The following is a 56118-nucleotide window of genomic DNA, read 5'->3' on the forward strand; positions in this document are numbered from 1 at the left end:
TTAGGAATGGGGATTGTGCTTAGGCGCAGTCCCTATTTGTTAGTGGACTAGTTGCGCCTTGACGCAGGCGCGTAAAATCGGTAATCTTAACTAGTAAGTCGTGGCAGAATTGATGGAGGACAGCCGGTTGGAAATTGAAAAGAATTATCGAATCAACTCGTTATTCGAGTTTTATGAACCATTACTAACAAATAAGCAAAAAGAATATATCCAGCTGTACTATGCGGATGACTATTCACTGGGTGAAATTGCGGCTGAATTCTCCGTTTCACGGCAGGCAGTCTACGATAACATTAAACGGACTGAAAAAATTTTAGAGGGTTACGAAACGAAGCTCCACTTATATGAAGATTTCGTGGAGCGTAATCGCGAAGTCGATGCGATTTCGGCTTACGTGACGACCCACTACCATGGTGATACGCAGTTAATGAAAATGATTCAACAACTGGTCAGTCTTGAGGCTGACTCGGAATAAAAATAAAGGTTAGGTGACACAGATGGCATTTGAAGGCCTAACGGAACGGCTTCAAAAAGCAATGACGAATTTGCGCCGGAAGGGGAAGGTTTCTGAAAGTGATCTTCGCCAAACGATGCGCGAAATTCGGTTGGCATTATTGGAAGCCGACGTTAACTTTACGGTCGTTAAGGACTTTGTTAAAACGGTCCGGGAACGGGCGCTGGGTGCGAAGGTTCTGGAAGGATTAAATCCCGCGCAACAAATCGTTAAAATCGTTAATGAAGAATTAACGAAGACGATGGGGGAAACGGCGGTCCCATTAAATAAATCGCCCAAAATTCCAACGGTCATCATGATGGCCGGGCTCCAAGGGGCCGGGAAAACGACAACGGTTGGGAAACTGGCCCTTAAGTTAAAAAATGAGCAGAAGGCGCGCCCGTTAATGATTGCGGCCGACGTTTATCGGCCAGCGGCGATTGAACAATTGCAACAGGTTGGTCAGCAAATTGACGTCCCAGTTTTTGAACTGGGGACTGATGTTGATCCGGTTGAAATTGTGCGTCAAGGGATGCAACAAGCGCAGGAAAACCATAACGACTACGTCTTTATTGATACGGCCGGGCGCTTACAAATTGACGAACAGTTAATGAACGAATTGGCGAACATCAAGGATGTTGCCCATCCGGACGAAATTCTGTTAGTCATTGATGCGATGACCGGGCAAAACGCGGTTAATACGGCGGAAGGCTTTGACACGAAGCTGGACGTTACCGGGGTTATCTTAACGAAGTTAGATGGGGATACCCGTGGTGGGGCCGCCTTGTCAATTCGGGCAGTGACCGGAAAACCAATTAAGTTCATTGGTCAAGGTGAAAAGATGACTGACCTGGACGTTTTCCATCCAGATCGAATGGCGGACCGAATTCTTGGGATGGGTGACATGATGACCCTAATCGAGAAGGCCCAAAAGCAGTTCGATGAAAAACAAGCCGAAGAAATGAACCTGAAAATTCAGGAAAACACCTTTGACTTTAATGATTTTATTGACCAACTGGACCAAGTCGATAAGATGGGGAACATGGAAGATATCATGAAGATGATTCCGGGGGTCGCCAATAATCCCGCGATGAAGAACTTCACTATGGATCCGAAAGACATTGCCCACGTGCGGGCCATTGTTTACTCAATGACTAAGCAAGAAAAGGCTGATCCGGATATTTTGAACCCGTCACGGCGACGGCGGATTGCGGCTGGTTCCGGCCGGCCAATCCACGAAGTAAACCGGATGATTAAACAGTTCAATCAGACTAAAAAAATGATGAACCAGATGTCTAAAGGTAACTTTGCCGGAATGGAAGGTCTGATGGGCGGTAATGGCGGCGGTTTTGGCGGTAAAATGCAACAAATGGCCATGAAGCGAATGGTTCGCCAGACGAAGAAGAAGAAAAAGAAGAAGTTAGCGAAGGCGCTCCGTCGGCGAAAGCGTTAATTAAAAGAATTTTAGCCTGTCAAGAAAAAGTCCTTTACAAGCAATCAAATTACTGGTATATTATTACCTGTTAAAGAATTCGGGAGGTGTTTAAATGTCAGTCAAGATTCGTCTAAAGCGGATGGGTTCAAAGAAAAATCCATTTTACCGGATTGTCGTCGCAGACTCACGTTCACCACGTGATGGTCGTTTTATCGCCCAAGTCGGCACATACAACCCACTTACCCAACCAGAACAAGTTAAACTTGAAGAGGAAGATATCCTCGGTTGGTTGAACAATGGTGCCCAACCTTCAGATACGGTTAAGAATATCTTATCCAAAGCTGGGATCATGAAGAAGTACCACGAAGCTAAGTTCACTAAATAATAAAGCGGTAATAGATCATGGCAGATATTAAAGCTTTAATCACCACGATCGTCACCCCCTTAGTCCAACACCCAACTGATATTGCGGTTGATTTTAAGGAAACCAATCGGTACTTAGAATATCACTTAACGGTGAACCCCGATGATATCGGGCGGGTCATTGGTCGCCAGGGACGAGTCGCTACGGCGATTCGGACGGTTGTGTATAGTGTCCGGGTTTCAGGACCTAAACGTGTGCGTCTTACGATCGAAGACGGACAGCAAAAAAACTCTTGAGCGAAGCAGGAATGTTTTGTTTAAGAGCTTTTTTATTAGAATCAAGTGTTAGCATTATTTTTACAGGAGGGCAAGCAATGGAATATTACCGGATTGGCACGCTCGTTAACACGCATGGTATCCGTGGTGAAGTTAAGGTCGTTGTCATCACTGATTTTCCGGAACAGCGGTTTAAGGTTGGTCAATCGGTGACCCTGTTTAAGGACCCGATGACGAATACGAACGGCGTTCCGCTCGTTATCAGTAAAGCGCGTCAACAAAAGGGGCTCTTTTTCCTGACATTTAAAGGGATCGATAACATCAATGACGTGGAGCAGTACAAAGGGTGGACGATTAAAATCGCCGCGGATGCGCTCCACGCTTTACCAGCGGGCGAATATTACTACCACCAAATCATCGGTTTAAAGGTCGTAACGGTGGATGGTGAGGAACTAGGGACCATTAAAGAAATTATGGCACCGGGCGCTAACGACGTTTGGGTGGTTCAACGTGGGCGCGGTCAAAGCGACGTCTTACTGCCTAAGATTCCCCAAGTGATTAAAAAGGTCGACTTAGACGCGGGCGTCGTGACGGTCGAATTGATGGAAGGGTTGATCGACTAATGCAAATCGATATTCTAAGCCTCTTTCCAGAGATGTTTGCCGGGCCGTTACACACTTCGATGATCGGTAATGCCGTTGAGAATGGCAAAATTAACGTGGATGTGACTAATTTCCGGGACTTCACAACGGATAAGCATAATCACGTTGACGATTACCCGTACGGTGGTGGAGCGGGGATGCTCTTGCAACCCCAGCCGATTTTTGACGCCTTAGCGGCCGTTCAGGCCAAGCACCCCCAACCGGGCCGCGTCATTCTGTTAGATCCAGCGGGCGTGCAGTTTGACCAGCACGTGGCCGAGGACTTTGCTAAGGAAGACCACCTGACCTTTATTTGCGGACATTACGAAGGCTATGATGAGCGAATTCGGTCACTCGTTACCGACGAAGTCTCGCTGGGTGACTACGTGTTAACCGGTGGCGAACTCGGTGCGATGGTGATGATCGATGCGACTGTCCGGTTAATTCCGGGGGTCCTCGGAAACGCCGAGTCCGCTCCCGGTGATTCATTTTCGAGTGGCTTATTGGAATACCCGCAATATACTCGTCCAGCCGATTTTCGCGGAATGAAGGTGCCGGACGTGTTACTTAGTGGGGACCACGGGAAGGTCGATGACTGGCGGTTAGAACAGGCGTTAAAGCGTACTTACGAGCGCCGTCCCGATCTGTTAAAGGAACTGGCACTTTCAGGTAAGGCCCGCCAAATGTTGGCGGACATTAAGGCTGACCAGCAGGGTTATCCAGAATAATCCGTTTAAGCTCAAAAAAACTTGCATCCGTTGTAAATGATATGTTATTCTATTTATTGGCTATTATGCCCATTAACGATGTTCCGCTGGCCAGGGTGTCATGAATGTCGGCGAAAGGAAGAAACAAATTATGCGTCAAAACAAATTGATCGAAAAGATCACCAACGAACAACTCCGTACGGACATCCCTGATTTCCGTGCCGGTGATACTGTTCGGGTTCACGCCCGCGTTGTCGAAGGGACTCGCGAACGGATCCAATTATTCGAAGGTGTCGTTATCAAGCGTCACGGTTCAGGTATCAGCGAAACTTATACTGTTCGTAAGATCAGTAACGGTGTCGGTGTTGAACGGACTTTCCCATTACACACACCACGGGTTGCTGCCATTGACGTTGTTCGTCAAGGTCGCGTTCGTCGTGCTAAGTTATACTACTTGCGTAACTTACATGGGAAGGCTGCTCGGATCCCAGAACGTCGGCGTGGCTAAATCACAACGACAATTGCTTAGGCTTTCGGCCTAGGCGCAAAACGGTCAACCAATTCTGGTTGGCCGCTTTTTTGCGTTGAGTGGAAACCGTTAAAATTGCTTATTTTCAGGTTTTGTATTACTATGTAGTACAAAACCATGGGGGTGATTTGATGGCAATGATTACAATTCGGGTATCCGATGCTGAAAAAGACTGGCTACAGTATATGGCTGATTTTCACGGCTTAACGTTATCCGATTTAGTTAAGAAGTATTCGATGGCGCAACTAGAGGACGAGTACGACTTGCAAACGGCTGAAATTGCGCATAAGCGTTTCGTCGAGAGTGGTGAACAAACAGTTTCGATGCGGGAAATTATGAAAGAGTTTGGTGGATTGGATTGAGTTATCGGCTGGAATTCACTAAAGAAGTTCAACGAGCTTTACGTAAAATGGACCGCCACCAAGCGACGCTAATTGTTCGTTGGTTGTACTTGCACGTTGACGGAATAGAAGATCCACGTTCTATGGGTAAAGGGTTAACGGCCAATCGTTCTGGTCAATGGCGTTATCGAATCGGTAATTATCGTGTTATTTGTGAGATTCTGGATAAGCAATTGATTGTAGAAGCAATTAATATTGGTCATCGGCGTAACGTGTATGATCGTTAGCTGTGCCACTATTGGGCAATTCTCGAAGTGTACTAAAAGCAAACTAGAAAATTTAAAGCGACCACCGTTTAGTCTTCAGGTAAATGGTGGTCGCTTGACTTGTTTTAGCAGGCTTTTATGGGGCGCGTTGGATGTTACGAATCTGGTCCAGACTAACGAAGGTTGTGCCGTTAAGCACGATATCGGTTGCGTTGTAACCACTGACCGTGCCGATTAGGTCGGGATAGAAGTGGCCGTTGTGGTCCAGTTCGGCTAGTTGAATTTTAACGCGGTAACCCTGCGCAAAGGCGTCGGCTAAAATAACGGTCCGATCACTTAACGACTGAATAGGGCGGGCCTGAACAACGGTCCGCTCACGGGTACGAGCCTTATTGAGGGCGCTGGTGTGGTCACTAAGAAAGAATCCCTGCCACTTAACGATACCGCGGTCATGGTAATCGTGTTCAAAGAATCGGTTAACGGCGGCCATGTCGAACTCGTCCTTATTCATAATGGTTCTTAACCTTTTCAATTAATCGTTGTGAGCCGGGCCATAGCTGGCCACTAAAACCTTCGAACTCAATAGTGAGCTGGGTATGGGTCCGTAGTTCGTCCAGTACTTTTTCTAAGTAACTTAAATCGTAAGTTGCGATGGTGTGCAGCGGAATTGATTTTAGGCGCTCGTATTTGCGTTGGCTATTGAAGAAGACGTTGTAGCTGTGATCGTAATGGTCGTTGACCACTTGAAGCCAGTACTTGGTTCGCGCAAGTCGTTTGAATAGTAAGTCCATCCGCTGACAAATTAATTTGGTATCGTTAGTCATAGGCGTTACCCCCGTTGTGGCCACCAACTAAATTTGCTCGTTGAACCGCTGTCCCGCCCTTCAACAAACTACTACCATAAATTAATTTTGTGAAGCCAAACCGTTGCCGAACATGATCGACGACGGTGTTGATCTGAGCGTTCTTTAGTTGCCGGGTGGGTTGCTGAAATAAATTGAGTTGTAAACCACTATCAGCGGCCAGCTTTGAGGTATAAAGGGCCACGTTGCGAACCGCTTGTCCCGCCCATAGTTGTTCGAACAGGTAAACGGCTTGGCGGGCTAGCTCCTGATTATCGTTAGTGGGTGGGATGGTCAGTGACTTATGAAAGCCACCGCGACCATCTTGTTCAGCGGCGGCGTAACTGAACCCAATGCTAAGGGCTAGGCAGCCGGCCTGTTTATGATGATGGCGCAATCGACTAGCCACTTGTTCGGCAATTTCACGGATGACCAACGTAATTTCTTGGCGACTCCGGTAATCACGCGGTAGGACCTGCGAATTCCCAATGCTAGCTTCCTTGGGCTTAAACTGCGTGTGTAGGTCACTACGGTCGACTCCCCAGGCGATGGCGTATAGTTGTAGGCCCATCACGCCAAATTCCCTTTTAATTTGGTAGGGATTAGCGTGCGCTAACTCGTACATGTTATGAATGCCAATCCGAGCAAGCCGCTTCGCCGTCCGCTTGCCAATGCTCCAGACGTCGGTAATATTGGGGATGGTCCAAATCATTTCGGGTACTGTTTCGTAGTGCATCTCCGCAATGAAGTCGGTGTTGTGCTTTGCGTAAAGGTCGAGTGCAATTTTAGCTTGCACGGGGGTGTCGCCGATGCCAACGGTGGTGTAGAGCCCTAGTTCAGCGCGCACCGTTTCTTGAATGCGGCGGGCCACGGCCTTGGGACTATCACCAAATAAGTGCCAGGAGTGGGTCAGGTCAAGAATTGATTCATCAATGCTATAGGGGAGCAGGTCCTCTTCCGCAACGAAACGGGTAAAAATCTGGTTGATTTGTAAATTCCGTTTGATGTAAAGGTTCATCCGTGGTGGGACGACGACTAGCCGCGGGTCTTGCGGTAAATCCCGCTGACGGGATACGTTCGCCTTTAAGTGAAACAAGCGTTTGGCCTCGGGCGAAGTGGCTAAGATCAAGCCGCCGTTGGTGTTTTCCTGTTCGCTAAGAACGACCAACGGTACTTTGAGCGGGTTAAGGCCACGCATCGTGCATTCAACACTACTGTAAAATGATTTGTTATCGATTAAAAAGTAAACACCATGTGGTTCGTGGTCAATAAAAGACATGGCGTACACCTCCGTTATTCATAGATTTCCTGAATGGCTTTAGTTTACCACAAAAATACGAACATGTGTTCTTTTTGGGCAAAACTATTTTTGTTAAGTGGTTAAGCACACGTTGTGTTTGCGTAGATTATCCACAATCATTGCAAACAATACATATTAAATGATTGACAGGTAGTTTTACTTTTTTTATGCGAATGGACGTATTTTTCATCCAGGGGAGTGTTTAAAACGACAATTAAATTTGAGCCCACAGTCCTCCAGAATTTGATATTCCAAGGAAGACTTTTTGTTTAGGCTAATTAATTTAAGGTAGTAAGTAATAAATTACGTGACAGAATTGCGTACCTGTCCATAAACCTCCGGACTGTAACAAAGTGTGCTTTAATTGAAAATTTAATCGTACTAAAATTCAAAACATTAAGACGACACGTTGTACATTAAAAAGTTATTGAAGAGGAGATTATTATGGATCAAAAAATAGCACAATTAGTCCAACAGGTTAGAGCAGCCGATGCAATTCTTATTGGTGGTGGGAGTGGGATGTCAAACGCTGCCGGGATGAATTTTTGGTACGAAGCAAGTCCGTTGTTTTTAAAATATATGCGTTATTTTTATGATAAATATCATTTTGAAGGTATCTTTAATGGTTATTACAGTCATTTTGACTCACCGGAAGAACGGTGGGCATTTAATATTATGGCTTGGGATATGATTTTTAATATTCCGCCGCAAAAACCAACGTATGAGTATTTAAAGACGGTCATTGGCAATAAGCCGATTCACGTCGTTACCACTAACCAAGACGGGCTGTTTAAAAAGTTTTTTTCGGAAGAGCAGGTCAGTGAAATTCAAGGGTCCGATTATTTCTTGCAAAGTAAGAATCCGGTAACCGATAAAAATTTGTATGACGCCCAAAAGATCGTCAAGGACCTATTACCGAAAATAAAAAATAATCGGTTACCTAGAGAGTATTTCCCTAAGAGTAAAGTCGATGGTTCGCCGTTAATCGTATGGGCACGGGGGCCTGAGTTTCTTGAAGATGAACGTTATCACGATGAGTATCAAAAAATTAACAAGTTTCTTGGTCAGCACAAAGATGAAAACATTCTGTTTTTAGAGATGGGGGTCGGCCGGATGACACCAATGTTTATCCAGGAGCCATTTTGGGAGATGACGCATTATATGACTAATTCACATTACGTTAACATCAATCCCAAAGATGCCATTACGAACCCAGAAATTCAGGATCGTTCGCTTTTGATTAGTGAGGATATCAACGAAGTATTAAAAGAAGCAGCTGCAGTAATTAATGGAGGTCAAAATGCATAAATCAATTCAAATCGCACAACAATGGATAAAAGATAGTGATGCAGTTTTAGTCACCGCAAGCAATGGTTTTTCGATTACCGAGGGCTTAAATCTCTTCGCAACGGACGATAAGTTACATGAAGTCTTAGGTGGGCTGGAACAAACGTACCATCTTCAAAACTTATTAGCAGCAATCAGCTACGACTATCCGAATGAATTAGACAAGTGGCGGGTGTACGCACGGATTACCGAATATTACGCTGGTCACTATCAACCTGGAGAAGTCATGGACGCCCTTAAAGCCATCATTGGAGATAAGCCGTACTTTATTTGGACTTCAAATATCGATCATCATTTTGCTTTAGCCGGGCTTGATAATTTATTAGAACTGGAAGGTAACTGGCTGGAGGGAATTTGTAGCAGTCATCCTAAAGAACATGGTACCTACAATTTAAAAGAACAATTACATCAGATTTATCTTAAAGACCAACAAGGAACCTTACAAAAAAACGATATTCCTAAGTGTGATCAATGCGGAGCTCCGTTGACCTTTAACATGGCTGGTAAAGATTTTCAAATGAATCAGAATCAGGTCGCCGCCTTTGGTAACTTTGTACAGCGTTATCAGGATAAACGTTTATTAGTTCTCGAACTGGGAATTGGTCCTCAGAACCAGATGATTAAAGCCCCAAGTATGCAATTAGTAGCGGGCACTGAAAATAGTCGCTACATCACCATCAATAAGGGTCAGCTCAACATCCCGACCGTTATTGCCGACCGTTCAATTGGCTTTTCTTCCAGTATCTTAGATGCTTTTGAAGAATTAAGAACTGGTAAGGATTTAGGAATCAAAATTGAGGGTCCGGCAAAGGCGCAACCCAAGCTGACGCCTGAACAGAAAAAGGCTCAAAATGAAACCATAAAATTGTTTTTCCCCTCATACATGGTTATGCACGGTATTCGACCTGGTGAATTGACGATGTATTTAACAACCGATTCGCAGCATCAATCCCATTTCCACTTGGTTGAACAGGATCAAACCTGGATGTATTCGTTAGGTGACGCCACGGTTGCCCATTGCTTTACGCGAGATGGCAAGTATTATCGCGTGCACCTCGGACTAGATAAGTCTAAAAAGCAGGTCCATGGATTCTATATTGAAGCGGGAACCGTAGTTGCGTTTGAAAGTTTAGAAGATAGCGGTGCTGGTTTTGCTCAGATTAGTGGAAGCTTCCCGGAAAATGCTAGTAATGAAATCTTGATTCCTAAGAAGGAAAATTTAAAAAAGGGCTTTCCACAATATCAAGAAATGATCGAGCGCCTTGCAGTAGGTGATTAAAATGAGTCGGCATAAAAAAATGGACCGTCGAACCAGATACACCATCGAAATGATCAAAGAAGCTTTTTTAACACTGGTTAATCAAGAACCCTTCGTTAAAATTACGATTAGTGAAATTTGTCGAACCGCGGACATTACCCGGTCAACTTTTTACCTTCACTTTAGTTCCATAACCGATTTACTTAATGAAGTCATTGACGACGCACTACATTTATCTTGCAGTTCTAAGGTGATCGAACGGGAATACCTCAAAGAAAATGAATCACTGTTACCGGTTTGTCAGCGCGTCGGTGACTCGCCTAAGTACCGGCACCTATTAATGGATCCTGACTTAAGTGAATATATTGTTGGTCGAATTAAAGCGCATGAACATCAATACGTTGTTCCGGAAATTATCAGGAAAACCAATCTACCAAAAGACGTTGCCGAATCTTTGTTTACCTACATGATTTACGGATCATTTGCGGTAAATCGGCTACACCATTTTTCAAAGGATGCCAACTGGCAGCGAGATATGGAGATATTAAATCATTTTACCGACGCTGGGTATAACAGCTTTGGTATTGGTAATGGTGGGGGCGCATCAAATTGACTAAAAAATCGATTGGACTATTAGCAATTGCGCTAGTCACCTTAATCACCTCGCTGGACGCGTCCATTGTTAATGTTGCGGCGCCTATAATGGCTAAGGACTTAGCGGTTTCAACCAGTATGATCGAATGGGTTATCTCAATCTATTTAATGATCATTGCTGCTTTAATCATGTTTTTTGGTCATTTAGGAGATGTCATTGGTAAGGTTAAAGTTTTTCAACTAGGGACCATCATTTTTACAATTGGATCGTTGTTTGCAGGAATTAGAATAGGATTCGGGGTACTTTTGATTAGTCGGGGTATTCAAGCTATCGGTGCCGCAATGACAATGTCAAATAATTTTGGGATTACAACCGAAATCTTTTCCAAGAAGAATCGGGGACTTGCGCTCTCAATCTTGACAACTTTTTTTGCGCTTGGTTCAATCATCGGGCCGTCACTAGGTGGTCTTATCCTGAGTGTCGGGAGTTGGTCCTACTTATTCTGGATCAACGTGCCAATTGGCGGCTTCGCGCTATTGCTTGGGGTTATTACCTTACCACACCGTACTCCGAGACAATCCAAAGAAAAACTGGATATTATCGGTGCTATCATCTTTACTTTGCTGATATGTTTATTTTTCTACACCTTAATGCGCATCCAAACGCAGGGGATTTGGACGCGCCGCTTTGCCTTGTCCCTATTAATTATCTTGGTGCTTGCCACTGCATTCATTCAGCGGGAAAAATCGGTAGTAGCACCGCTCCTTAATTTGGATATTTTTAAAAATGCTGATTTTTCAATGGGAGTAGTTGCCGCAATGCTTTCATTCGTTGTTGGTTTTACGTGTAGCGTGATGATGCCTTACTACTTGATAAATGCTCGGCATTTAAGTACTAGCTTCGCAGGGCTTTTATTAATCATTATTCCAGTTACTTTGGCTGTAGTTGGCCCGGTTGGTGGACTATTAGCCGATAAGTATGGTGGCGAAAGAATCTCAATGATTGGGTTGCTTTTCTTGATTACTGCGCAAATCATGATTGTTTCCTTTAAGTTAACGACCCCGTTCTGGTTCTTCGTTGTGATGTCGCTACTTTATGGGATTGGCATGGGGCTGTTTCAAGCGCCTAATAATACTGTCATCATGACCGCGGTTGAAAAAAAAGTTTTTAGGAGTTGCTGGCAGTGTGAACTCGTTTGCCCGGAATTTAGGGATGGAATTAGGCGCTAGCTTAGCTACCGTCACGCTTTATGGTGTGATGAGTTGGCAAGCTGGTCAAAGGATTGGTGATTATCCAGTCAATGATGATCACTTATTTATGATTGGTTTCAAAGCAGCGTTTATGCTCGCACTAGTTGCTGCGACTATCGCTGAAATCATCACAGTTACGAGGTATATGAAACATCATTTAAAAAATAATAAGAAATGGATTGATTAGAATTAAATCGTTAAATTATCGCGTACAGGCCACCATTTTAGTTTTTGTTACTTTTATGCTGGGCTGTAATGAATTCATGGTCGTTGGAATACTTTCGGATATTTCAAACGGTCTTAATGTTGCTCAATCGCTGGTTGGATTTTTGGTCACAGCATTTGCTGTTGTTTATGCCTTAAGTACGCCAGTAATTAATTTATTGACCAGTAAGTTTAACCATTATTCAACCTTGTTACTCTTAATGGTTGTCTTCTTTGTTGGAAATACCTTGAGTGCAATGTCGTTTAATTACGCTTTCATGTTTGTTTCAAGAATTTTAACGGCTAGTGTCTCGGGGGTAATTGCTTCGCTGATGATGACATTTGCTAACGAAATTGCACCACTTGAAAAAAGAGCTGGATTGGTATCAGCCGTATTTGCCGGATCGAGTATTGCTTCGGTCATTGGCGTACCAATCGGTACAATTATTAGCTCGCACTATGGCTGGCGAATGACTTTCATCGTTATATCAGTGATCACGATCTTCTTATTTGTTCTTCAAGCTTTATTTTTACCCAAGCGTTCTGAACAAGTGAGCGGAACGATTAGTGACCAATTAACGATATTAAAAGAGCCCCAAATTATTTGGGGGATTTTATTGGTCGTCTTCTCAGCAGCCATCATGTATTCTTACTACACCTATATTCAACCGATTTTAACGACACTTTTAGGGTTTAGTAGCAATAATATTGATTGGCTTTTAGGATTAATTGGTCTAATGATGGTCATTAGTAACATTCTTGCTGGCGTCTTAGCCAATCACGGTGGTCTAAAGCGGTTACCGATTTTCTATATTCTTGATGCGATAATTTTAGCGGTATTTCCGTTGTTCGTATCGTCGAAAATAGTTGATTATTTCCTATTACTGGCAATCAGTCTGATTGTGACTCTGCTTAATGCGCCAATTCAACTACACTTTTTAAACGTTGCGGAACAGAAGTATCCCCAATCAATTGTTTTTGCTTCCTCATTTCCGATGATCTTTTTTCAAGTCGGTATTTCGCTTGGCTCTGCCGCAGCTTCACTGTTTATGTCGCCATTAGGCTTAGAAAAAATCAGTATCGTTGGTGTAATCTTTTCATTAATCGCACTTGTTGTTTTAATTCTGCTTAATCGTGCGATCGGTCGAAGTCAAAATTATATTCATGCAGATGAAAGTCGGAACCAATAATTAATGGTAGGTTGCTCTTTATGAACAATGATTAATTGGTAACTTCCACAGAGTATTTAGTGATAAATAATTGCTAGTTTGAACAACTGATTAGGAGGTAATCGAGGCGTGGAAACAAGGCGTAACTTAACATTGCATACCGATTTATATGAAATTAACATGATTGAAACGTACTGGCGTCAGCACGTTGCCACCCGCAAGGCCGTCTTTGAACTTTACTTTAGAAAGCTACCGTTTAAAAACGGTTATGCGATTTTTGCGGGGTTGGCGCGCATCATTGAATATTTAGAACAACTGAAATTCACTAATGATGATTTAGACTATCTAAAGAAAATTGGCTATCAGGCCGATTTCTTAAATTATTTAGCTCAATATCATTTTTCGGCAACGGTACGGTCGGTTCCGGAGGGGGCGGTCGTTTTTGCGAATGAGCCGTTAATCCAGGTCGAAGGCAACATTGTTGATGCGCAGTTAGTCGAAACGGCGTTCCTAAACTTTGTTAATTATCAGACCTTGATTGCAACGAAGGCGGCCAGAATTAAGAACGTTGCGGGTGATGATTTGCTATTGGAATTTGGGTCCCGGAGAGCCCAAGAAACCGACGCGGCTTTTTGGGGCGCACGAGCGGCGTACATCAGTGGTTTTGATGCCACTAGTAACGTTAAGGCCGGAGAAAAATTTGGTATTCCCGTCAGCGGAACGCACGCGCACTCCCTAGTTCAGGCCTTTGGCAGTGATTATGCGGCTTTTAAAGCGTACGCGTTAACACACCGGGACAGTGTCTTCCTCGTTGATACGTTTGATACGTTGCAAAGTGGTGTACCGGCAGCCATCAAGGTTGCCAAAGAGTTTAAAAATCAAACTAATTTCTTAGGTGTCCGGATCGATTCGGGTGACATGGCAGCCTTATCGAAGCAGGTTCGTTACCAATTAGATCAAGCGGGTTTTGAGGATGCTAAGATCTATGCTTCTAATGACTTAGATGAACGCACCATTCTGAATTTAAAGATGCAGGATGCTAAAATTGATGTTTGGGGAGTCGGCACTAAGTTAATTACGGGCTTTGATCAGCCCGCATTGGGTGGTGTATATAAGCTAGTTGCCATGGAAGACGCGCATGGTCATATGCGGGGGACGCTTAAACTTTCAAATAATGTCGCTAAAATATCGACACCGGGGAAGAAGCAAATTTGGCGGATTACGCGTAAAGATGATACTAAGTTTAAGGGTGATTACATTGCGACTGCTGAGGAAAATCTCCGAACGGCGGGACAGATTGAGCTGTTTGATCCGGAACATCCTTACATGAATCAAACCATCCGTGATTTTAAAGCAAAGCCACTATTACAGGAAATTTTTAAGCATGGTAAGCTAATTTATTCACAGCCAAAAATAGCGGAGATTAGGCGCTACACCGCAACAGCGCTTGAGCGGTTATGGCCCGAATATAAGCGGCAGCTCAATCCACAGGAATATCCCGTGCACTTATCACGAAAGCTGTATCAACAAAAGATTGCGCTTATTCAGCAGATTCATCAAACGTTGTGAGTAGTTTGACGCTTTAAAAGTAACGATTTAGCTGGTCCTTTAAAACGCAATGCTCAATTGCTCCCTTGCGCTGCAACTAACCTCACCGGGCTACCGCAAGAATACGAGTAACTAGTTGGTTTGAATTCTGCATTCGTGATTGGATTTAGCTAGTTACCGCAGTTTGATTAATTTTAGGAGACAATTAGCCATCAGAACGGTGTTAAATGCCATTAGAAATAAACTGCTTTAGTCAAAATAGCTGGATGTAGTACATTATAAACTTTATAGTAAATTTAACGATTCTCATCAGTTTATGATGGTGATTTGTTAACTAACTCGGTCGCAATTTTTTAAAATTGCGGCTTTTTTTAGTTGGTTCAACGGCACGCTTTACAATGCTTTGAGCATTTTAGGACTTAAACTGACCATTTCAGTTTTAGAAGTTCTGATTGACAACTTTTTGGTCAACGGATAACTTAATGCCATTCCCAAACGCCACGAAAGGAGCGCTAAGCAATGAGTGTTTTAGAAGCAAGTGAAATTATGCAATTAATACCAAACCGTTACCCGATTTTATTTATGGATCGGGTCGACGAACTAACGCCGGGAGAAGCCATCGTGGTTACTAAGAACGTCACGATCAACGAGTCTTTTTTTCAGGGGCATTTCCCGGGGAACCCGGTAATGCCGGGCGTTTTAATTATTGAGGCGCTCGCACAAGCCGCATCAATTTTAATTTTAAAATCGGCGCAATTTAAAGGGCAGACGGCCTACTTGGGTGCGATTAAGCGGGCCAAGTTTCGTCAAATCGTGCGGCCCGGCGACGTTTTAAAACTGCACGTTCAATTTGAAAAGCAGCGAGCCAACATGGGCATCGTCAGTTGTCAAGCGTTGGTTGGCGATAAAGTAGCCTGCGAAACTGAGCTGACGTTTATTGTCAATCCCAAGGCAACAACTGATTAGAAAGGTGGTGCACGCAGCGGGGGCGCGTTTGGGCGAATTTTTCCCCGTTGCTTAAAGCATGACAGCAACATTTACAATTACGGCCAGTGCGGCCGCAGTTCCCGCAAAAGTATTGCCTAACGTGCAGTTGACTAACTGGCTTGAAACGTCCGACGAGTGGATCACGCAACGGACGGGGATTCAGCAGCGACACGTTGCGACTACTGAAACGACGACCAGTTTGGCCGTTGCGGTGGGCCGTCAGCTGCTAGCTAATGCACGGCTGGCAGCGCGGGACGTGGATCTAATCGTGGTGGCAACCATGTCACCGGATCAACTAACCCCCGCAACCGCGACCCAGGTGCAAGCCGCACTAGGCGCGGAGAACGCAGTGGCTTTTGACATTAACGCCGCGTGCGCCGGGTTCGTATACGGCTTGCAGGTCGTCCACCAGATGTTAGGAGTTGGCCAGACTGCGTTACTCATTGGAAGTGAAACGTTGAGTCGCCTAGTAGATTGGCACGACCGCCGAACCGCCGTGTTATTTGGCGATGGTGCGGGGGGCGTGGTCGTCCACCGGTCTAAAGCTGGTCCGGGGCATTGGCTAGGTGACCACTTTGCTACGGAAGGACGCCTAGGTCATTACTTACAGGCCGGCCAGTTTCCGCAGGTGAATCCCTGGCAAACGGCTTCAGCTGAATTAAAGTGGGCGTTTCAAATGGACGGGCGCCGGGTTTATGACTTTGCGACTAAGCGCGTGCCTGATTCAATTCAACGGGCGTTAATGGCCGCTGGCGTTGCCCCGGAACAGGTTCAGCAGTACGTCCTGCATCAGGCAAATGCCAGAATCATTAAGAGTGTGGCGCGAAAATTAGACTTAGCAGCTAGCCAATGCCCAATCAATATTGCGCAATATGGCAATACGGCGGCAGCGAGTGAGCCCATCTTATTTGCGGAATTGATGGCCCAGGGTGCAATCAAGCGCGGTGACAAAGTCGTTTTTAGCGGCTTTGGTGGCGGTCTATCAGTTGGTAGTGTCGTCATTGAGTTTTAAGTTTAGAAAAAATAATTTTAGCAATTTATTGGAGGAATTAACCATGACAACTGAACAAATTTTTAACGACGTTAAAGCACTAATGAGTGATCAATTGGACGTTGCAACGGAAAAAATCACGATGAATACTAATTTTACTGAGGATTTAGACTTAGACAGTTTGGACGTGTTTGAAGTCATTGATCAGCTTGAAGATCAATTTGACATTGAGATTGAAACTGATGACAAGCTGGCTACGGTTGGTGATTTAGTTCAATACGTGGCAACCCACTTACCGGATCGCGAGGCGAAATAATGACAACCGCAATCATTTTTAGTGGCCAGGGTCAAGCGACTGCTGGGATGGGGGCGCAGTTGTACGCACACGAACCGGTGTACCGAGCGGTCATCGATCGAATTGACACTCAGCTGAAATGGTCTTTACAAGTTGATGACGAGTGGGTAGCCGATGCCACTAGGGTACCGGTAGCGATTACCGCGATGAACTTGGCATTATTTAAATTAGTCACAATGAAGGGAGGCACCCCCCAAGTGATGAGTGGACTCAGTTTAGGGGCTTATAGTGCACTAATGGCGGCGGGGGCCATCAGTTTGACGGATGGTATCAAAATCGTTGCGGAGCGTGCGCGGTATATGCAACGGGCAGGTTTACAACGTCCCGGTTCAATGGCCGCCGTCTTGGGGGCCACGCCCGAACTTATTCAACAAGCTTGTCAGGCTGCTAGTTCACGTGGCACCGTCTGTCCCGCTAATTATAATTCGCCGACGGAAACGGTGATTGGTGGTGACGCCGCGGCCGTTGAGGCGGCTAGTACGTTTTTAAAGGCGCAGGGGGTTAAACACGTGGTACCGCTAACGCTGACGGTTGCTTCCCATACGCCGCTCATGCAACCAGCGGCGGAGGCCCTCGCCAAACGTTTGAACTTTTTGAACGTTCGCGAACCGCAAATCCCGGTAATTAGTGATACGACGGTGCAACCGTTTGATGCGCAGAGCCTTAAGGCCACGTTAGTTGAGCAACTAACGCACCCCACCCATTTTGGGGATTGCTTACAGACGCTAGCCGCTCGTAACGTGACAACGGTCATTCAATTAGGTCCGGGAACGGCCCTAGCTAAATTAGCGCGGCGCGCGTTAACGGACGTCCGGGTGATGCGAATTGCCAGTTTCGAAGATTGGCAACGAGTCCAATCGCAATTGGGAGGTGCCTTGAATGACGAATAAGCGCCCCGTTTACTTGGTGACCGGTGCGGCTAAGGGGATTGGACTGGCAACCGTGCAACGGTTAGCACCCCAAGCGGAACACGTGGTCATGAACGTTCATCGGCCAATTGTGACTGAGCACTGGGCCGCGCTGACTGCGATTTATCCCAATATTAGTCAGTTGGTGGCCGACGTTGGCGATGCTAAGCAGGCCGAACAGCTGGTTAACGAAACCATTGCGCGCCATGGGCGAATCGATGGGCTTGTTAATAATGCGGGGATTACCCGTGATCAGTTAGTGATGCGGATGTCAACGACTGATTTTATGGCCGTTCTACAGACGAATTTAGTGGGGGCGTTCAACGTTTTAAAGCCAACTTTGAAGCAAATGCTTCGGCAACGAAGTGGCGCAATCGTGAACGTCGCCAGCGTAATTGGGAGTCATGGCAACGTCGGGCAAGCTAATTATGCAGCTAGTAAGGCCGGCTTAGTTGGGTTGACAAAAACCGTTGCGCGGGAAGGCGCTCGTCGGCAGGTTCGGTGCAACGCGGTGGCGCCAGGGATGATTGCAACGGCTATGACCGATGCGCTGCCGGAAGCGATTCGGCAGCAAACTTTAACAGAAATTCCGTTAAAGCGGTTTGGCCAACCGGAAGAAATTGCGACGGCCATTGACTTTTTATTACACCAGCCCTATTTAACGGGGCAGGTGTTAACGGTTGATGGTGGCATGACAATGTAACACTGAAAGGAATGAAGCAACCATGCAACAAGAACGCGTCGTTGTTACCGGAATGGGTGCGGTTACGCCCCTTGGTAACGATGCTCAAACGTTTATAGATGAATTGCTGGCGGGCCATTGTGGTTTGGCCCCGATTACGAAATTTGACGCCCAAGCGACCGGCGTTACGGTTGCGGGCGAAGTTAAGGCTTTGCAGCCAGAAAAGTGGCTGGCTAAGAAATTAGCTAACCGGTTGGATTTATTCTCCGTTTACGGTCTGTACAGTGCTAGTGAAGCAATGAATCAGGCCGGTTTAAATGAAGCCAACGTTGATCCAACTCGCTTAGGCGTCATTTATGGGTCCGGAATTGGCGGTTTAACGACCATTGAAGCGCAAGTTATTAAGATGCACGATAAGGGACCACGACGGGTATCGCCGCTGTTCGTCCCAAATTCGATCATTAACATGGTGGCGGGTAACATTGCAATGGCATTTAACGCCCAAAATACGAGTCAAGCCATTGTTACGGCCTGCGCGTCTGGAACCAACGCGATTGGCGATGCTTTTGAGTATCTGCGCCAAGGCAAAGCGGACGTGATGATTAGTGGTGGCGCCGAGGCCTCCGTTAATGAAATTGGAATTGCGGGGTTTGCGTCTCTAACGGCCCTTTCGAAAGTAGCTGATCCTGAACGGGCCTCGCAACCGTTTGATAAACAGCGTTCGGGTTTCGTAATGGGTGAAGGGGGCGCGAGCTTGGTACTCGAAACCCTCAGTCATGCCCAGGCCCGCGGTGCTAAGATTTTAGCTGAAATTGTGGGCTACGGGACGACCAGTGATGCTTATCACATGACGGCGCCGCGGCCGGATGGTGCCGGCGCACGGCGGGCAATGCAGCAGGCGGTCGCGGAAGCCGCAATTACCCCGGCAGACGTGGATTATATTAATGCGCACGGAACGGCCACCCATGCTAATGATGAGGCGGAAGCGCGGGCGATTCGCGACCTGTTCGGCACGAACGTTCGGGTTAGTAGCACCAAGGGGATGACGGGCCACTTGCTAGGAGCTGCCGGCGCGATTGAAGCGGTTGCGACGATTGGCGCCTTGCAGCGACAACAGTTGCCAGTCAACGTGGGTGTAATTGAGCAAGATCCGGCTTGTCCGGTTAATTTGGTGACACCAGCAAACGCGAGCCAGCCAAGCCGCTACGCGTTAAGTAACTCGTTTGGCTTTGGCGGTCACAACGCGGTGTTAGCTTTTCAAAGGTGGGATTAGGAACATGGACGCAACGGAATTAAAGACGATGACGACGCTGATTGAGACGTTTAACGCGTCGAGTGCGCAGGTGTTAACCGTTAAAACGGCGGACTATGAACTGCATTTGAATAAAAAGGATGAACCGCAACCAGTCAGTTCGGCTTTGGCGGCTGGAAAGTCTGCGGTCACGACGAAAGTTCCGACCGCAGCAGCCCCGACCGTGGCGGCGTCGGCCACTAAGGTTACGGCCCCGCTCGTTGGGGTGGCCTACTTAGCGCCTAAGCCAGACCAGGCCCCGTTTGTCCAAGTTGGGACGCACGTTAAGCGCGGTCAGACAGTTTGCGTCATCGAAGCGATGAAGTTGATTAACGAGGTTCCCAGCCCGGTCAGTGGCACGATTAAACGGATCTTCGTTCAAAATGCGGCCATGGTCGAGTATGCGGAACCCCTGTTTGAAATTGAGGAGGATTAGCCATGCCAACCATTGATCAATTAATTCCCCAGCGGCCGCCATTTCAACTCATTGACCGGTTACTTGATTTGGAGCCTGGCGGAGGCGCAACGGCGACGAAGTTAGTGACAATCAACGATTGGTACTTTGATCGAAATGCTGAAGCGCCTAAACGGGTACCACGCCCCCTGATGATTGAAATGTTGGCCCAAACTGGCGCTGCTGCCATTTTAGCAGCAACTGAAAACGGTCAAAACGTTTTCTTAGGAGGCGTTCAGACTGCCACTTTTTATGAAGATGCTCATCCAGGGGACGTGCTAACGGCCAGCGTTCAATTGACCAAGCTTCGTCGCCAAATTGGAAGTGGGCATGGTGAGCTCCGGCGAGCTGGTCAGCTAATTGCGACGGCGGAGCTCCGGTTTGCCATTCAAACTTAAGGGAGGAATCGTGATAGTGAAGACGAAACGGTTTACGAAGGTGTTAGTGGCCAACCGCGGCGAGATTGCCGTGCAAATTATCCGGGCACTACACGAACTTAACATTCAAGCGGTCGCCGTTTATACCCCGGCTGATCAGGATAGTCCGGCCGTTCGGCTAGCAGACGAAGCTGTTTGCATTGGCCCCAATCCAGTAACCGCGTCATATTTGAATATGCAAGCAATTATTAGTGCGGCTAATTTGACCGGCTGTCAAGCGATTCATCCGGGGTACGGTTTTTTATCTGAAAATGCAACTTTTGCCGAGCTATGTGCCGCTTGCCACCTAACTTTTATCGGCCCCAGTGCAGCGCTGATTACCAAGATGGGTGATAAGGAAGCGGCCCGCGAAACGATGCACCGTTTAGGAGTTCCCGTTATTCCAGGCAGTCATCAGGTTATAACGAATTTAGCGGAAGCCGAAACGGTGGCCAAACAATTGGGGTATCCCGTCATGCTCAAAGCGGCTGCTGGAGGTGGTGGTAAGGGCATCCGAACGGTGACGACGGCGCAAGCCATGTCCGCTAATTTTCAATCGGCACAACGGGAAGCCCGAGCTTCGTACTCAGATGACCGGCTGTACGTTGAAAAGATTTTAACGAATGTTAAGCACGTTGAGGTTCAGGTTTTGGCCGATCACTTCGGTCACGTGGTGGCGCTACCGGAACGAGATTGTTCTTTACAACGCCATCATCAAAAAATCATTGAGGAAAGCCCGTGTGCGTTAGTGACGCCCAAGCAACGGCAATGGTTATTGAACTTGGTTGCGACGACAACTAAACGGTTGGGGTATACAAACACGGGTACCTTTGAGTTTTTAATGGATCAGCAGGGCCGTTTTTACTTTTTAGAGATGAACACCCGCTTACAAGTTGAGCACCCGGTGACGGAGATGGTGACCGGCTTAGAGCTAATTAAGTTACAAGTGCGGATTGCGGCTGGACAGCCACTACCGTTACGGCAGGCAGACGTTCAGCTAACCGGGGTCGCCATGGAATGTCGATTCAACGCAGAAGACCCGCAGCATGACTTTCGCCCTCAGCCTGGTACCATCAAGAAATTGGTATTACCAACTGGTTCGTTGGGCGTGCGCATCGATGCTGGCATCGTGCAGGGAAGCTTAATTAGTCCGTTTTATGATTCGATGATTGCCAAAATCGTGGTGCACGGTCCTGACCGGCAACGGGTGTGCCAAAAAATGCAGCGTTGCTTAGCGGAGTTACAGTTGAGCGGACTACAAACGAACCGGCGCTTTTTACACGACCTAGTTGGCAGTCCGCTGGTCCAAACGGCTAAGTATACGACCGAAGGGATTGAAACTCAGTTTATGAAAGGATGGTTGGATGCCCAAACAAAAATTTCGACAACCGACGACCGCGGAGCTACATCGGCGGCAAGCTGATATTCCGGATGCAGTGTTGCAGCAATGCTCAGTTTGTAAAACGACTTGCTATCAGCAAGAGCTTGGCCCATTGCGGGTTTGCCCGCATTGCGGTTATGGTTGGCGGTTGCCAGCTTGGCAACGAATCAAACAATTGACTGATCAATTTGACGAACTGGACCGGGAGCTGACCGTACCGAAGCGCTTTGACGAGCCCCAGTACCGCCAAAAAATCGCTCAGGCGCAAGCCGCTAGTGGGCTAAAGGAAAGTATTGTGACCGGCCGGGCCGTTTTAGCCGGGCAGGCGTTTGGTCTGGGCGTCATGGACGCGCATTTCATGATGGGCAGCCTGGGGGTGACCACGGGTGAAAAAATTTGCCGATTGTTCGCGGATAGTCGCCGGCGCCGGGTACCAGTGGTCCTCGTCACCGCGTCTGGGGGTGCCCGGATGCAGGAGGGGACCCAGGCATTGATGCAGATGGCGAAAGTTTCAGTTGCGGTTAACAAACACCGGAAAGCAGGATTGTTGTATATTACAATCTTGACGGATCCGACCACTGGGGGCGTCACGGCCAGCTTTGCGATGCAGGGCGATGTTATTTTAAGCGAGCCGCGTGCGCTAATTGGTTTTGCGGGTCGTCGTGTGATTGAACAAACCATTCATGAAACGCCGCCGGCTGACTTTCAGCGCGCTGAGACCTTGCTGGCCAATGGCTGGTTAGACCAAATTGTCCCCCGTGCGGAATTGCGCCCGCGGTTAGCGCAATTATTACGGATTGGGGGTGGTCACCATGGTTAAACGAACGGCCTATCAGCAAGTTCAAGCGGCTCGGCGAACGGATAAAATGCAGTTAACCGCTTTAATTACGGGGCTAACAAGTACTTGGTTTGAATTACATGGTGATCGGGAACGCGGTGATGATCCGGCGGTAGTGGCCGGCTTGGGCCGCTTAGCGGATGGCCCGGTCGTCATTGTGGGGATTCGTAAGGGCGCCAATTTAACTGAAAATCAGGCGCGGCACTTTGGCTGTGCCACGCCGATCGGCTACCGCAAGGTGCGGCGGGCCTACCAACTCGCAGCGCAGTTGAAGTGGCCGGTTTTAGCCCTGATTAATACGCCGGGGGCTTATCCGGGCGTGACGGCTGAATATCAGGGCCAGGGGCGCGCGCTTGCGGACTGCCTGACAACGGGCTTAGCTTTGCCAGTGCCAATGGTGAGTGTACTCGTTGGTGAAGGTGGTAGCGGGGGCGCGTTGGCGCTGGCTTGTGGCGACCAGGTGTGGGCGTCGGCCGACAGTACCTATTCGGTGTTATCGCCGGAAGGTTACGCTTCGATTTTATGGAAAGATGCCAAGCGCGCTCCGGCTGCGGCGAAAAAAATGCAATTGACGCCGCAGGATTTAAAGGCAACCGGAATTGTTGAGCGAATTATACCGGAACCGCAAACCCAGCAAGATTGCCAGGACTTGGCAACTGAACTGAACACATGTTTTCAGCAGCTTCAACAATTATCGACCGAGGAACGGTTAGCGCGGCGGGAAGCCCGGTACGCGCAGTTTAAATGAAACGAGGATTGAATGATGGATGGAATTTTAACGGGAAAAACAATCGTGGTCATGGGAGTCGCCAACCAACGTAGTATTGCGTGGGGCTGTACGCAAGCGCTGATCCAGCAGGGCGCTCAAGTAATTTTGACCTATCAAAATGAACGGTTGAAAAAGAGTCTGTGGCGCTTCGTTGATGCTGATCAGCCATTAATTGAATGTGACGTCACGGATGATCAGCAGGTGCAACGCGCCTTTCAAACGATCGGTGAACAGTACGGCCCACTTGATGGTCTGATTCACGCGATTGCGTACGCGGATAAAACGGCGTTAACGAACGCCTTTGTGGAAACGACGCGGACGAGCTATGCACAGGCCCAGGATATTAGTGCCTACTCACTGGTTGCGGTTGCGCGGGCGGCGAAGCCGTTTTTACGCCCCGGGGCGAGCATTGCGACTTTGACCTACTTTGGTTCAGAGCGTGCGGTTCCTAACTACAACGTGATGGGCGTCGCCAAGGCGGCTTTAGAAGCCAGCGTGCGTTACTTAGCACGGGATTTAGGTCCGGCGGGAGTCCGCGTTAACGCGCTGTCTGCTGGGGCGGTCAAAACCCTTGCTGTAACGGGAATCCAAGCGCACCGCCAACTCTTGAAGCGTTCCGAAGCAATGACGGTAGACGGAGTCGCAGTGACAACCGCCGAGATTGGCAACGTAGCGGCCTTCTTGATGAGCGATTTGGCGCGTGGCGTCACTGGTGACGTCCTTTACGTGGATAAGGGCGTCCACCTGAGCTGATGAGGGTCCGGTGGCAATGGGCGCAAGATGCAAAGCACAGCACGCAGCACGCGGTTGGGCGGGCACTCTTGCGGCAGTTGGTGGCGACTCCCGTTGCCTATCACCGGCTAGGCCAGCCCTACGTCCCCGCGCAGCCGCAGCTGGGGGTGAGTGTGAGCCACTCCGCAACGTTGGTGGTCGCTGCAGTTGCGCCGGGCCCGCTTGGAATCGACGTTGAGCGGTTGCGCCCCGTTAACTGGGCGCGTTATCGGCGAGCGTTTACGGCCAGTGAATGGGCGTTTTTAAAAAGGTGCCCAACCGCAAACCGCCAGTTATTGGCGTGGCGGCTATGGACGGCGAAGGAGGCAATCTTGAAACTACAAGGCTGCGGACTGACCCGGGCTCCCCGCCGCGTTGAAGTGGCGTTGCCGACGTTGACGCAGGCAACCGTTGGCCCGCAGCGCTATCAGTTAAGTGCACTAACGTTGCCGCCGGGCTACGTGGGAACGCGGGCGCGGCCAGTCCCCCGACACACGTGAGGCCGAGCGTCGAAACCACTGCCAGACGTATGCTATACTGGGTGCAAAGGGGGCGTTTTAGTTTGAAGGAAAAACAAGTATTTCATATCAACGGCTACGTTGGGCTGGTGTTAGCCATTTTATTCGTCATCGTTGGCGGCTGGCTTGGCTGGGCGGGTGCCACGACGGACAGCTTCGGCAAACTTTTCGTCGGGGCGCTTTTAATTATCATCGCCGGACTAGGCGCAAGCTCGCTGACGATTGTTGGTCCGAATGAGGCCCGCGTTTTAACCTTTTTTGGAAAGTACATTGGGACGATTCGCGATTCCGGCTTATTCATGACGGTGCCGTTAACAAATAAATTTTCAATTTCATTGCGGGTGCGCAATTTTAATAGTGCCATTTTAAAAGTTAACGATTTACGCGGGAACCCCGTCGAAATCGCCGCCGTGATCGTCTTCAAAGTCGTCGATACGAGCATGGCGCTCTTTGCCGTTGACGATTACGAACAATTCGTAGAGATTCAAAGTGAATCGGCAATCCGCCACGTCGCTTCGGAATACCCCTATGATACGTTTGACGACGAAGATCAGCAAACCCTGCGGAGCAACCCGACCGAAGTCTCGGACCGCTTAACGCAGGAATTGCAAGAACGCTTGGACGTAGCTGGCGTCGAAATCGTTGAAACGCGTTTGACCCATTTAGCTTACGCCACGGAAATTGCGAGCGCGATGTTGCAGCGGCAACAATCCACGGCCATCTTGTCGGCGCGCAAAGTCATCGTGGAAGGGGCGGTCTCAATTACTGAGGAAGCCATTAAGCGAATCGAGCACGACACCGGGATGCGGTTGTCGGATGATAAGAAGTTGCAGCTGATCAACAATATGATGGTCACCATTATATCGGAGAAGGGCTCGCAGCCAGTAATCAGTACGTCGGATACGCAGTAGCGGCGCTGATTTAACGGCGATTATAGAATAAATAGTAATTTTGAAAGGCTCTCAAATGTGAGGGCCTTTTTAGTTTTACGTAATGTTTTGAAGTTGACCCTTAAAATCAGGTAATTTAAAGAATCGACTTCAGGTTGTTAGATTTTTTTCAGAATTCTAGTTATTTTAACTTAATAAAGCGGTTACTTTCGGTATAATAAGGATGTGGGTGCGGATCAACTTAATAAAAAACGCCAATATTGAAATATTAAAACGTTGATATTACGGGCTTTTTTTAGTGTATTCCCCGCGTATGCGGGGGTGATCCTCGTGGTTTTGAAGTTGAACTGCTTGGGGCTAGGTATTCCCCGCGTATGCGGGGGTGATCCTTTCCGGCGCGCCGGTCAAATCGCCGCGGAAATGTATTCCCCGCGTATGCGGGGGTGATCCCTTACCTCCTTCTGCTTTGCCTGCATCATGTAGGTATTCCCCGCGTATGCGGGGGTGATCCTCGGTTGGCCCGTGTTTAAGTTCATTGATACTGGTATTCCCCGCGTATGCGGGGGTGATACCGGCGATGGTTACGTATGGTTAAGATACAAGGCGTATTCCCTGCGTATGCGGGGGTGATCCCCACAAAATTACCGATTTGGAGTTGCTGCGGGTGGTATTCCCCGCGTATGCGGGGGGTAATCCTGTGAAGACGATCACTGCGTAATCATCCTGATTTATTTTTAAAGTACCTCTAAGCGCCCGCGAGCCGTTTCATTCAGCTCGTCGCTAAATAAAAAACGATGACCCCATTAACGGTGGTCATCGTTTTTTGTGGTTGCGGTTCAGGTTCGAACCTATAAGTTTAAGTCCGTATCGTAATTTAATGGCGAAAAATCAGTACTCTTGGTAATTAAATCAGCAATTAAGCGCTGAAAAGCGGACAGGGCGAGTTCAGCCGCCTGGTCATTGGCTTTCGTCAGGGCCGCGGTGAGGGCGGCGCCCGTTAAGCCCGCAATGGCTTTGTCGGTTGTGATCAGGTGGTGCCCCAGTTGAATGGCAACCGCCTTTTGCACGGCCTGTAAATCCCCGTGCAACGCGTGATAGTGCGCGTCAACCAGCACACCAGCGTGTTTAAAGATCCAGTACGCCGAGGTGGGATCGTACTGCTTCGTTGCGACCTGGTAGGCGGCCGGCGTGTCAGTGGCACTCGCGTAAAACGGCACGTAAACGCTCTCGGCCGCAACGCCCATGGCTAGCCAGTGAATACCGCGGGTTGCCGCGGGCAGGTCGGGTCGAATTTGTAGGACGTGCGACTCCTGCGTCTTTGCGAGGCTAATTGGCCGGTAACTGTGCTTTTGCGCGGGCGTCCCGTGACCAACGGGGTCGTACGGGGTGCCTTCGTAATGCGATGCTAGGTAGTGCTGAACCTCGTCCACGTGAATCAGCCGGTTAGCCCGCTGAATAAACGGTAAGTTAAAAGATTCTGGACCGTGGTTTAACGTCGGTGTGAAGTACTTTTGCCCGTACCAGACCCGGGGCGTGTTGTAATGTTGGTCTGAAATATCGGCGGTACCAAAAACTTCGCGAAAGTTTAAACCATTGTCCATTGAAGCTAATTGGTTGTCTAATACAAAATCCCGAATCCCACTCGCGTACATGAAGTTTTCGTGGTCAGCGTAGTCAATTTCCTGGATTGCTAACTGGTTGGCGACCACCGCGTAGGCGTCGTCGGGAATCCGTTGTGCGACCCAGTAGTGGCCCGCGCCGGTTTCCATGTACCAAACTTCTTCTTCATCACTAAAGAGAATTCCGTTTGTTTCGTACGTCCCGTGTTCCTCGATAATGTGGCCGAGCCGTTCGACCCCTTCCTGAGCGGAATGAATATAAGGTAAGGTGACCGTCACCATAGCTTCTTCCCCGATTCCGTCTTGAACGTAGGGGTCGGCGGCCAAAACGCGAGTATTACAATAGGCACTTTCAGTGGCACTCATCGCAACGCCGTACTCGTTGATACCGTCCTCTTCAAACAGGCCGGATTGACTAGTCCATTCGGGAGTTGCGGAGTACTGGGCCCGAATTTTAGGTAGCGTCATCTTAAACGGATGGTCAGCGTCCTGCGATTCAAATTGCTGCGGCTGTTCAAACTCTTGGTGGGGGTGGATCACAAACCGTTTGGCCCACGCCGCCCGGGAGTCTTCGTTCCGACCAATCATGGTGGAACCGTCCGCACTGGCATTTTTACCAACTAAAATACTGGTACATGCGGAATAAGGATTAAACTGATGCGTCAGCATAGGGTTCCTTCTTTCTTCAGTATAGGACTGATGATTAATATGATTTCCTATGCTTAATTTTAGCATTTCTATGGTTGAATGGGGATTTTTAAGTATAATAAAGGGCAATGATAATTTTACAAAGAAGGCTTGAATATGGCGCATCTTTCAAATCCACGGTTGGCGTTTGCCTGGCAACTAGTTGTGATGGTGGCTTCAGCATTAATCTCGGCGGTCGCGTTAAACGCTTTTTTAATTCCAGCGGATACCTTTAGCGGTGGGGTCAATGGGATTGCTCAGTTGCTCTATGCTGGCGGTCGCACCGTCGAAATTCACGTGAATACTGGGTACTACATCTTTCTCTTTAACGTACCGATTGCGGTGCTCGGGTGGATCAAACTGGGCCACCGCTTCACGATCATGAGTTTTACGACCGCCTTCCTTACGGCGGCTGCGACCGTGGTAGTCCCGGTGATTAACGTTGCCCACAACGCCATGCTGGGCGCGTTATTCGGCGGTATTTTAACGGGGGTTGGCATTGGGATTACGATGCGCTATGGTTTTTCCACTGGCGGCTTTGACATCATCGTCCTCGTTTTAGAACGGCTAACCGGGCGCACCGTTGGTAGTTTAATGTTTATTACCAATTTCACTATTATCATGATGGCCGGAGTGCTGTTCAGTTGGCAAAACGCGCTGTTCACGATCGTGGCGATTTACGCTTCGACCAGGCTCGTCGACATGCTCCATACGCGCCATCAAAAATTGACGGCCATTATCGTCACGACGAAGGCCCAACCCGTCGCCCGGGCGATTCAGCACGCGATTTTACGCGGTGTGACCATCATCGACTCGCACGGCGCCTATTCTGGCGTGCCCAACGCAACGTTGATGGTCGTCCTTAGTCGCTACGAACTCTATGCTTTACAGGGTGCGGTGCGTGAGCAGGATGAGCACGCACTGATTAACATTTTGAACACGGTCGATACGGTCGGACCGTTCATGAGTGAGCGTGAGCAGGCTGCGCAACGGGAAAGCTTGCAAAAGTTAAAAGATTAAAGTATGATTAAATTCTATAAGAATAATAAGAGGAGCGTAAGTCTATGCCAATTGTCCACATTGATTTAATCGCCGGTCGTTCACAGGCGCAACTTAAAAGTTTAGTGAAGGACGTGACCGACGCCGTCAGTAAAAATACTGGTGCCCCGGCCGAACACGTTCATGTGATTTTAAGTGAGATGCAGAAGAACCGCTACAGCGTTGGCGGCGTTTTAAAGAGCGACGAAGCAGATCAAAAGTAGTTAACCGATTTTTGTCGGTTAGAACCGGCCCGCGTCATTCGGCCGGTTTTTTTACAATTGGCGTGCGCATGGGAGAGAGGTTGTATTTTGAACGAGCAAATTAAGACGAGTGCGGTTAATCAGGCCCACCATTTAACGGTGGGGGGCGTCGATACCCTCGAACTTGCAGCGACGTACCAAACGCCGTTGTACGTGTATGATACTGGCATGATTCGCCAGTCGATTGCGGCATTCAAGCAGGTATTTGAAGAAAATCAAATTAAGTATCAAATTAGTTATGCGAGCAAGGCCTTTGCGACCGTTGCAATGTATCAGCTGATTGCGGCAGCTGGCATCCACTGTGACGTGGTTTCGGGTGGTGAGCTTTACACGGCGCAACAAGCGGGCTTTCCAATGGCGAACGTGTCGTTTCATGGCAATAACAAGTCCGAAGCCGAGTTAAAAATGGCCCTAGACGCGGGCGTCGGGTGTATCATGGTCGATAATTTTTATGAATTGGCGATGCTGGACCGGTTAACGCGTGAACGCCACCAATCAGCGACAATCATGCTCCGGATTGCGCCCGGCATTTCTGCGCATACGCACGACTACGTATCAACTGGCCAGGAGGATTCGAAGTTTGGTTTCGACCTGAATAGTGGTCAGGCGGATGAAGCGGTCAAGCGCGCCCAGACGGCCCCGAATTTGGACCTGGTTGGCATTCACTGCCACATTGGTTCGCAGATTTTTGAGCTGGACGGCTTCAAGATGATCGTTGATAAGTTGGTTAGCGTGTTCGCCCGTTGGCAGACCGAGCTCGACTTTTATCCGCGCATTATGAACGTGGGGGGCGGTTTTGGCGTTAAGTACACTGCCGATGACCAACCGCTTGCGCCAACCCAATTTGTCGATGCCATTATCAAGGAAACGATTGTGCAAACTAAGGCGAAAAAAGTACCAATGCTAGAAATTTGGATTGAGCCGGGGCGTTCGCTGGTCGCGACGGCCGGGACGACGCTGTACACGTTGGGCGCGTCTAAGGACGTTCCTGGAATTCGGAAGTACCTCGCCGTTGACGGTGGGATGGGTGATAATATCCGGCCTGCGCTCTACCAAGCAAAGTACGAGGCGGTTCTTGCCAAGAACCCGACGTTACCGAGCGAGCAGGTGGTCTCAATTGCCGGTAAGTATTGCGAGTCGGGTGACATGTTGATTTGGAACCAGGCCCTGCCGCAAACCGAACCCGGCGACGTGTTAGCGGTCCTTGACACCGGCGCGTACGGGTATTCAATGGCTAGCAACTACAACCGCAACCCGCGGCCAGCGGTCGTCTTTTGTGAAGACGGGGCGAGTCAATTGGTGGTCAAGCGTGAAACCTACGCTGACTTGACCCGGCTAGACGTCCCGTTAACGGTGGCAAGTGAATCGAAGGCGTAATTTAATTAGTTAATAAGAACCCGTACAGGGGAATCGTTGGTATGCCAACGAACGCAAAGCGTTCCGAAACGACTTGATGTAAGTGTTTTGGAACGCTTTTTGAATGCTTCCAATAACAGAAATACCAGTTGAGTTTTCAAAAAATTCATTAGCCTTACCAGAAGATGTGGGTCAGGTTTCATGGCCACCCGGTTACACCCGCTGCTGGCGGCAGATTAACACCAATTGATACAGAACCACCAAAATAAGCAGCTAGTAAAAAAGCCGCCGCAGGTAGTTTCACTACTTACGCCGGCCCTTTGAGTTATTAGTTGAATGGATGGTTTTAATTAAGCTAACGGAACCGCCTCAATTTTACCAACTGCGATTGGCAAAGTGACGTGTTGGTCGTAATGACCAACGGCACCCGCAACGGTTGCTGGTAAATCCAGTTCGGGCGCGACCCCGTGAATGTAAATGACCCGCTTATCGAGGTCCAGTTCACTATCGTTAAACGCCTTTTTGAATTCGGCGGACAATTGCGCTAACGGCACGATCTTGGTATAGGCAAAGTGTCCGTTGGCATCCGCAACCGGATACTTGTCATTAGGAATATCCATGGCTTCGGGCTGGTCATTGAAGGGGACCATCGTAGTCCCGGAAACGGGTTCGGTTTCGGGTAAGTCGACGAAGCCGTCGTGATTGGCATCCTGGGCCATCGTAGCAATGGCCGCACTCCGACCATCAGGGAAACCGTGGAAGTGTTCCCAATGTTGCTGATTAGCGGGGGTATCGAACATTTCAATTGTGACAACGAGTTGGTCGCCGTTAACGACTAATACGGCTGACCCGTGGGCCGCGGTACCGATGGCCTGTTCATTTAGAGAGACGAGCTTTGCTTGATAAACTTGCATTAGATGACCTCCTAAAGAAATTCGTTAACTGAGCAAATTAATGGTACATCTTCGTTATAGCATAGTTTGATAAAATTCGCAGGCATTCTGCATGCTAAGTAGATTTGGTAAGCTGGTAAATCAAGTCATTTTCCCGCCATTACGGCAGTTTCCGTGCTAGATTGACCGTAATGGGGGGTGCTGGATATGAAAACGCGTAAACGCTTACTAATACTGGTTGACTGGCGTGATCGGCAGCGACCCGGTCATTGGCAGTGGTTAGTCTTACTGGCGGCCACCCATTAAAAACGCAAGCTGAAGATAAGTAAAGAGAGTGCGCCAAACGTCAGCTGACGTTTGGCGCACGTTTTGGCTATTAACATGTGGCAACGCACAAGCAGCTATGACTTATGTCACAGCCGCTTAGTCGTTATTATTCTGCAAGGGCGACGGACGCGTCAAAGTAGTCGTTCAGGTAGTGCGCGACCCCGTCCTGATCGTTATCGTAGGTCGTAACATCGTCGGCCGCGGTCCGGATCGCTTCGGTCCCGTTAGCCATGGCAACGCCCAGACCGGCAAACTGGAGCATTTCGAGGTCGTTATGTTCGTCGCCAAAGGCAATGATGTTTTGCCGTTCAATGTTAAATTGTTTAGCTAAGTAGGCGAGTCCCTTAGCCTTGTGGACCCCCTTAGACGTTACTTCCAAGATGGCGTTGGGGCCGCCCCAAACGCCCACGTCGACGAGGTCACCAAAGTAGTGGTCGATCCAGTCGACAACGGCGGTGCGTCGTTCTGCTTGGACGAGTAAAACGAGTGAGTTGGGATTGCGGGTCAGCGTTTGGGGCGTTAATTCGGGGCTACCCGCAATTTCAGGGAAGAACTTACCGGCAATTAGGTCCTGACCAGCCGTTAACGTGGCGTGCTTGGTTTCAGCAATGATCTCGTTAATGCCTAATTGCACGCGCTGGTCCAAGAGGGCGGTTACGACGGCTTTATTAACCGTGAATTGGTACTCGCCGGCCCACGACTGGTGCGGTAAGTGGCCTAACGAACCGTTAAAGTTAATCATCGGGCTCGTTAGGTGGAGCGCGTCATAAATCGCGCGTGAGCCTTGATACGAGCGGCCGGTAACGATACTAACGATGTGTCCTGCCGCTTGCAACCGCTGCATGGTTTGAATGGTCGCGGGATTGAGTTGCGAGTTCGCGTTTAACGTCGTTCCGTCCAAGTCCAGGGCAATTAATTTTTGTTCCATCAGTTGTTCCTCCGTTTACCACAGTGTAAGTTCCTTTAATTTAGCATAGTTACGCTGAAAACGCGAATCATTCCGTGCTTGCGATGGTCAAGAAGTGTGGTACGCTAGTTGAGGACATTTTGTGATCGGAGGATTTGTTGTGAAATTACCAGCAGCGTTTGAAGCGAAATATCGCGATTTACTGGGGGACCAAGCACCCGCGTTCTTCGCGGCGTTTGATGAACCAGTTGAAAAGGGCTTTCGGGTCAATCCCAATAAAGCCACGACGCCCGCGATGCGGGCAAAAATGACGGACCGCGTGCCCTATAGTTCGATTGGTTACTACGGGCGGGTCAACGGTAATGCCTTGGAGCACTTGGCGGGGGCGGTTTATAGCCAGGAACCAAGTGCGATGACCGTTGGTGAATTTGCCCGTCCCAACCGCGGGGAACGGGTGCTCGACTTATGTGCCGCGCCGGGTGGTAAAACGACCCACCTATTAAGTTATTTGGAACAGACGGGGCTATTAGTGACGAACGAAATTAATCCGAAGCGGGTGACCGCGCTTGGCGACAACGTGGAACGTTATGGTGCCCGTAATACGGTCATTACGAACGCGTCACCGGCGGAGCTAGCTAAGGAATTACCCCACTTTTTTGACCGCATTTTGGTGGATGCGCCTTGCTCTGGTGAGGGGATGTTCCGCAAGGATCCGGCGGCGATGCAGTATTGGGACGAAGATTATCCAGCGGCCTGCGCAATGCGCCAGCGTGAAATCTTAACGGAAGCCGTTAAAATGCTCAAGCCAGGGGGACATTTGATTTATTCGACCTGTACTTTCGCACCAGAAGAAGACGAACAGATGATGGCGTGGTTGTTACGAACGTACCCGCAGTTCCACTTGGAGGACCTCCCTAAAAGTGCTGGGATGGTTGCAGCCAAACCGGATTGGGCCGATGGGAACCCAGAATTAACGCGGGCCGTGCGCTTGTTCCCGCATTTAATGCGCGGCGAAGGCCACTTCATTGCCAAGCTTGTTTATCAGGATGAAACGGTGGTCGTTAAGCCCCACCGGGTGGTTCGTGAAAAATTAGCTGCTGGCCAGCGGCAATTATGGGACGCCTTTTTACAAACGATGGGGGTGTCGGCGTTACCGAACCTCACGTTACAGGCACACGGGGAACAACTTTACGGGGTGCCGGCAGCAATGCCGGTAACGCGGAAGCTAAAAGTTTTCCGGCCGGGACTCTTATTAGGAACGTTTAAGAAGAAGCGCTTTGAACCTAGTTACGCGTTGGCGTTAGCCAGTGATGGCCTTAATTTGCCAAGCATAACCATTGATCAGGACCAATGGCGGCAGTACGTGCACGGTGAGACGTTTCAGGTAAATAAGCCAACTGGTGCTAAGAACGGGTTTTACGTGTTGGTTTGTGCCGGATTACCCGTTGGTTTTGGGAAACTCGTGGGGACGACCGTCAAGAACTTTTTCCCGAAGGGGCTACGTTTTCTGGCAACGCCTGAAAATACTAACTTATAACTTTAATTGGGACTAGCCGGGACGTGGCTGGAACCTAAACTAAAAGACCCGTTTGAGTGAATCATTGCTCAGGCGGGTCTTTTAGTTATTATTTTGTTAATTTAGATTTAACCCGTAAAACTTGAATACAGTCCGGGCAATACGCCACGGCGTTAACACTTAGAAAGTGGTGCACTTCGGCTAAAGTTTGGCGGGGCACTTCCATTAAAAAGTAGGCCCGGTCCGGGCGTTCAATCGGCCGGCCACAGTTTTCACAATGTAACATTTAAATCGTCCCCCTTCGATGATTCTTATCATACTGGGATAACGCCATGAAGGACATTATAAACGAACGTTAAGACGCTGACCTTACCGCAAGCTTTGTTGGTAGGCCAGTAACTGGGGACTCAAAATGAGCTTGCCACGTTGCTGGTGAAGGTCGGCAACGCTCCGGGCTCCGACGAGCGCCATTAGCCGTTGCAATTGGTTTTGCCAAGCCGTTAATTGCGCAATGACGGTTGCCTCGGACTGGTGAATTAGGGCGTGGAGCACAACGCCGGCCATACCGACCGCATCAGCGCCAAGCATGAGTGCTTTAAGGGCGTCCAACGGGTGGCGAATACCGCCGGTGGCAAGGATCGTTAAGTCTTGCGGATGGTTTTCTAAGGCAAGTAACGACTCAACCGTGGAGAGACCGAAGTCCCGCAGGTAGGCCATGTCGCGGTCCTGGCGCCGGCGATTTTCAATGTCAACGAAATTGGTGCCACCGCGACCGCCAACGTCCAGGTAACGGACGCCCGCAGCGTAAAGTTGCTGCATGGTTGGCCGCGAAATACCGAAGCCGACTTCTTTAACGATGACCGGAACGGTCAACTGGTGTGTTAGCCGCTGAATATTTTCAAGCCAATGAAAATCGCGGTCACCCTCGGGCATGACGACTTCCTGCACCGCGTTGAGGTGTAATTCCAACGCGTCGGCGTGTAACATTGCTACGGCTGCTTGGGCCGCTTTTAAGTCGGCCGCCGCGCTTAAATTGCCAAATACCAGTCCGTTGGGATTGTTGGTCCGCACGTTTTGAAAGGTTGGGGCTAAGCGGGGCTCACGCAGGGCGACGCTTTGTGAACCAGTCGCAATCGGTAATTGGCAGGCCGCGGCGATCCGTCCTAGCTGTGCGTTTAGTTGACCGGTCTGCTGCGAGCCACCCGTCATGGCTTGAATGTATAGTGGGCTGGCCCACGACCACTGCCCAACCGGCGTTGTTAGTTGGACTTCCGCGACGGCCGTTTCTGGGAGCGCGTCGTGGCGAATTTGAACCTGGTCAAAGGGATTCGGTTGATCACCGTGAAAATAATATTCCGCTAACGAAACGTGTTCGTCCTTGCGGTGTGATTGTTGATTTTGTGGCACGGGGGCCACCTCCAGTTCGTTTGTCAAAAAATGGGTTGAGACGCGTGCCCCAACCCAGTCGTTGTTAATCAAAATTTGTGATTGAAGCGTCAGTAACCGTGTGAACGTTTAAGTTGAGTTGCTGAATGCCCTGAGCGGCCCAACGTGTTCGTAGGGTGGCGGGGTCCTTTGCGCGGTCTAGCAAGACGATCCCGCAATCGCCACCGCCAGCACCGGACGTTTTAGCGGCCGCCCCAAAATCCTCAGCGGTTTGAATCATTGCTTGTAATAGCGGCGTTTCAATGGTGACGTGGCTAAACGCACCTAGCGTTTGTAACAGTTGGCGGTTATAGCGAATCTCAGTTTGAATGGCTGCCAGGTCGCCCGCATGAAAGCCGGCGACCATCCGTTGCAGGCAGGCCTGACTATCCCGCAGGAAGGCTTGATACTCACTACGCTGCTTGGCCTTGACGAGCGCTACTTTATCAACTAAGTGGGACGTCGAGGCTGGCGAACCCGTCCAACCAATCATTAACCGCAAATTGGCCGGGGGCGTTAAGAGGTCGATTTTTAACGCGGGCCAGTCCATGGCTAGTAAATCACTGAGGCGGGTTTGTTGTCGTTGAACGTGTAACCACTCACGGTCAAACGAATGGTACGCGATCCAGCCCCCGTACACGCTCGCAGCAATGTCGCCCAGTGAGCCGTTTCCTTGAACGGACAAGTGGGCGATGGCCGCTAGTTTAAACAGCTTATTTTTATCCATCGGTAACCGGTAAAATTGACAAAGCGCTTTGACGGTGGCGACCGTGACGGCTGCTGACGATCCGAGGCCGTACTTCTTACCGTCCACGCTATCCAATTCACTATTAATCCCGAGGTGGTATACGCCTAAATTACGTCCCAGCTCGTGGGCGTAGCGTTCCGTTAAATTAATGGCTGATAAAATGTAGTGAAAGGGGTTATCGCGGTTGTCAAAAACCATGGTATCGCCCTGCCGGCGCCATACGATTGAGTTTTCTTGATATTGCTTTGAAACGATACTACCAACGGTATCGCTAGGTGAAATCGTCGCCGTTACAAACTGATCCAGCGCGACGATAATTGCTGGAAAGCCCGTTTCTACAACGGCGTATTCCCCCGCAATGTAGAGTTTTCCAGGTGCTTTCACCGTAATCATGCCATCATGTCCTTTCGGGGCCACCGGTAGGGTAGCCCTATTCAATTGATGCGTCCTCCGTGACCGTAATTCCCGGCCCGGGCTTTGCGACGATCAGTTGTTCAGCGGCAAAGGCTTGTTTAAGGGCGGTCGTAATTACGGTCGTATCGCGACCCGCACAAATAATCTTCACGTTCGGGCCAGCGTCCAAAGTATAATAACAGTTAATCCCCCGTGCGCGCAAGTCTTTAACCGTGTTGATCGCGGTCAGCGTATCAGCGGTAAAGTACGTGAAGGCTGGCTCGGCGCTGAGATTAAGCGCGTGCATCCGCATGGCACTTCGTTCGGCAATCGTCCCAACCGCTTCGAGGTCGCGAGCTGAAATTGCTGCCCGCATGGCAGTTAAATCGTGCTTGGTCGTTTCGATCCACGCCGGGTAATAGGGCGAGGTTGCAACAACGCGGGCCATGCCCGCCGTTGAACTGATCGGCTTGGGCGACTTCTTAAGGACAACGGCAATCATCTGGATATCCCAGTCCACCGGGTCTTGAAGTGGTTCGGCGTACGATGACTGGTCGTCATGACCAGCGTGCCATTCGACAAAGCCCCCGAAAATTGAGCGGGTCGCTGATCCGGATCCGCGCCGGGCGAGCCGGCTCAACTCAGTCGGGGTCAGGGTCATCCCCGCAGCCCGGCTGGCCGCGGCGGCTAATGCTGCAAACCCGGATGCTGACGAGGCGAGCCCCGCAGAGGTTGGGACGTGGTTGGTCGTTACGACTTCTGCGGCGGCCGTTTGGCCACTTTGTTGCCGAATTAGGTCAAGAAAAGTACTGATGCGCTGGGCTTGTGGCGCCGCCAACCGGGTCCCGTTGAACGTAATTTGATCCGTCGGGAGCTGGTCATTAAAGCGCACCTGCGTTTGGGTGTAAAAGTGGTCGAGCGTTAATGAAATACTACCAGTCTGTGGCAACATTAAGGTGGCGTCGCGTTTCCCCCAATACTTCACGAGCGCAATGTTAGTGTGGGCTTTAGCCGTCACTGTTTTTGACATGTTGGTTCCTCCAAATTAATCGTTTGTTAGTAGCGGTTCCACCCAGGTGGCGGTGGCACCGGCGGCCGCTAGTTTTTGTGAAAGTTGGTTGGCGAGGCTTTCTTCGGGAACGAGGGCAATCATGCAACCACCCTGACCGCTACCGGTCAATTTAGCTGCTAAGGCCCCGTTTTGGCGGGCAACGGCCAGCAACTGTTCCAAAGCCGGGTGGCTAACGCCGATTGAACGGAGGTCGTCTTGCGCCCCGTTTAAAGCGCCGGCCAACGCCGTCATGTTTCCGGTTGCCAAGGCGTCTCGCGTTTGCTGGGTCAATTTGCCCAGGTCGTCGATGCGTGCTTGGATTGTTTGGCCCTCCACAATTAATAAGTTCTTAACCGTGGCGACGGCCACCTTGGTTTGACTCTTAATGCCGGTATCGGCAATCACTAAGTAGCCGGGTAACTTCACGGGAATCGGGTAGTTTTCACGGCCCTTAACGAACCAGACGGGAGACTTAGCACTGGCCGTCGCAACGTCCAGCCCGCTTGGTTGACCGTGGGTGTAACTTTCAGCGATGTTGGCCGTTTTAAGCAGGGTCTGGTGGGAAAGCGGACGTTCAAAAAAGTCGTAAAAAGCGCGCGTAACCGCAACGGCGGCCGCAGCGGATGAGCCCATTCCGCGTTCGGACGGAATATCGCTGGTAATGTGAATGTCAAAGCCTTGATCGGGCGCGTCAAACCGGCTGAGCAAAGTTTTAATCAGCGCTTGAACGCCCCCTAAATTAGCGGTCATGGCGTTAAAGTCGCCATTAAAGTAGCGACTTTTGACCGTTTGGGCGGCCGTCTGTCGGTGAATCACGGCCTGCATTTGAATGGTGGAGATGGGTAGCGCGATTGCGGGCTGACCGTAAACCACCCCGTGTTCACCGATTAAAATAATTTTGGCATGACTCGTGCCAGTAGCTAGTTCTTTCAAACGTGTCGCGCCTTTCTATGTAAGTTTATAATCAGGTCAATAATACCGTATTATGGTGTTTTTGGCTACGGGGATTGGGTGAGAATCCGCAATCTTAGTGGAATTCTTAACATGCTTTACAAGCGTTACTGAATTAATGAACGTTTGAAAGCGGGGCGTTGTGATAAGCTGAGTGGACGTGCTAAAATTGGAACGATAACATTAAATTATCATGAGGATGTTCCGTTACTTTTCGAAGTTGTTGAACTGAAAAGTCCCCATGGTCCTAGGCCCGAATTTTAAGGGGCGTATGCTATAATTTATTGTGAAAATAACGGTCTTAATATTGCCGTTAACGAACTAACGTGTTTAGCACGTTTAGTTAAAAGACTAAATTTGGGGAAATGACCATGAAACCTAATACAACCTATGCCGTCGTGGACATTGAAACCACCGGTACTAGTGTTAAGGATGGCGACCGGATCATTCAGATCGGTTGTGCATTTGTAAAGAATAATCACATTGTGAATACGTTTGCAGCTGACGTTAACCCGTTAACGACGGTGCCACCGACGATTGAAAACTTGACCGGGATCAGTAACGCCCGGGTGCGGAAAGCGTCGCCGTTCGATGATTTAGCGGGTACCGTGTATAGCCTGTTGCAGGGAACGGTGTTTGTTGCCCATAACGTCAATTTTGATCTGCCGTTTATTAACGCTGAATTACAGCGGGTGGGCTATCCAGAGCTACCGATTCAAGCGGTTGACACCGTTTCGCTAAGCCAAATCTTAATGCCCACGGCACCAAGTTTTCGGTTACGAGATCTCAGCCACGCACTAAACATTAACCATGCGCACCCCCATTCAGCGGATAGTGACGCTACGGCGACCGCCCACCTATTTATTGAGTTGCAACGGCGCTTGCGGGCGTTACCGTTAAGCACGCTGCAACGAATGGTCCAGTTAGCGCCGGATCTGCCGCGTGAAACGGCCGATTTGTTTAGTTATGCGTTTCAGCAGGGAAAACAACACCCGCAACCGCTCCCAAAGCAATTGATGATCAAAAACGGGATTGCGCTTCGCCAGCAACGCTTGCCCCAAACGGCCTTTGGGCGCCAAGCCGTCCGTTACCCGTTAACTAAGGCGCAAAAGAGTCGCCTGTTTACTGACCAGTTAGTTTATCGTTCTCAGCAAGCGCGGATGATGAATCAAATTTACCGCCACTATACTAAGGAACAAACGCAGACCCGGCCGTTGCTCATTGAAGCGCCGACTGGCACGGGTAAAACGTTGGGCTACTTATTACCGATGGCCTACTTGGCGCAGCACGGTCAGCAAGTCATTATCAGTACGGCGACGACCGTGTTACAAAATCAGTTATATGAGCAGGTCAAGCACTTAAATCAGGTGTTGCCCAACCCGGTGACCGCGGTCGTGATTAAGGGTAATCACCATTACGTGGATTTAAATCGGTTTGCGCGCGGCTTAGCTTTACACGAGCCGTCAAAGCAAACCCAGTTGTTAAAGTTACGGGTGCTCGTTTGGTTGACGATGACGACCACTGGCGACCTGGATGAACTGCACTTAACGACGTATCAAGCGCCGTATTTTTCCGAAATTGCGCACCACGGGGTTGCGACTCTGAAGGCGGATGATCCGTTCTTTAAGGAAGATTTTCTGCGGTATCGCGATCAGTTGATTGCCCAGGCGACCTTTGTGATTACCAATCATGCTTATTTAATGCACCACGTCGCGCAACTGGGGAGCCGACAAGAACGGCCCCACTTAGTATTGGATGAAGCACAGCATCTATCAGACGGTGTTTTACGGGAGTCCCGGCAAAAATTTGATTTCAACTTTTACATGGCCGCGACCCACAGTTTAACGAGCCGAATTGATCAGGAGCACGGCCTAAACTTGCGGGCGTTGTTTGCTGAACAGCCGCAAGCGGATTACCGGTTGAAGTTGCTTGATAATTCATTGCGGGATACCGATTTACACTTACAACAGTTTCAAGCCGCGCTGGCCCGGACCTTTGTGCCACACCAGCCGGGGGGCAGTCAACCGGTCGAACTGACGATTACGATGCCGGAAATGACCGACTTTTTTGCAACGCATAACGCGTTAATTAAGCAGCTTCAAACGGCCATTGAAAACTGTTTCTTACAGTTCCAGCAACTAAATGAGCAGTATCAACATGATCAGTCACAGGTTTTGCCTAATGAGCAACACGTGCTGGATGAATTTTATAACCGGCTACAAGAGTTGCGGCACGGTTACCAACTGTTACGGAACTGGTTGTTACCGGCGACCCGCGAGCAACGGGTGTTCTGGGTCAATTTAAATCAATACCATGACCGGGGAAGCCTGAGCTTGTCGGGGAGTCTCATTGATACGCAGGGTTACTTTAAGACCCAACTGTACCCGTACTTTAGTGCGCCGCTCTTTACGGGGGCGACGTTGTTTGCGACTGGCAAGTCTCAATTTGTGTACCGGCAACTGGATTTGGACCCGGAAACGGTCGTCCACCACCAGTTAGCCACGCCGTTTGACTTAGCCAAGCAGGCTCGCCTAATGATTGCCACCGACGCCCATCCGGCGGAACAGTCGAACGGTAAGCAGCGGGTCGCGTACCTGACGCGGGCGATTGAAACGATTACGCGCGCTTGCCCTAAGCAAACGTTAGTGTTATTTAATTCGCTGAGCATGATTGAAGCAGTCTTTTACCGCTTACGTCAGCAGAATTTTGACCCCGAACGTGAATTACTCGCGCAGGGAGTCAACGGCAGTCGTGAAAAGCTCCTGCGGCGGTTTAAGCAGGGGGACAATGCAGTCCTGCTAGGGGCTGCGAGTTTCTGGGAGGGAATTGATCTACCCCGTGAACAACTGGAGTTGGTAATCGTGACCCAGTTGCCGTTTGAGTCGCCCGACCAAACGATGGTCAAGGCCCGTTATCAGCAAATTCGGCAAGCCAACCGCAACCCGTTTTATGACGCGGCACTACCGCAAGCGGCGCTGCGGCTCCGCCAAGGCCTGGGCCGGTTGATTCGAACTTCGGAGGATCGCGGTGCGGCGGTTATTTTAGACGACCGGTTGAGCACTAAGCGCTATGGCCACACGATTTTAAAGGCGTTACCTAAAACGCTGACGCCGATTGATGGTTCGGTCAGTGAGATTGCAAACCAACTTCAAAGTTTTTTCAAAAGTCAGCCTTAAAGGGGTCCGGATTCGGCGAAGTTTGCTATAATTAGCTTATCTGTTTTTGAAAGGATCAGGAAAAGTATGCGAGTTCAAAGAAGAAGACGTCCCGAGCGACTGATCATGATTGTGTTACTCGTGATCTTAGCCCTGATTGTTGCCGTTTACGGTACGTTATGGGCGGCGCAACGGCCCGTCCATCAAGCGCAAAAAACGGCTTATAGTTTGGCAACGAGTAAGGGTAAGTTAAAAACCACGACCGGTTTTTCGCAGTATAATGGTAACCAAAGCTACTACGTGGTGACGGGGACCGCTGCAAAACAGGAACCGGTGTACGCCCTGATTAATACGAACAAGCACCATCAAACGACGGTGGTTAAGCAGTCGGCGGGAATTTCTCGAACGAAGGCGCTCCGAAAAGTTTGGTCGAAACGCAACCCGAGCAAGGTGATTAAAGCAACGCTGGGGAAGTATGACGGTCAGGTGGTCTGGGAAATTACCTATTTGAATCAGAAACAAAACCTGTGCTATGAAATTTTACAATATTCGAATGGTAGCCGGGTTAAGTCCATTATTAATATTTAACTTTTATTTTTGAAGGAGTGCGGATCTTTATGGAATTATCGCGAAAAGTCATGCGGATTCAACCATCAGCAACGTTGAAAATCAGTACGACTGCGAAACAAATGATTGCGGCTGGCGTCGATGTGATTAACTTAGGGATTGGTGAACCCGATTACCAAACCCCTGAAAACATTAAACAGGCGGCCATTGATAGTATTCAAAATGGTCAGGCCAGTTTTTACACGCCAACGACCGGACTCCCAGCCCTGCGACGGGCAATTGCGGATCGGATTGAAGCCGACCATGGTTACTGCTTTGACCCGAGTCAAATCGTGGTGACGGATGGGGCGAAGATGGCGTTATTTACGCTGTTTCAAGTGATCTTAAATCCGGGCGATGAAGTGCTGTTGCCAGTCCCTTACTGGGTCAGCTACTCTGAACAGGTGAAATTAGCGGACGGGGTTCCGGTTGAAGTGCCAACCAACCAACAACTCCGCTTTACGACTGCTGACTTGGATCGGTACTACACGAAGCGGACCAAGGCCCTGGTTTTAAATTCGCCACAAAATCCTTCTGGGTTAGTTTATACGCGAGCAGAATTGACCGCCATTGTTAACTGGGCTACTGAACACGACGTGCTGGTTATTGCGGATGAAATTTATGAAAAGCTGATTTATAACGGTAACGAGTTCACGTCGGTACTCGAATTAGACGACGTTGATATGAATCACGTGCTATTAACGAACGGGGTCTCCAAGGCCTATTCAATGACGGGCTGGCGGATTGGCTACGCGGCTGGGCCCCAGGCAATCATTACGAAGATGGGGACCTTACTGGGCCACGCGTCCAGTAACCCGGCTGCCGTTTCACAGTACGCCGCCATCGAAGCCTTTAGTGGGGATCAGACGTCGGTAGAGACGATGCGGCAAGGTTTTGAAGCCCGGCTAAATGAATTGTACCCGCTGATTTTAAGTATTCCGGGTTTTAAGTTACCGGCTGGTAAGCCGGCCGGTGCGTTCTACTTATTCCCAGATGTTACCGAGGCATTGCATTTAACGGGTTACGCGGATAGCGTTACCTTTGCTACGGCCGTTTTAGAAGAAGCCCACGTGGGAATCGTACCCGGGGAAGCCTTTGGGTTACCTGGACACGTTCGGATGAGCTATGCGACTGATATGTCATCACTTAAGAAGGCCTATCAACGGATCAAGGCGTTTGTTGAACAAAAGATGACGAAGTAGGTTAGCGTTAAGATTGAAATAACAAGAAAGTGTGCTAAAAGTCGGCAGACTTTTGGCGCACGTTTCGGCTATTAATATTCGGAAATACACAAGAGGCTGTGACTAATGTCACAGCCTCCTTGTTAGTAGGAGGTAGAAATCAATGGAATCATTAGCCCGCGCGTTAATTAACGAGGGGCAGACGACGGTTGCAAACGCGTTGTTGGCGCACTACCGCGAAATTGGGCTGACCAACGATGAGCTCCTCGTTTACTTACAATTTAAACGGTTTATGGATCAGGGGCAGCAATTTCCAGATGCTACCGTTATTGCGCAGAGTATGGGAACGAGTGCCAATACCGTTTTTCAGCACCTGCACGAAATGCTCGCTAAGAAGTTGTTAACGATTGAATCGATTACCGGTACGGACCAAAAAATTCATGATCGCTATAATTTTGACGGCTTGTATGATAAATTGGCCGTCGCGTTGACGAAGGCGGCTACGGCAACGGCTGCGGCACCGAAAGTCAACGCCCGCCAGAAGGTCTTTCGGGCGATTCAAACTGAATTTGGACGCGATTTATCGCCAATTGAGATGGAAAGTATTAGTAAGTGGTTTGACGAAGACCACTACGACCCGGACGTCATTGAATTAGCACTCCGGGAGGCCGTGTTACGGCAAGTCTATAACTTAACTTACATGGACCGCATTTTGTTAAACTGGCAAAAACGCAACCTGAAAACCGCGGCCCAGGTAGAGGCTGAACGGCAGCGGAGTATTGAAAACCGGTTGAATTCAGCCCCTAAGCAGAAGCGCCAAACCACTGAACAGGCCCGGCCGCGAATCCCACTTTTTAAGTTGGGTGAAGGTCCGCGCGGTAACCAGTCGTCTTCGGATTAACGTGGCCTTGAGCAGCGTTAGCTGGCGGCAATGTGAACACCAATTGGTGTAATCAAAAGCCCCCCAAAACCATTTTGGTTTTGGGGGGCTTTTATGTCGTGTTCAATCTGAATTAATTAGCGGGTTGGGTCTTGGCTGTTTTGTTCGTTATCTGTTGGTGCTGAAGAACTGGATTCAGCTGATTCAGCGCTGGAACTTTCAGCCGGTGCACTGCTACTACTGCTACTTTCCGAGCTGCTTGAAGAGGCTTCTGATTCACTTGAAGAGGCTTCTGATTCGCTGGACGAGCTTTCACTCGATGATTCAGCCTCGTGGCTGCTAGAGCTTGATGCGGATTCGGAACTTGAGCTAGCCGTACTGGAACTTGAGTGACTGGATGACGAACTTTTAGCATTCGTTCCAGAAGAGGCTTCGGCGTCGGAGAAGAGGTGACCGACAACGTACAATTCGGCCACGCCATTCTTCTTGGTTTCGGCAACGGAACTCGGTCGGGTCCAGTCAGAGTTTGGTGAGTGTTCCTGTAAGTAGGTCATCATCTCGCGGTAAATGACTTGGGCGATTCGGGAGTCCGCGGACGTGAGGTAGCCAATGGCGTTGCCGTTGCTATCACGTTCGTAGGCGTTGGCGTATCCGGTCCAAACGGCGACGGAATAGTTCTTAGTGTATCCGGCCATCCACGAGTCCATGTTGGCGCTAGATGGCACCTTATGCTTAAAGGAGTCCGGGTAACCATCGGTCCCAGTCTTCCCAGCCTGGTAGACGCCGCTGATCTTAGCGGTCGTTGCGGTCCCGGTTGCGCTGTTGATGACACCTTTTAACATATCGGTGATCATGTAGGCGGTCGACTTCTTCATAACCCGTTTTCCGCTGCTGCTGTAACTGGTACTTTCACCGTCCTGAGTCGTAACCTGGTTAATGTAGTACGGTTTGTGGTACGTTCCGCCGTTGGCAAACGCCGCGTAGGCGCCAGCAACTTGTAGTGAGGAAACGTTCGCCCCAATGGCGTACGAATACGGAATGGTCTTATCCTTCAAGTTCATTCCGAGACTGTTGGCAAATTGCTTAGCCTTCGTCCGGCCAACGGTTTCAAGGGTCTTAACCGCCGGAATGTTCCGGGATTGGACCAACGCTTGCCGCATGGTCATATTGCCAAGGGTCTTGTTATCAAAGTCGTTAACCGAGATGTCAGTTCCAGGATAATTATACTTGGTGTCGGCAACGGTCTTGTAAGTCGGCCAACTGTGGTACTCAATTGCCGGCCCATAATCGAGAATTGGTTTCATTGTCGAAGCGTTTGACCGGTCGGTTTGGACCGCCCGGTTCGTCCCGTAAGTCACGTCGGTATGCTTGCGGCTCCCAATCATCGCAGAAACTTTACCGGTGTACGAATCAACTACCGAAACCCCTAACTGGAAGCGGTCGTTGGGGTAGTTGACGTAGGTCGACGTGTTAGCGATGTTATACAAGCGCCGCTGGGCATTCATATTTAAGTTCGTGTAAACTTTTAAGCCGTCCTTGTACGGACTGTAACCCTTATCCTGCAAGTCCGCAATGACTTCCTTGAGGTAGGCGTCTGCGATTTTATTTTTCTTCTGCTGCTTTTGGAAACTCTTGTGCGTTGAGGCGAGTCCGCTTTTAACGTTCGTTGCCATCGCGGCCGTTTCCTGAGACTTACTGATCTCGTTATTATCGTACATCGCCTTGAGCACTAAGTTACGGCGGTTCTTGGCGTATTGCGGATAAGTGGTGGGATCATAATAGGTTGGGGATTGCGGCATTCCGGCCAGCAGTGCCAATTGGCTTAAGTTGAGCTCGCTGAGGGACTTGCCGTAGTAGTATTTAGCGGCCGTTCCCATGCCGTAAATTCCGTTACCCATATAAACTTTATTAATGTAAAATTCCAAAATCTGCGACTTACTAAAGTGTTTCTCAACGTTTAATGCGAGCCAGGCTTCCTGCGCCTTAACTTTAAGATTTCGGTCGGACGTACTGGTTGAGAAGACGGAGAGTTTGATCAGCTGCATGGTTAGCGTACTCCCACCTTGCATACCGAGTGAACTTCCCTTTAAGTTACCGAGGGCGGCCCCGATGATCCGGTAGTAATCGACCCCTTTGTGGCGGTAGAACCGGCGGTCTTCAATCGAAACAACCGCTTTTTTCAGTGTTGCCGGAATGTCACTCGACTTCACGTACTGCCGGTTGTTACTCCCAAGACTCGTAATGAGTTGCTTGTTAGCATCGTAGATTCGCGTTGAATTTTCACTGCGCATGCTATCCTCGGTAATTTTCGGGGCGCTTTGCGCGTAGTAGAAAAACAACCCGGCGCCGGCTAAGCCAACAATGAAAACGAGCGCAACGATCGCCAAAACGATGCGCCGAAACCAATGCTTCTTAGGCGGCTGGGGTTGCTGACGTTTGCGGGCAACCCGTGAGTTTTGTTCATTATTTCCTGCCATAATGTTCTCCTTTATGGTTTGATGATGACTCATCAATTAGATTATCAACCGCACTCAAATACGGAATGCGTGGATTGATGTGATAATGTAATTCGGTTGCTAGCCGCTCAATAACGGTTAACGGAATGGACTTGCGGCCACCAGCGGCCTGTTGGTCCCAGTAACCAAAGAGGTCGGTTGCCGTTAATAGGAACAGACGGCCAAGTGTGGCAAACCGGATCACAACGAAGCAAATCCCACCTTGGTGGAGACATTGCCGCATGTGTTGAATCTGGTGCGCATGGAAGTTTTTTAACGGGAAGGCCGTCTTACTCTTAGTTTCTTTCGCCTCGAAGTCTAAGTATTTACCACGGTAGACGCCGTTGTAGTCCGTTGTGGAAGCCTGCTTAAAGTAAGCTTCGCGAATAACGGCGGCGCTGCGCCGGGGGTAGTCGACCTTGACGATTTGGATTGGCGTTGGCTTTTTATGAATAACTGCGATATCATTTTCAAGATAATAGGTATTGCTGTCGTTTATTTCTTGTTCCAAACTCATCCCACGGTCGCCAAAGTTAACGTTAGCGAACTTGGAAGTCGTGGCCTTCGAGTGGCTGGGCTGGCGATAAACTTTACCATTTGGATAGCGAATCGTCACAGTAATCAACCTCCTAATAATGTTACATTTTACCATTAACTCGCATAATGTGAAATATCTGTGAGTTTTTCGCCGTATTTCTTAGATGAAAGGGGACGTTAATATGAGCCGACTATGGCTAAGCGGTTATCGAAGTTACGAATTAAATGTTTTTGGTGAGCAGGATGCGAAGCTGCAGGTGATTAAGTACGCCCTGACTAACTTTTTGACGACGCAAATTGAAGACGGCGTTGACTGGTTGATCACTGGTGGTCAGCTCGGCATTGAGCAGTGGGCCGCCGCGGTGGGGCTGACTTTAAAGCAAACTTATCCGGAACTTAAAGTGGCGATGATGCTCCCATACGGTGAGTTTGGTCAACGGTGGAACGAAACCAATCAGGCCAAGCTCCAAGCGTTACTCACCCAAGTTGATTTTACCGCGCCCGTCAGTCAACGCCCGTATGAAAGTCCCCAACAACTAAAAAATTATCAAGCTTTTATGGTTAGCCATACCGATGCCGCCGCATTGGTCTACGATCCTGATCATCCCGGCAAACCAACCTATGATTACGATATTATCAAGCAATACGCGGATGAACATCCGTACCCGTTAACCGTCATTGATTTCGATTGGTTACAAGAAAGTGCTAATGAATATGCAGAAATACAGAATAATGGTTTTAATTTTGAATGAAGTCTGCTACAATGTTTTAAGTAATGCGAATGCCACAGGGGCATTGCGCGAATAACAATGAGGTGTTTTTAAATATGGCTAAACGTAATTTTACTCCCAAAGACATCCTTCAAAAAGAATTCAAGCCAAAGATGCGGGGTTATGATCCCGCTGACGTGGATGGGTTTTTAGATAATGTCATTAAGGACTATGAGTCATTTACTAAAGATAACCAACAACTTTCAGATGAAAACGAACGGTTACGGGCAAAGGTCGATGAATTGACGAAACAAGTTGCCGTTGGCGCAACCAGTCCGGCTTCGCAACCGACTAATACGGTCACGAATATGGATATTCTGAAACGTTTATCTAATTTGGAACGCCACGTTTTCGGTGCACAGTTAGATAACAATCAAAATGAGTCACACCGGCTTTAGGCGGTGATTCAATGTAAATTCTGGGTAATCGCGGTCGGCAAATGTCGGCTGAGGAAGGTCCATGCTCGCACAGGCTGAGATGCTTGTAGTGTTCGTGCTCGGTGAAAAAATAAGCCGGGGTACCGATTTTTAATCGGTAACGGCGGGAAAAACGGCTAAGGCGCAAGCTATGCCCGAGTATCCCTGAAAAGTGCCACAGTGACGATACTTAGCTGGAAACGGCTAAGTTGGAACGCGGTAAACCCCGCGAGCGGGCAACCCAAACTACGGTAGGGGCGCTTCACATCGGTAAATGAACCAAATGTGGGGGGAGATCCTCGTGATCTCGAGATAGATGATTGCCGCCTTATCAACAGACGCCTGTTCTTTGGTAAGGTACAAAACATGGCCTACAGGAATTTACATTTAGACAGGAACTAGGGTAGAAGCTTGCTTTTACCCTAGTTTTTTTGTACATTCAGTGAGCAAACCAGCCGCTCGTTTCGGAAATATGCTAAACTAGTTGAGGATGAAATGAGCTTAACGATACCGGTTGGGTAACAACCGCGTAGGAGGAAAAAATGAAAAATTTTAAATTAATCGCGACCGCCGCGAGCGGGATTGAAGCGTTAGTTGGCCGCGAATTACGAGATTTAGGGTACCAAACGCAGGTCGAAAATGGCCGGGTGCGGTTTAACGGAACCATTAAAGACGTTTTACGGACCAATTTATGGCTCCGCACCGCTGACCGGATCAAAATTATCGTGGGCGAGTTTGACGCGTTTACGTTTGACGAGTTGTTTGAAAAAACGTTAGCCCTTCCTTGGGACCAGTTACTCCCAATGGACGCTGAATTTCCGGTCGAAGGTAAGTCCCGGAACTCAAAACTACACAGCGTGCCCGACGTGCAATCAATCGTTAAAAAGGCGATTGTGAACCAGTTAGCCACGACGTACCACCGCAACGGCTTCTTACCCGAAACGGGGGCGTTGTTCCCACTCGAAGTGGCCATCAACAAGGACCACGTTCTATTGACGCTAGACACGACCGGCTCGAGTCTCTTTAAGCGGGGCTACCGGGTTGAAAAGGGGGGCGCACCGCTGAAGGAAAACATGGCGGCCGCCCTAGTGATGCTGGCTAAGTGGTATCCGGACAATCCGTTTATTGACCCGGTCTGCGGTTCGGGAACGATTCCGATTGAGGCGGCCCTCTTAGCCCGCAATATCGCGCCGGGCTTTAACCGCGCGTTCGCCTGTGAAAAATGGGATTGGGTTCCCGCGGGGCTGAGTCAAGAACTACGGGATGAAGCCGATGGGCAGGCGGACTACGATACTGAACTGGATATTAGCGGTTACGATATTGATGGTAAGATGATTGACATCGCCCGCTTGAACGCGCGCGAAGCCGGGCTATTACACGATATTCACTTTAAACAGCTAGCCGTCAAAGACTTTACGACGGATAAGGTCAACGGGGTCATTATTGCCAACCCGCCGTACGGGGAACGGTTGAGTGACCGGGATAGCGTCCGGATCTTGTACCGGCAGATGGGCCAAGTTTACGGTAAATTACCAAGTTGGAGTAAGTATATTTTGACTAGTGACTTGGAATTTGAAGACTTTTATGGTCAAAAAGCCACTAAGCGCCGCAAGCTGTATAACGGGGCACTGCGGACCGACTACTTCCAATATTGGGGGAAGCGGATTCGGCCAGCCCAAAAGGCGGAACCGCAAGCCTAATTCAGCGTGATTAAGAACTAATTTAAAGGAAGCTTCCAAGAACCGGGTTAACGGCCGGCTTGGAAGCTTCCTTTGGTTTATGAGGAGTGGGGGTGAACCGTTGCTGTGGTAAGCCCAAGCCCCTTCCAGTTAGGCTAATTAAGATAGTAATCAAAGAAATTAGCGATTTTATTCATTAGTGGCACCTTAACTAAGTGTTTAGCGTGGTAACCGGTAATGAAGGCGACCTGTTCAGCGTAGGGTTCGTGATGCACCCGGTCAAAGAAGTCGCGGGCTTGATGATATGGAATCCGTTCATCCGCCGTCCCGTGCCAAAATAGCACCGGGCGGTGATCAATTTTGGCGGGGTGCTGATTCAAATCGTAGTGATCGAGCCAGCTAGTTAAAAGGGCCATGTCCGCTGGTAAATATAAGTGGTGCTGGGCAGCGGTTTGCCGAACGAGCGCCGCGTAAGCGTCTAAGTTTGGCGTTCCCATAATGATGGCAGCGGCTTTGATTTCGGGGTGGTGGGTCAGCAGTGCCCCGGTGGTCATACCGCCCATCGAGTAGCCCCCGACCCCAATTTGGCCGTTTAAGATTAGTTGGTGGTCTTGATAATACTGAATAATGCGACTGAATTCGGCTAAGTTCCCTTGGATACTGTTCCAAAACGTGAAGGATGGTAGCGTACTGACCGGTTGGAGGCGTTCACCGTGGTTATCAGCATCCGGGAGGACGACCCGAATGGCATGCTGAGCCAGCTTGCGAGCCTGGGTGAGCACTAACTCCTTATTGGAACGCCAACCGTGGTAAAACACGACGAGTGGCCGGGGAGCGGTGAGCTGCGCCGCAGCGTTAACTTCTAAGATTGGAATGTCTTGAATTTTTTTGGCTTCAATTTTAATCATGATATTTAACTCACTTTATTAAAAATATTATTAAGATAACTGTGACAGATTTACAGCAAAAATACAACTTTCAAACCGCGGCGGGGTGTTGACGACCACTTAGGATAAGAATATAATATTTCAATGAATAAAATTAGGATTTGATTAAATTCTTAAAAAGAGGGCCGCGCGATGCATAAATATTGGATGCAGGTGTTCATCTATACGAACTATTTTTTTAAAGTGTTGCGGGATGACTTAGGGGTGCTCGTCTATACCATTGGTCTACCGGTCGTGTTTTTAGGACTGAATACGAGTCGCTTTATCGGCACCCCGCTAACCACGCTCCAATTCGCTGACCGGGTGTTGCCGTTCATTGCTTGGATGATCTTTTCGAACGTGTTAGTGGCCATGACGTCGATTGGGCAGCTTCGGGAACACGGTTATCTAAAACAGTACCGAACGCTGGTGGTGAACGTTTCGGTCTTAATTGTGAGCGAACTCCTCGTGACGGTTACGTTGCTTGCGGTTACGCTGATCATCGTTGCCGCGGTGGCGGCCGGGGCGTTCCACTTAGCCTTTTGGCAACTACTGTGGCAGTTGGGACTGACCCTCGTGCTCGTTTATCCCCCAACGGTGGGCTTCTGCTTACCCGTATTAGCGGTTGCGATGAATACGAAAACGCTCAACGCCGTGTTGAACGTCGTCACGCTGGTAGTGATGTTTGGCTCCGCCGCCATTAACCAAGTAATGACGCCCAGTTTGACAAATCCAATCATTAATTTAATGAGTCCGGTTTATTTCGATTTGAACGTCTTTATTGCGCTAACTCAGGGGCAGTTATTGAGGTATGTCGGTACGTACCTCCTGGTATTAGTCTTTTGGGGGTGCGTGGGTCACTGGAGTTACCGGCACCTCGTGATTCTTCCGAAGGAGGCGGCGTAAACGATGAACATTCAACACTTAACGTATGGTTTTCCGCGCACGAAGGCCGTCTTTTTCGACGACGTGAGCTTTAGCTTACAGTCGCCGGGCGTTAATTTTTTAATCGGTGAAAACGGGGCGGGGAAAACAACGCTAGCGGACATCTTAACCGGTAGTCGGCCGAGCAACTTGGCCCTCACTTGGCAAGCAATCTACTTAAACCAGCAATTGCCAATGTTGTCGTCGGTGCGGGTTTGCGATGTGGCGCAACTCGTGCTCGGGATTGAGTACGGGGAACGCCATTTAACGTTAGCACGGTTACAAAAGCGGGTCGATGCCGCAACGTTGACGTTTCTGACGCCCCTTTGGCAGCAACGCTACGGGCAATTATCGGGTGGTCAGCGGAAACTCGTGCAACTATTGCTCTTTTTGCAAGTTGACCGCCAGCTAGTGGTCTTGGATGAGCCGACTGCCGCGATTGATCGTCAAAATGTCCAGCGCCTATTTGCGGGGATGCGGGCGCATTCGGAGCGGACTTACTTGGTGATCACGCATGATAGTCGCGACGTGGCTGCCTTTGACGCGTTTAACGTCCTGTGGTTGCATCAGCACCGAATAAAGTGCTACCAACCGCAAGCCTTTTATCAAGCTGCGCAGACGGAGCCGTTTCTCGGCGCGTTTGTTGCGGGGCATTAAAACTAAAAATGGGTGCTGACCGGTCAAGTGGTCAGCACCCATTTTTAAGGTTCTATGATAGATGGTGTTAATCTGCTAAGAAGAGCGCTATTTGAATGTTAATTAAATTCGCTGTGGCTACCAAAATAAGCAAGAGCATATTAACTTTAATTAAGTAACCGTTTTGCGGAATCAGTTTCATTAATTGGGATTTGCTAAAGTAAGTTGTGGAACTTTGTATCAAGTCCAGTCTAGCTAGTAGTGGGTGTAACCATGGCTCAACTGCGAAATTATTCTTAGTCGGAAGTGGGTTGCTTCCGGCTTAGAATAAGGCTCGAATTTGAGATTGCTCAGCGGTTTTCTGAGTGAGCTCAAATCGATGCCCGCAGTGTTCCAGCCAACCGGTTACACCCGTTACTGGCGGCAATCCCAACACCAATTGGTACAGCACCCATTTTTAGCGCGTTTGCTTAGTAGAAGTAATAGTAAGACGCAACCGCTGCAAGCCAACCGAGAATCCAAAGTAACCCCACGCTAAAGCGGGCACAGTTAGCATGGTACTGGTAGCGCTTGAACTGGGCCTCGTCCGAGATGGTCAAAGGAAGTTGTTCAAGGTGCGGTAGCTGTTGTAGGGCTTGGTAACGCCGGGTAGGCCAGCTACGCGCAATCAGTGCAACTAGGATGAGGGCAATCAGCGCGTCAATCGCGGCGGGAATGACGGCCGAATAGTCCACGCTAAAGGCTGGGGCCCAGAGGTTGCGGTAAACGACCCAGAAAGCGGCCAGTCCGAAGGCTAGGGCCACGAGCCGGCTAGCGTAAACCAGCCGTAACGGTTGCTTTAAAGCGGGAACTTGTTGCCGAAGGGCGCGGTCCGCTTGGTAGCCGACCGTACCCCGGTGCGCCTTGGTTGCGGTTAACCAGCGATTGGCAAGTAAGTACGGAATTTGAATGAGAGCCGTACAAAGCGCAATCGTCGGAATTGCCAATGCCGTTGTCAGTAGTAAGTATTCAAGTACCAGGGCCGGGATCGTACTAATGGAAACGGCCCGGGCAATCCAAATAATTAGAATGGCTAGTGCTAGGGCGAGGCTACTGAGGACCTGGTGCCACCGGTAGCGTTTCAAGGTCTTGTTTTCCGCGAGGGTCCAAGCAGAATGATTAGGAGCGGCTTGTAATTGCCGGTAAACGTAGCCTGGGTAGACCAGAGCGGCCACCTGAATCAGGGGGAGCCCGATCAGTAGCAGGATAACGCTCGTTAAAGCGGCGCCGGTTGGAAAAATCAGCAGGGCCAATTTGGTTTCAACGATGATGCCACTAATGATCAGGAGCACCGCACCGAGAAGCCAACTACCGCCACTTAAGCCGGCGACCCAGCGATCCCGTGGTCGGGTTAAAGTCGTCCGCACAACGCGGTGCGCAAACGCATACTGAGCGCGTAGCCCCAGCGGTTGGGCGGGTTGAATGTACGGATGGTGCCAATTTTGCCACTGCATCCAAATGATGAAGGCGGCTAAGAGAATCAGTAATAGAATAACGGTAAGTAACATTGCAATAAGTCCTTTAATTAAATATAGTCGTGCATCACTAACTAGTGTAGGCCGAAGTTGTGGTTAAAATGTGACGGTTTCTTAAAATTTGGCACTTTTTTAAAGAACTGGGGTAAGTTGAACATAATCAACCGAGCTCCGATGCCGTCAACCGGGTGCGGTATGCTAAAATAGGATTAGACTAAGTCTTGGAGGCGTAGCAATGCGAAAACAAGTAACGATTATTGGGAGTGGGATTGTCGGTGCCGTAACGGCGTACTATTTAAGTGCGGATCCGACGTTAACGGTCACCATGTACGACGACGGGATTGGTCAGGCGACTAAAAACGCGGCGGGAATCATCTCACCGTGGTTGTCGAAACGCCGTAATCAGCGCTGGTACCGCCTAGCTAAGGCGGGGGCGGCCCTGTACCCGCAAATTGTCGCGGATACGCAGCTGGGCGTTTCGGTGTACCAGCAATGTGGGACCATCGTAACGCGGCGAACGGCGGCTGACGTGGAAGCATTGTACCAACTAGCGCAGGAACGGCGGCAAGCGGCGCCCCAAATTGGGACGATCACGAAGTTGTCCGCGCAGGCGGTGCAGGACCGGATTCCGTTACTAACCACGGCCGACCCCGGCATCTTTATTAGTGGTGGGGCCCGCGTTGATGGTGAGCGGTTTGCCCACCACCTGTTAAAATACGCCGAGAAACGCAACCTCGTTCGGCATAAGGGAAAGGTCCGCTTAGGTGATCAGGGGCAGTTGTTGACGCCAAACGGGCAGCAGCAGTACGATACGTTAATTTTAGCGGTCGGAGCCTGGTTAAAGCCACTCCTGTTGCCGATGAAGTTAGTCGCGGATGTTCGCCCCCAAAAGGGCCAACTGATTGAATTTGACCTCCCCCAGTCCTGGAGCGATGATGTGCCCGTCTTGATGCCGGAGGGGGAGCGGGACTTTATTCCATTTACCCGCAGTAAGTTAGTGGTGGGCGCGACCCATGAAAATGATCAGGGATACGACTTGCAAGTTTCGTCGCTGGTTGAAAAGGATTTGTTTGCGAGTGCGTCCCAACTAGATCGTGACTTACAGTACTCGCAGATTAGTCGCGTTAAGGTTGGTACGCGGGCCTATACGCGTGACTTTGCGCCGTTCTTTGGTCCCCTACCAGACAATCCGCATATTTTAGTGGCGAGTGGGTTAGGTTCGTCCGGATTAACAACCGGGCCAATGATCGGAAAACTGCTAGCTGATTACGTTCAAACGGGGCAGCAAACCGACTGGGATCAATACCAGTTACCGATTGAAACGTATTTACAACCGGGTGATTAATTTTGGTGAAGGGCCTGTTGGGCTAACTGGTGGGCGCCGCGATTGGCGCTCTCGGCGATCCATTG

At 49.4% G+C, this 56118-nt stretch carries 60 protein-coding genes, 1 other RNA gene and 1 CRISPR repeat array (1 of these 62 running past the window's edge); of the genes, 45 read left to right on the forward strand and 16 right to left on the reverse strand.

Going from position 1 to position 56118, the window contains the following annotated elements; genetic code table 11:
* Positions 1-127 precede the first annotated feature (127 nt).
* From FFM79_RS02225 to FFM79_RS02265, 9 genes are all read left to right on the forward strand, one after another.
* Positions 128-475 (forward strand): putative DNA-binding protein, encoded by a 348-nt coding sequence (locus FFM79_RS02225; protein WP_137641838.1) that lies wholly within the window; start codon positions 128-130, stop codon positions 473-475.
* A 22-nt stretch (positions 476-497) separates the two neighbouring features.
* Entirely contained in the window at positions 498-1946 is a 1449-nt protein-coding gene (ffh, locus tag FFM79_RS02230) for a signal recognition particle protein (protein ID WP_137641839.1), read from the forward strand.
* A gap of 94 nt (positions 1947-2040) precedes the next feature.
* Entirely contained in the window at positions 2041-2313 is a 273-nt protein-coding gene (gene rpsP / locus FFM79_RS02235) for a 30S ribosomal protein S16 (protein ID WP_137641840.1), read from the forward strand.
* A 17-nt stretch (positions 2314-2330) separates the two neighbouring features.
* The gene (khpA, locus tag FFM79_RS02240; protein WP_137641841.1) at positions 2331-2588 is read left to right on the forward strand and encodes an RNA-binding protein KhpA; all 258 of its coding nucleotides are present in this window, start codon (positions 2331-2333) and stop codon (positions 2586-2588) included.
* A 77-nt stretch (positions 2589-2665) separates the two neighbouring features.
* Positions 2666-3190, forward strand: coding sequence for a ribosome maturation factor RimM (gene rimM / locus FFM79_RS02245; protein ID WP_137641842.1), 525 nt, complete (start codon positions 2666-2668; stop codon positions 3188-3190).
* Complete coding sequence (gene trmD / locus FFM79_RS02250) at positions 3190-3936, forward strand: tRNA (guanosine(37)-N1)-methyltransferase TrmD (RefSeq protein WP_137641843.1); 747 nt, start codon at positions 3190-3192, stop codon at positions 3934-3936. The genes rimM and trmD overlap by 1 nt, the downstream gene beginning before the upstream one ends.
* Before the next feature lie 130 nt (positions 3937-4066).
* Positions 4067-4423 (forward strand): 50S ribosomal protein L19, encoded by a 357-nt coding sequence (gene rplS / locus FFM79_RS02255; RefSeq protein WP_137641844.1) that lies wholly within the window; start codon positions 4067-4069, stop codon positions 4421-4423.
* 152 nt (positions 4424-4575) lie between these two features.
* Positions 4576-4806 (forward strand): type II toxin-antitoxin system RelB family antitoxin, encoded by a 231-nt coding sequence (gene relB / locus FFM79_RS02260; protein WP_137641845.1) that lies wholly within the window; start codon positions 4576-4578, stop codon positions 4804-4806.
* Positions 4803-5072: a type II toxin-antitoxin system RelE family toxin gene (locus tag FFM79_RS02265; RefSeq protein WP_137641846.1), complete on the forward strand. Its 270-nt coding sequence runs from the start codon at positions 4803-4805 to the stop codon at positions 5070-5072. Before relB ends, FFM79_RS02265 begins: the two co-directional genes overlap by 4 nt.
* A gap of 115 nt (positions 5073-5187) precedes the next feature.
* Here the strand turns inward: FFM79_RS02265 and FFM79_RS02270 are convergent, their stop codons facing one another.
* From FFM79_RS02270 to FFM79_RS02280, 3 genes are read right to left on the reverse strand one after another with little or no spacing between them, the layout of a single operon-like run.
* Complete coding sequence (locus FFM79_RS02270; RefSeq protein WP_137641847.1) at positions 5188-5562, reverse strand: hypothetical protein; 375 nt, start codon at positions 5560-5562, stop codon at positions 5188-5190.
* On the reverse strand, positions 5555-5875 hold the full coding sequence (locus FFM79_RS02275) for an acetyl-CoA carboxylase (RefSeq protein ID WP_137641848.1): 321 nt from the start codon (positions 5873-5875) through the stop codon (positions 5555-5557). The genes FFM79_RS02270 and FFM79_RS02275 overlap by 8 nt, the downstream gene beginning before the upstream one ends.
* Positions 5868-7172 (reverse strand): Y-family DNA polymerase, encoded by a 1305-nt coding sequence (locus FFM79_RS02280; protein ID WP_137641849.1) that lies wholly within the window; start codon positions 7170-7172, stop codon positions 5868-5870. Before FFM79_RS02280 ends, FFM79_RS02275 begins: the two co-directional genes overlap by 8 nt.
* Positions 7173-7637: 465 nt before the next feature.
* On the opposite strand from FFM79_RS02280, the gene FFM79_RS02285 reads away from it, so the two are divergent.
* The 21 genes from FFM79_RS02285 (at position 7638) to FFM79_RS02385 (ending at position 25836) form a co-directional block, all read left to right on the forward strand.
* Positions 7638-8501 carry an SIR2 family NAD-dependent protein deacylase gene (locus FFM79_RS02285; protein ID WP_137641850.1) on the forward strand — a complete coding sequence of 288 codons (864 nt, stop codon included), beginning with the start codon at positions 7638-7640 and terminating at the stop codon, positions 8499-8501.
* Positions 8494-9819 carry a cupin domain-containing protein gene (locus FFM79_RS02290; RefSeq protein WP_137641851.1) on the forward strand — a complete coding sequence of 442 codons (1326 nt, stop codon included), beginning with the start codon at positions 8494-8496 and terminating at the stop codon, positions 9817-9819. The genes FFM79_RS02285 and FFM79_RS02290 overlap by 8 nt, the downstream gene beginning before the upstream one ends.
* 1 nt (position 9820) lies before the next feature.
* Positions 9821-10411, forward strand: coding sequence for a TetR/AcrR family transcriptional regulator (locus FFM79_RS02295; protein WP_137641852.1), 591 nt, complete (start codon positions 9821-9823; stop codon positions 10409-10411).
* Positions 10408-11622, forward strand: a complete 1215-nt coding sequence (locus FFM79_RS02300) for an MFS transporter (RefSeq protein ID WP_170177350.1) — start codon at positions 10408-10410, stop codon at positions 11620-11622. The genes FFM79_RS02295 and FFM79_RS02300 overlap by 4 nt, the downstream gene beginning before the upstream one ends.
* A complete protein-coding gene (locus tag FFM79_RS02305; protein ID WP_137641854.1) occupies positions 11606-11830 on the forward strand; it encodes a hypothetical protein in 225 nt (74 codons plus the stop codon). The genes FFM79_RS02300 and FFM79_RS02305 overlap by 17 nt, the downstream gene beginning before the upstream one ends.
* Positions 11823-13037: an MFS transporter gene (locus FFM79_RS02310; protein ID WP_225424354.1), complete on the forward strand. Its 1215-nt coding sequence runs from the start codon at positions 11823-11825 to the stop codon at positions 13035-13037. The genes FFM79_RS02305 and FFM79_RS02310 overlap by 8 nt, the downstream gene beginning before the upstream one ends.
* Before the next feature lie 108 nt (positions 13038-13145).
* The gene (locus FFM79_RS02315) at positions 13146-14585 is read left to right on the forward strand and encodes a nicotinate phosphoribosyltransferase (RefSeq protein WP_225424355.1); all 1440 of its coding nucleotides are present in this window, start codon (positions 13146-13148) and stop codon (positions 14583-14585) included.
* A 498-nt stretch (positions 14586-15083) separates the two neighbouring features.
* A complete protein-coding gene (fabZ, locus tag FFM79_RS02320) occupies positions 15084-15530 on the forward strand; it encodes a 3-hydroxyacyl-ACP dehydratase FabZ (protein ID WP_137641855.1) in 447 nt (148 codons plus the stop codon).
* Positions 15531-15588: 58 nt separating this feature from the next.
* Positions 15589-16563, forward strand: a complete 975-nt coding sequence (locus FFM79_RS02325; protein ID WP_137641856.1) for a beta-ketoacyl-ACP synthase III — start codon at positions 15589-15591, stop codon at positions 16561-16563.
* Positions 16564-16606: 43 nt separating this feature from the next.
* Positions 16607-16858, forward strand: a complete 252-nt coding sequence (acpP, locus tag FFM79_RS02330; protein WP_137641857.1) for an acyl carrier protein — start codon at positions 16607-16609, stop codon at positions 16856-16858.
* Complete coding sequence (locus FFM79_RS02335) at positions 16858-17787, forward strand: ACP S-malonyltransferase (protein ID WP_137641858.1); 930 nt, start codon at positions 16858-16860, stop codon at positions 17785-17787. Before acpP ends, FFM79_RS02335 begins: the two co-directional genes overlap by 1 nt.
* A complete protein-coding gene (fabG, locus tag FFM79_RS02340) occupies positions 17777-18508 on the forward strand; it encodes a 3-oxoacyl-ACP reductase FabG (protein WP_137641859.1) in 732 nt (243 codons plus the stop codon). Before FFM79_RS02335 ends, fabG begins: the two co-directional genes overlap by 11 nt.
* A 22-nt stretch (positions 18509-18530) precedes the next feature.
* Positions 18531-19760 carry a beta-ketoacyl-ACP synthase II gene (gene fabF / locus FFM79_RS02345; RefSeq protein ID WP_137641860.1) on the forward strand — a complete coding sequence of 410 codons (1230 nt, stop codon included), beginning with the start codon at positions 18531-18533 and terminating at the stop codon, positions 19758-19760.
* A gap of 4 nt (positions 19761-19764) precedes the next feature.
* The gene (locus FFM79_RS02350) at positions 19765-20214 is read left to right on the forward strand and encodes an acetyl-CoA carboxylase biotin carboxyl carrier protein (RefSeq protein ID WP_137641861.1); all 450 of its coding nucleotides are present in this window, start codon (positions 19765-19767) and stop codon (positions 20212-20214) included.
* 2 nt (positions 20215-20216) lie between these two features.
* Positions 20217-20630, forward strand: a complete 414-nt coding sequence (locus FFM79_RS02355) for a 3-hydroxyacyl-ACP dehydratase FabZ family protein (protein WP_137641862.1) — start codon at positions 20217-20219, stop codon at positions 20628-20630.
* A 16-nt stretch (positions 20631-20646) separates the two neighbouring features.
* Entirely contained in the window at positions 20647-22071 is a 1425-nt protein-coding gene (locus FFM79_RS02360; RefSeq protein WP_225424356.1) for an acetyl-CoA carboxylase biotin carboxylase subunit, read from the forward strand.
* Positions 22013-22849 carry an acetyl-CoA carboxylase carboxyltransferase subunit beta gene (locus FFM79_RS02365; protein ID WP_137641863.1) on the forward strand — a complete coding sequence of 279 codons (837 nt, stop codon included), beginning with the start codon at positions 22013-22015 and terminating at the stop codon, positions 22847-22849. The genes FFM79_RS02360 and FFM79_RS02365 overlap by 59 nt, the downstream gene beginning before the upstream one ends.
* The gene (locus FFM79_RS02370) at positions 22842-23615 is read left to right on the forward strand and encodes a carboxyl transferase domain-containing protein (RefSeq protein WP_137641864.1); all 774 of its coding nucleotides are present in this window, start codon (positions 22842-22844) and stop codon (positions 23613-23615) included. Before FFM79_RS02365 ends, FFM79_RS02370 begins: the two co-directional genes overlap by 8 nt.
* Positions 23616-23630: 15 nt before the next feature.
* Positions 23631-24389 carry an enoyl-ACP reductase FabI gene (fabI, locus tag FFM79_RS02375; protein ID WP_137641936.1) on the forward strand — a complete coding sequence of 253 codons (759 nt, stop codon included), beginning with the start codon at positions 23631-23633 and terminating at the stop codon, positions 24387-24389.
* Positions 24389-24907, forward strand: a complete 519-nt coding sequence (locus tag FFM79_RS02380; RefSeq protein ID WP_137641865.1) for a 4'-phosphopantetheinyl transferase family protein — start codon at positions 24389-24391, stop codon at positions 24905-24907. Before fabI ends, FFM79_RS02380 begins: the two co-directional genes overlap by 1 nt.
* Positions 24908-24969: 62 nt before the next feature.
* Positions 24970-25836, forward strand: a complete 867-nt coding sequence (locus FFM79_RS02385) for an SPFH domain-containing protein (RefSeq protein ID WP_137641866.1) — start codon at positions 24970-24972, stop codon at positions 25834-25836.
* A 279-nt stretch (positions 25837-26115) separates the two neighbouring features.
* Positions 26116-26510: direct repeats of the CRISPR family, unit length 28 nt; unit sequence GTATTCCCCGCGTATGCGGGGGTGATCC.
* Between the two features lie 153 nt (positions 26511-26663).
* Here FFM79_RS02385 and FFM79_RS02390 read toward each other — a convergent pair.
* Positions 26664-28103, reverse strand: coding sequence for a C69 family dipeptidase (locus FFM79_RS02390; protein ID WP_137641867.1), 1440 nt, complete (start codon positions 28101-28103; stop codon positions 26664-26666).
* A 135-nt stretch (positions 28104-28238) separates the two neighbouring features.
* Here FFM79_RS02390 and FFM79_RS02395 point away from each other — a divergent pair, with 135 nt between their 5' ends.
* From FFM79_RS02395 to lysA, 3 genes are all read left to right on the forward strand, one after another.
* Entirely contained in the window at positions 28239-29141 is a 903-nt protein-coding gene (locus tag FFM79_RS02395; RefSeq protein ID WP_137641868.1) for a YitT family protein, read from the forward strand.
* 44 nt (positions 29142-29185) lie between these two features.
* Positions 29186-29383: a 2-hydroxymuconate tautomerase gene (gene thmT / locus FFM79_RS02400; protein WP_137641869.1), complete on the forward strand. Its 198-nt coding sequence runs from the start codon at positions 29186-29188 to the stop codon at positions 29381-29383.
* 87 nt (positions 29384-29470) lie between these two features.
* Positions 29471-30799, forward strand: coding sequence for a diaminopimelate decarboxylase (lysA, locus tag FFM79_RS02405; protein ID WP_137641870.1), 1329 nt, complete (start codon positions 29471-29473; stop codon positions 30797-30799).
* A gap of 329 nt (positions 30800-31128) precedes the next feature.
* On the opposite strand, the gene FFM79_RS02410 is transcribed toward lysA, so the two are convergent.
* Both FFM79_RS02410 and FFM79_RS02415 read right to left on the reverse strand, forming a co-directional pair.
* Positions 31129-31692, reverse strand: coding sequence for a hypothetical protein (locus FFM79_RS02410; RefSeq protein WP_137641871.1), 564 nt, complete (start codon positions 31690-31692; stop codon positions 31129-31131).
* A gap of 412 nt (positions 31693-32104) precedes the next feature.
* Positions 32105-32926 (reverse strand): Cof-type HAD-IIB family hydrolase, encoded by an 822-nt coding sequence (locus FFM79_RS02415; RefSeq protein ID WP_137641872.1) that lies wholly within the window; start codon positions 32924-32926, stop codon positions 32105-32107.
* A gap of 139 nt (positions 32927-33065) precedes the next feature.
* Between FFM79_RS02415 and FFM79_RS02420 the strand changes: the two genes are divergently transcribed.
* The gene (locus FFM79_RS02420) at positions 33066-34442 is read left to right on the forward strand and encodes an RsmB/NOP family class I SAM-dependent RNA methyltransferase (RefSeq protein WP_137641873.1); all 1377 of its coding nucleotides are present in this window, start codon (positions 33066-33068) and stop codon (positions 34440-34442) included.
* An 88-nt stretch (positions 34443-34530) separates the two neighbouring features.
* Here FFM79_RS02420 and FFM79_RS12585 read toward each other — a convergent pair whose 3' ends face one another.
* The 5 genes from FFM79_RS12585 to mvk form a co-directional block, all read right to left on the reverse strand.
* Positions 34531-34707 carry a hypothetical protein gene (locus FFM79_RS12585; RefSeq protein ID WP_170177351.1) on the reverse strand — a complete coding sequence of 59 codons (177 nt, stop codon included), beginning with the start codon at positions 34705-34707 and terminating at the stop codon, positions 34531-34533.
* 83 nt (positions 34708-34790) lie between these two features.
* On the reverse strand, positions 34791-35828 hold the full coding sequence (gene fni / locus FFM79_RS02425) for a type 2 isopentenyl-diphosphate Delta-isomerase (RefSeq protein ID WP_137641874.1): 1038 nt from the start codon (positions 35826-35828) through the stop codon (positions 34791-34793).
* Positions 35829-35892: 64 nt separating this feature from the next.
* Positions 35893-36987 (reverse strand): phosphomevalonate kinase, encoded by a 1095-nt coding sequence (locus tag FFM79_RS02430; RefSeq protein ID WP_137641875.1) that lies wholly within the window; start codon positions 36985-36987, stop codon positions 35893-35895.
* A 37-nt stretch (positions 36988-37024) separates the two neighbouring features.
* Positions 37025-38017: a diphosphomevalonate decarboxylase gene (gene mvaD, locus FFM79_RS02435; protein WP_137641876.1), complete on the reverse strand. Its 993-nt coding sequence runs from the start codon at positions 38015-38017 to the stop codon at positions 37025-37027.
* A gap of 15 nt (positions 38018-38032) precedes the next feature.
* Positions 38033-38971 (reverse strand): mevalonate kinase, encoded by a 939-nt coding sequence (gene mvk, locus FFM79_RS02440; RefSeq protein ID WP_137641877.1) that lies wholly within the window; start codon positions 38969-38971, stop codon positions 38033-38035.
* A 389-nt stretch (positions 38972-39360) separates the two neighbouring features.
* Between mvk and FFM79_RS02445 the strand changes: the two genes are divergently transcribed.
* The 4 genes from FFM79_RS02445 to FFM79_RS02460 all read left to right on the forward strand — a co-directional run bounded on the left by FFM79_RS02445 (position 39361) and on the right by FFM79_RS02460 (position 44832).
* On the forward strand, positions 39361-42165 hold the full coding sequence (locus FFM79_RS02445) for a helicase C-terminal domain-containing protein (RefSeq protein ID WP_137641878.1): 2805 nt from the start codon (positions 39361-39363) through the stop codon (positions 42163-42165).
* Between the two features lie 66 nt (positions 42166-42231).
* Positions 42232-42732, forward strand: a complete 501-nt coding sequence (locus FFM79_RS02450; RefSeq protein WP_137641879.1) for a cell wall elongation regulator TseB-like domain-containing protein — start codon at positions 42232-42234, stop codon at positions 42730-42732.
* 29 nt (positions 42733-42761) lie between these two features.
* Complete coding sequence (locus FFM79_RS02455) at positions 42762-43952, forward strand: pyridoxal phosphate-dependent aminotransferase (protein ID WP_170177352.1); 1191 nt, start codon at positions 42762-42764, stop codon at positions 43950-43952.
* Positions 43953-44094: 142 nt separating this feature from the next.
* Positions 44095-44832 (forward strand): DnaD domain protein, encoded by a 738-nt coding sequence (locus tag FFM79_RS02460; protein ID WP_137641880.1) that lies wholly within the window; start codon positions 44095-44097, stop codon positions 44830-44832.
* 116 nt (positions 44833-44948) lie between these two features.
* Here the strand turns inward: FFM79_RS02460 and FFM79_RS02465 are convergent, their stop codons facing one another.
* Both FFM79_RS02465 and recU read right to left on the reverse strand, forming a co-directional pair.
* Positions 44949-47288 carry a transglycosylase domain-containing protein gene (locus tag FFM79_RS02465; protein WP_137641881.1) on the reverse strand — a complete coding sequence of 780 codons (2340 nt, stop codon included), beginning with the start codon at positions 47286-47288 and terminating at the stop codon, positions 44949-44951.
* Positions 47275-47922, reverse strand: coding sequence for a Holliday junction resolvase RecU (gene recU / locus FFM79_RS02470; RefSeq protein ID WP_137641882.1), 648 nt, complete (start codon positions 47920-47922; stop codon positions 47275-47277). The genes FFM79_RS02465 and recU overlap by 14 nt, the downstream gene beginning before the upstream one ends.
* A 103-nt stretch (positions 47923-48025) precedes the next feature.
* On the opposite strand from recU, the gene FFM79_RS02475 reads away from it, so the two are divergent.
* From FFM79_RS02475 to FFM79_RS02490, 4 genes are all read left to right on the forward strand, one after another.
* Positions 48026-48595, forward strand: a complete 570-nt coding sequence (locus FFM79_RS02475) for an SLOG family protein (protein ID WP_137641883.1) — start codon at positions 48026-48028, stop codon at positions 48593-48595.
* Between the two features lie 74 nt (positions 48596-48669).
* Positions 48670-49011, forward strand: coding sequence for a cell division regulator GpsB (gene gpsB, locus FFM79_RS02480; protein ID WP_137641884.1), 342 nt, complete (start codon positions 48670-48672; stop codon positions 49009-49011).
* A 16-nt stretch (positions 49012-49027) separates the two neighbouring features.
* An RNA gene (gene rnpB / locus FFM79_RS02485) (RNase P RNA component class B) lies at positions 49028-49408 on the forward strand.
* Positions 49409-49571: 163 nt separating this feature from the next.
* Entirely contained in the window at positions 49572-50729 is a 1158-nt protein-coding gene (locus FFM79_RS02490; protein WP_137641885.1) for a THUMP domain-containing class I SAM-dependent RNA methyltransferase, read from the forward strand.
* A gap of 134 nt (positions 50730-50863) precedes the next feature.
* On the opposite strand, the gene FFM79_RS02495 is transcribed toward FFM79_RS02490, so the two are convergent.
* Positions 50864-51616 carry an alpha/beta fold hydrolase gene (locus FFM79_RS02495; RefSeq protein WP_137641886.1) on the reverse strand — a complete coding sequence of 251 codons (753 nt, stop codon included), beginning with the start codon at positions 51614-51616 and terminating at the stop codon, positions 50864-50866.
* 171 nt (positions 51617-51787) lie between these two features.
* On the opposite strand from FFM79_RS02495, the gene FFM79_RS02500 reads away from it, so the two are divergent.
* Complete coding sequence (locus FFM79_RS02500; RefSeq protein ID WP_137641887.1) at positions 51788-52540, forward strand: hypothetical protein; 753 nt, start codon at positions 51788-51790, stop codon at positions 52538-52540.
* Between the two features lie 3 nt (positions 52541-52543).
* The gene (locus FFM79_RS02505; RefSeq protein ID WP_137641888.1) at positions 52544-53215 is read left to right on the forward strand and encodes an ATP-binding cassette domain-containing protein; all 672 of its coding nucleotides are present in this window, start codon (positions 52544-52546) and stop codon (positions 53213-53215) included.
* A 449-nt stretch (positions 53216-53664) separates the two neighbouring features.
* Here the strand turns inward: FFM79_RS02505 and FFM79_RS02510 are convergent, their stop codons facing one another.
* Positions 53665-54741, reverse strand: coding sequence for a hypothetical protein (locus tag FFM79_RS02510; RefSeq protein ID WP_137641889.1), 1077 nt, complete (start codon positions 54739-54741; stop codon positions 53665-53667).
* A 202-nt stretch (positions 54742-54943) separates the two neighbouring features.
* Between FFM79_RS02510 and FFM79_RS02515 the strand changes: the two genes are divergently transcribed.
* Positions 54944-56053: an NAD(P)/FAD-dependent oxidoreductase gene (locus FFM79_RS02515; protein WP_137641890.1), complete on the forward strand. Its 1110-nt coding sequence runs from the start codon at positions 54944-54946 to the stop codon at positions 56051-56053.
* Here FFM79_RS02515 and FFM79_RS02520 read toward each other — a convergent pair.
* Positions 56050-56118: the 3' portion of a ribonuclease HI family protein gene (locus FFM79_RS02520; protein ID WP_137641891.1), read on the reverse strand. Its footprint extends 315 nt past the window's final position; the window shows 69 of its 384 coding nt (coding positions 316-384); its start codon lies beyond the right edge, outside the window — the gene reads right to left on this strand; the stop codon is at positions 56050-56052. The two genes, FFM79_RS02515 and FFM79_RS02520, sit on opposite strands and share 4 nt — an antisense overlap.

Origin of the sequence: Lactiplantibacillus modestisalitolerans (genome assembly GCF_005405425.1) — a bacterium.
Lineage (GTDB): Bacteria > Bacillota > Bacilli > Lactobacillales > Lactobacillaceae > Lactiplantibacillus > Lactiplantibacillus modestisalitolerans.

Excerpts from the sequence above, each read along its gene's own strand:
- ffh (WP_137641839.1), top strand. The coding sequence starts at position 498 with ATGGCATTTGAAGGCCTAACGGAACGGCTTCAAAAAGCAATGACGAAT.
- rpsP (WP_137641840.1), top strand. The coding sequence starts at position 2,041 with ATGTCAGTCAAGATTCGTCTAAAGCGGATGGGTTCAAAGAAAAATCCA.
- khpA (WP_137641841.1), top strand. The coding sequence starts at position 2,331 with ATGGCAGATATTAAAGCTTTAATCACCACGATCGTCACCCCCTTAGTC.
- rimM (WP_137641842.1), top strand. The coding sequence starts at position 2,666 with ATGGAATATTACCGGATTGGCACGCTCGTTAACACGCATGGTATCCGT.
- trmD (WP_137641843.1), top strand. The coding sequence starts at position 3,190 with ATGCAAATCGATATTCTAAGCCTCTTTCCAGAGATGTTTGCCGGGCCG.
- rplS (WP_137641844.1), top strand. The coding sequence starts at position 4,067 with ATGCGTCAAAACAAATTGATCGAAAAGATCACCAACGAACAACTCCGT.
- relB (WP_137641845.1), top strand. The coding sequence starts at position 4,576 with ATGGCAATGATTACAATTCGGGTATCCGATGCTGAAAAAGACTGGCTA.
- FFM79_RS02270 (WP_137641847.1), bottom strand. The coding sequence starts at position 5,562 with ATGAATAAGGACGAGTTCGACATGGCCGCCGTTAACCGATTCTTTGAA.
- FFM79_RS02275 (WP_137641848.1), bottom strand. The coding sequence starts at position 5,875 with ATGACTAACGATACCAAATTAATTTGTCAGCGGATGGACTTACTATTC.
- FFM79_RS02280 (WP_137641849.1), bottom strand. The coding sequence starts at position 7,172 with ATGTCTTTTATTGACCACGAACCACATGGTGTTTACTTTTTAATCGAT.
- FFM79_RS02285 (WP_137641850.1), top strand. The coding sequence starts at position 7,638 with ATGGATCAAAAAATAGCACAATTAGTCCAACAGGTTAGAGCAGCCGAT.
- FFM79_RS02290 (WP_137641851.1), top strand. The coding sequence starts at position 8,494 with ATGCATAAATCAATTCAAATCGCACAACAATGGATAAAAGATAGTGAT.
- FFM79_RS02295 (WP_137641852.1), top strand. The coding sequence starts at position 9,821 with ATGAGTCGGCATAAAAAAATGGACCGTCGAACCAGATACACCATCGAA.
- FFM79_RS02305 (WP_137641854.1), top strand. The coding sequence starts at position 11,606 with ATGGAATTAGGCGCTAGCTTAGCTACCGTCACGCTTTATGGTGTGATG.
- fabZ (WP_137641855.1), top strand. The coding sequence starts at position 15,084 with ATGAGTGTTTTAGAAGCAAGTGAAATTATGCAATTAATACCAAACCGT.
- FFM79_RS02325 (WP_137641856.1), top strand. The coding sequence starts at position 15,589 with ATGACAGCAACATTTACAATTACGGCCAGTGCGGCCGCAGTTCCCGCA.
- acpP (WP_137641857.1), top strand. The coding sequence starts at position 16,607 with ATGACAACTGAACAAATTTTTAACGACGTTAAAGCACTAATGAGTGAT.
- FFM79_RS02335 (WP_137641858.1), top strand. The coding sequence starts at position 16,858 with ATGACAACCGCAATCATTTTTAGTGGCCAGGGTCAAGCGACTGCTGGG.
- fabG (WP_137641859.1), top strand. The coding sequence starts at position 17,777 with ATGACGAATAAGCGCCCCGTTTACTTGGTGACCGGTGCGGCTAAGGGG.
- fabF (WP_137641860.1), top strand. The coding sequence starts at position 18,531 with ATGCAACAAGAACGCGTCGTTGTTACCGGAATGGGTGCGGTTACGCCC.
- FFM79_RS02350 (WP_137641861.1), top strand. The coding sequence starts at position 19,765 with ATGGACGCAACGGAATTAAAGACGATGACGACGCTGATTGAGACGTTT.
- FFM79_RS02355 (WP_137641862.1), top strand. The coding sequence starts at position 20,217 with ATGCCAACCATTGATCAATTAATTCCCCAGCGGCCGCCATTTCAACTC.
- FFM79_RS02365 (WP_137641863.1), top strand. The coding sequence starts at position 22,013 with ATGCCCAAACAAAAATTTCGACAACCGACGACCGCGGAGCTACATCGG.
- FFM79_RS02370 (WP_137641864.1), top strand. The coding sequence starts at position 22,842 with ATGGTTAAACGAACGGCCTATCAGCAAGTTCAAGCGGCTCGGCGAACG.
- fabI (WP_137641936.1), top strand. The coding sequence starts at position 23,631 with ATGGATGGAATTTTAACGGGAAAAACAATCGTGGTCATGGGAGTCGCC.
- FFM79_RS02380 (WP_137641865.1), top strand. The coding sequence starts at position 24,389 with ATGAGGGTCCGGTGGCAATGGGCGCAAGATGCAAAGCACAGCACGCAG.
- FFM79_RS02390 (WP_137641867.1), bottom strand. The coding sequence starts at position 28,103 with ATGCTGACGCATCAGTTTAATCCTTATTCCGCATGTACCAGTATTTTA.
- FFM79_RS02395 (WP_137641868.1), top strand. The coding sequence starts at position 28,239 with ATGGCGCATCTTTCAAATCCACGGTTGGCGTTTGCCTGGCAACTAGTT.
- thmT (WP_137641869.1), top strand. The coding sequence starts at position 29,186 with ATGCCAATTGTCCACATTGATTTAATCGCCGGTCGTTCACAGGCGCAA.
- FFM79_RS02410 (WP_137641871.1), bottom strand. The coding sequence starts at position 31,692 with ATGCAAGTTTATCAAGCAAAGCTCGTCTCTCTAAATGAACAGGCCATC.
- FFM79_RS02415 (WP_137641872.1), bottom strand. The coding sequence starts at position 32,926 with ATGGAACAAAAATTAATTGCCCTGGACTTGGACGGAACGACGTTAAAC.
- FFM79_RS12585 (WP_170177351.1), bottom strand. The coding sequence starts at position 34,707 with ATGTTACATTGTGAAAACTGTGGCCGGCCGATTGAACGCCCGGACCGG.
- FFM79_RS02430 (WP_137641875.1), bottom strand. The coding sequence starts at position 36,987 with ATGATTACGGTGAAAGCACCTGGAAAACTCTACATTGCGGGGGAATAC.
- mvaD (WP_137641876.1), bottom strand. The coding sequence starts at position 38,017 with ATGTCAAAAACAGTGACGGCTAAAGCCCACACTAACATTGCGCTCGTG.
- FFM79_RS02445 (WP_137641878.1), top strand. The coding sequence starts at position 39,361 with ATGAAACCTAATACAACCTATGCCGTCGTGGACATTGAAACCACCGGT.
- FFM79_RS02450 (WP_137641879.1), top strand. The coding sequence starts at position 42,232 with ATGCGAGTTCAAAGAAGAAGACGTCCCGAGCGACTGATCATGATTGTG.
- FFM79_RS02455 (WP_170177352.1), top strand. The coding sequence starts at position 42,762 with ATGGAATTATCGCGAAAAGTCATGCGGATTCAACCATCAGCAACGTTG.
- FFM79_RS02460 (WP_137641880.1), top strand. The coding sequence starts at position 44,095 with ATGGAATCATTAGCCCGCGCGTTAATTAACGAGGGGCAGACGACGGTT.
- FFM79_RS02465 (WP_137641881.1), bottom strand. The coding sequence starts at position 47,288 with ATGGCAGGAAATAATGAACAAAACTCACGGGTTGCCCGCAAACGTCAG.
- FFM79_RS02475 (WP_137641883.1), top strand. The coding sequence starts at position 48,026 with ATGAGCCGACTATGGCTAAGCGGTTATCGAAGTTACGAATTAAATGTT.
- gpsB (WP_137641884.1), top strand. The coding sequence starts at position 48,670 with ATGGCTAAACGTAATTTTACTCCCAAAGACATCCTTCAAAAAGAATTC.
- FFM79_RS02490 (WP_137641885.1), top strand. The coding sequence starts at position 49,572 with ATGAAAAATTTTAAATTAATCGCGACCGCCGCGAGCGGGATTGAAGCG.
- FFM79_RS02495 (WP_137641886.1), bottom strand. The coding sequence starts at position 51,616 with ATGATTAAAATTGAAGCCAAAAAAATTCAAGACATTCCAATCTTAGAA.
- FFM79_RS02500 (WP_137641887.1), top strand. The coding sequence starts at position 51,788 with ATGCATAAATATTGGATGCAGGTGTTCATCTATACGAACTATTTTTTT.
- FFM79_RS02505 (WP_137641888.1), top strand. The coding sequence starts at position 52,544 with ATGAACATTCAACACTTAACGTATGGTTTTCCGCGCACGAAGGCCGTC.
- FFM79_RS02510 (WP_137641889.1), bottom strand. The coding sequence starts at position 54,741 with ATGTTACTTACCGTTATTCTATTACTGATTCTCTTAGCCGCCTTCATC.
- FFM79_RS02515 (WP_137641890.1), top strand. The coding sequence starts at position 54,944 with ATGCGAAAACAAGTAACGATTATTGGGAGTGGGATTGTCGGTGCCGTA.